44 protein-coding genes, 1 tRNA gene and 1 pseudogene are annotated in these 57,671 nt (G+C 61.4%); 30 read left to right on the top strand and 16 right to left on the bottom strand.

Going from position 1 to position 57,671, the window contains the following annotated elements; translation table 11 throughout:
* The first annotated feature begins 41 nt into the window (after window positions 1-41).
* From AC1DIJ_RS21330 to AC1DIJ_RS21315, 4 genes and pseudogenes are all read left to right on the top strand, one after another.
* The gene (locus AC1DIJ_RS21330) at window positions 42-1,103 is read left to right on the top strand and encodes a helix-turn-helix domain-containing protein (RefSeq protein ID WP_112385508.1); all 1,062 of its coding nucleotides are present in this window, start codon (window positions 42-44) and stop codon (window positions 1,101-1,103) included.
* A gap of 72 nt (window positions 1,104-1,175) precedes the next feature.
* Window positions 1,176-2,150, top strand: coding sequence for a threonine ammonia-lyase (locus tag AC1DIJ_RS21325; protein ID WP_112385509.1), 975 nt, complete (start codon window positions 1,176-1,178; stop codon window positions 2,148-2,150).
* A 45-nt stretch (window positions 2,151-2,195) separates the two neighbouring features.
* Window positions 2,196-2,346 (top strand): annotated as a pseudogene (locus AC1DIJ_RS21320) (GlxA family transcriptional regulator); the annotation flags it as partial.
* A gap of 449 nt (window positions 2,347-2,795) precedes the next feature.
* Window positions 2,796-8,258, top strand: a complete 5,463-nt coding sequence (locus tag AC1DIJ_RS21315) for a hypothetical protein (protein ID WP_112385510.1) — start codon at window positions 2,796-2,798, stop codon at window positions 8,256-8,258.
* A 71-nt stretch (window positions 8,259-8,329) separates the two neighbouring features.
* Here the strand turns inward: AC1DIJ_RS21315 and AC1DIJ_RS21310 are convergent, their stop codons facing one another.
* A complete protein-coding gene (locus AC1DIJ_RS21310; RefSeq protein ID WP_112385713.1) occupies window positions 8,330-9,247 on the bottom strand; it encodes a LysR substrate-binding domain-containing protein in 918 nt (305 codons plus the stop codon).
* A gap of 105 nt (window positions 9,248-9,352) precedes the next feature.
* Between AC1DIJ_RS21310 and AC1DIJ_RS21305 the strand changes: the two genes are divergently transcribed.
* The 3 genes from AC1DIJ_RS21305 to AC1DIJ_RS21295 are packed head-to-tail and all read left to right on the top strand — an operon-like array spanning window position 9,353 to window position 10,721.
* Complete coding sequence (locus AC1DIJ_RS21305; protein WP_112385511.1) at window positions 9,353-9,772, top strand: tautomerase family protein; 420 nt, start codon at window positions 9,353-9,355, stop codon at window positions 9,770-9,772.
* Window positions 9,769-10,170 carry a cupin domain-containing protein gene (locus AC1DIJ_RS21300; protein ID WP_112385512.1) on the top strand — a complete coding sequence of 134 codons (402 nt, stop codon included), beginning with the start codon at window positions 9,769-9,771 and terminating at the stop codon, window positions 10,168-10,170. Before AC1DIJ_RS21305 ends, AC1DIJ_RS21300 begins: the two co-directional genes overlap by 4 nt.
* Window positions 10,167-10,721, top strand: coding sequence for a DUF4865 family protein (locus AC1DIJ_RS21295; RefSeq protein WP_112385513.1), 555 nt, complete (start codon window positions 10,167-10,169; stop codon window positions 10,719-10,721). The genes AC1DIJ_RS21300 and AC1DIJ_RS21295 overlap by 4 nt, the downstream gene beginning before the upstream one ends.
* Before the next feature lie 70 nt (window positions 10,722-10,791).
* On the opposite strand, the gene pyk is transcribed toward AC1DIJ_RS21295, so the two are convergent.
* Together pyk and AC1DIJ_RS21285 are read right to left on the bottom strand one after the other, a co-directional pair.
* Window positions 10,792-12,231 carry a pyruvate kinase gene (gene pyk, locus AC1DIJ_RS21290; RefSeq protein WP_112385514.1) on the bottom strand — a complete coding sequence of 480 codons (1,440 nt, stop codon included), beginning with the start codon at window positions 12,229-12,231 and terminating at the stop codon, window positions 10,792-10,794.
* A complete protein-coding gene (locus AC1DIJ_RS21285; RefSeq protein ID WP_112385515.1) occupies window positions 12,231-12,701 on the bottom strand; it encodes a DUF1036 domain-containing protein in 471 nt (156 codons plus the stop codon). Before AC1DIJ_RS21285 ends, pyk begins: the two co-directional genes overlap by 1 nt.
* 219 nt (window positions 12,702-12,920) lie before the next feature.
* On the opposite strand from AC1DIJ_RS21285, the gene AC1DIJ_RS21280 reads away from it, so the two are divergent.
* The 3 genes from AC1DIJ_RS21280 (at window position 12,921) to AC1DIJ_RS21270 (ending at window position 14,383) form a co-directional block, all read left to right on the top strand.
* Window positions 12,921-13,712 (top strand): N-formylglutamate amidohydrolase, encoded by a 792-nt coding sequence (locus tag AC1DIJ_RS21280; RefSeq protein ID WP_112385714.1) that lies wholly within the window; start codon window positions 12,921-12,923, stop codon window positions 13,710-13,712.
* A gap of 10 nt (window positions 13,713-13,722) precedes the next feature.
* Window positions 13,723-14,028: a DUF1244 domain-containing protein gene (locus tag AC1DIJ_RS21275; protein ID WP_112385516.1), complete on the top strand. Its 306-nt coding sequence runs from the start codon at window positions 13,723-13,725 to the stop codon at window positions 14,026-14,028.
* 91 nt (window positions 14,029-14,119) lie between these two features.
* The gene (locus AC1DIJ_RS21270) at window positions 14,120-14,383 is read left to right on the top strand and encodes a DUF2312 domain-containing protein (protein WP_007822869.1); all 264 of its coding nucleotides are present in this window, start codon (window positions 14,120-14,122) and stop codon (window positions 14,381-14,383) included.
* Window positions 14,384-14,510: 127 nt separating this feature from the next.
* Here AC1DIJ_RS21270 and AC1DIJ_RS21265 read toward each other — a convergent pair whose 3' ends face one another.
* Both AC1DIJ_RS21265 and AC1DIJ_RS21260 read right to left on the bottom strand, forming a co-directional pair.
* On the bottom strand, window positions 14,511-16,364 hold the full coding sequence (locus AC1DIJ_RS21265; protein WP_112385517.1) for a peptidoglycan L,D-endopeptidase MepK: 1,854 nt from the start codon (window positions 16,362-16,364) through the stop codon (window positions 14,511-14,513).
* A 178-nt stretch (window positions 16,365-16,542) separates the two neighbouring features.
* A complete protein-coding gene (locus AC1DIJ_RS21260) occupies window positions 16,543-18,096 on the bottom strand; it encodes a sigma-54-dependent transcriptional regulator (protein ID WP_112385518.1) in 1,554 nt (517 codons plus the stop codon).
* Between the two features lie 208 nt (window positions 18,097-18,304).
* On the opposite strand from AC1DIJ_RS21260, the gene AC1DIJ_RS21255 reads away from it, so the two are divergent.
* The 3 genes from AC1DIJ_RS21255 (at window position 18,305) to AC1DIJ_RS21245 (ending at window position 22,193) form a co-directional block, all read left to right on the top strand.
* Window positions 18,305-20,158 (top strand): M3 family oligoendopeptidase, encoded by a 1,854-nt coding sequence (locus AC1DIJ_RS21255; protein ID WP_112385519.1) that lies wholly within the window; start codon window positions 18,305-18,307, stop codon window positions 20,156-20,158.
* 305 nt (window positions 20,159-20,463) lie between these two features.
* Window positions 20,464-21,570, top strand: coding sequence for an aminodeoxychorismate synthase component I (locus AC1DIJ_RS21250; protein ID WP_112385715.1), 1,107 nt, complete (start codon window positions 20,464-20,466; stop codon window positions 21,568-21,570).
* On the top strand, window positions 21,567-22,193 hold the full coding sequence (locus AC1DIJ_RS21245) for an aminotransferase class IV family protein (protein ID WP_112385520.1): 627 nt from the start codon (window positions 21,567-21,569) through the stop codon (window positions 22,191-22,193). Before AC1DIJ_RS21250 ends, AC1DIJ_RS21245 begins: the two co-directional genes overlap by 4 nt.
* Here the strand turns inward: AC1DIJ_RS21245 and AC1DIJ_RS21240 are convergent.
* The gene (locus tag AC1DIJ_RS21240) at window positions 22,190-23,095 is read right to left on the bottom strand and encodes a sensor domain-containing diguanylate cyclase (RefSeq protein WP_112385521.1); all 906 of its coding nucleotides are present in this window, start codon (window positions 23,093-23,095) and stop codon (window positions 22,190-22,192) included. The genes AC1DIJ_RS21245 and AC1DIJ_RS21240 overlap by 4 nt on opposite strands.
* 130 nt (window positions 23,096-23,225) lie before the next feature.
* Between AC1DIJ_RS21240 and AC1DIJ_RS21235 the strand changes: the two genes are divergently transcribed.
* The 8 genes from AC1DIJ_RS21235 (at window position 23,226) to AC1DIJ_RS21200 (ending at window position 31,408) form a co-directional block, all read left to right on the top strand.
* Window positions 23,226-23,510, top strand: a complete 285-nt coding sequence (locus tag AC1DIJ_RS21235) for a YciI family protein (protein WP_112385522.1) — start codon at window positions 23,226-23,228, stop codon at window positions 23,508-23,510.
* A 47-nt stretch (window positions 23,511-23,557) separates the two neighbouring features.
* Entirely contained in the window at window positions 23,558-24,463 is a 906-nt protein-coding gene (locus AC1DIJ_RS21230; protein WP_112385523.1) for a heme-dependent oxidative N-demethylase family protein, read from the top strand.
* 136 nt (window positions 24,464-24,599) lie between these two features.
* Window positions 24,600-26,054, top strand: coding sequence for a homospermidine synthase (locus AC1DIJ_RS21225; RefSeq protein ID WP_112385524.1), 1,455 nt, complete (start codon window positions 24,600-24,602; stop codon window positions 26,052-26,054).
* A 168-nt stretch (window positions 26,055-26,222) separates the two neighbouring features.
* The gene (gene omp10 / locus AC1DIJ_RS21220) at window positions 26,223-26,591 is read left to right on the top strand and encodes an outer membrane lipoprotein Omp10 (protein WP_112385525.1); all 369 of its coding nucleotides are present in this window, start codon (window positions 26,223-26,225) and stop codon (window positions 26,589-26,591) included.
* Window positions 26,592-26,803: 212 nt separating this feature from the next.
* Window positions 26,804-28,675, top strand: a complete 1,872-nt coding sequence (locus AC1DIJ_RS21215) for a 5'-nucleotidase C-terminal domain-containing protein (protein ID WP_112385526.1) — start codon at window positions 26,804-26,806, stop codon at window positions 28,673-28,675.
* A gap of 126 nt (window positions 28,676-28,801) precedes the next feature.
* Window positions 28,802-29,836, top strand: a complete 1,035-nt coding sequence (hemH, locus tag AC1DIJ_RS21210) for a ferrochelatase (RefSeq protein ID WP_112385527.1) — start codon at window positions 28,802-28,804, stop codon at window positions 29,834-29,836.
* 102 nt (window positions 29,837-29,938) lie between these two features.
* Window positions 29,939-30,949 carry an SPFH domain-containing protein gene (locus AC1DIJ_RS21205; RefSeq protein WP_112385528.1) on the top strand — a complete coding sequence of 337 codons (1,011 nt, stop codon included), beginning with the start codon at window positions 29,939-29,941 and terminating at the stop codon, window positions 30,947-30,949.
* Window positions 30,950-30,952: 3 nt separating this feature from the next.
* Complete coding sequence (locus tag AC1DIJ_RS21200) at window positions 30,953-31,408, top strand: NfeD family protein (RefSeq protein WP_112385529.1); 456 nt, start codon at window positions 30,953-30,955, stop codon at window positions 31,406-31,408.
* Here the strand turns inward: AC1DIJ_RS21200 and AC1DIJ_RS21195 are convergent, their stop codons facing one another.
* Window positions 31,409-32,404: a KpsF/GutQ family sugar-phosphate isomerase gene (locus tag AC1DIJ_RS21195; RefSeq protein ID WP_112385530.1), complete on the bottom strand. Its 996-nt coding sequence runs from the start codon at window positions 32,402-32,404 to the stop codon at window positions 31,409-31,411.
* A gap of 145 nt (window positions 32,405-32,549) precedes the next feature.
* Between AC1DIJ_RS21195 and AC1DIJ_RS21190 the strand changes: the two genes are divergently transcribed.
* Window positions 32,550-34,133, top strand: a complete 1,584-nt coding sequence (locus AC1DIJ_RS21190) for an outer membrane beta-barrel protein (RefSeq protein WP_112385531.1) — start codon at window positions 32,550-32,552, stop codon at window positions 34,131-34,133.
* Window positions 34,134-34,136: 3 nt separating this feature from the next.
* On the opposite strand, the gene galU is transcribed toward AC1DIJ_RS21190, so the two are convergent.
* Window positions 34,137-35,024, bottom strand: a complete 888-nt coding sequence (gene galU / locus AC1DIJ_RS21185; RefSeq protein ID WP_112385532.1) for a UTP--glucose-1-phosphate uridylyltransferase GalU — start codon at window positions 35,022-35,024, stop codon at window positions 34,137-34,139.
* A 200-nt stretch (window positions 35,025-35,224) separates the two neighbouring features.
* Between galU and AC1DIJ_RS21180 the strand changes: the two genes are divergently transcribed.
* Window positions 35,225-36,448, top strand: coding sequence for a lytic murein transglycosylase (locus AC1DIJ_RS21180; RefSeq protein WP_112385533.1), 1,224 nt, complete (start codon window positions 35,225-35,227; stop codon window positions 36,446-36,448).
* A gap of 87 nt (window positions 36,449-36,535) precedes the next feature.
* Complete coding sequence (locus AC1DIJ_RS21175) at window positions 36,536-37,732, top strand: SGNH/GDSL hydrolase family protein (RefSeq protein ID WP_477831542.1); 1,197 nt, start codon at window positions 36,536-36,538, stop codon at window positions 37,730-37,732.
* Window positions 37,733-37,777: 45 nt separating this feature from the next.
* On the opposite strand, the gene AC1DIJ_RS21170 is transcribed toward AC1DIJ_RS21175, so the two are convergent.
* Window positions 37,778-39,253 carry a glutamate synthase subunit beta gene (locus tag AC1DIJ_RS21170; protein WP_442210070.1) on the bottom strand — a complete coding sequence of 492 codons (1,476 nt, stop codon included), beginning with the start codon at window positions 39,251-39,253 and terminating at the stop codon, window positions 37,778-37,780.
* Window positions 39,254-39,453: 200 nt separating this feature from the next.
* Entirely contained in the window at window positions 39,454-44,178 is a 4,725-nt protein-coding gene (gene gltB, locus AC1DIJ_RS21165) for a glutamate synthase large subunit (RefSeq protein WP_112385535.1), read from the bottom strand.
* A 536-nt stretch (window positions 44,179-44,714) separates the two neighbouring features.
* Here gltB and AC1DIJ_RS21160 point away from each other — a divergent pair.
* Complete coding sequence (locus AC1DIJ_RS21160; RefSeq protein ID WP_112385536.1) at window positions 44,715-45,767, top strand: threonine aldolase family protein; 1,053 nt, start codon at window positions 44,715-44,717, stop codon at window positions 45,765-45,767.
* A gap of 7 nt (window positions 45,768-45,774) precedes the next feature.
* Here AC1DIJ_RS21160 and AC1DIJ_RS21155 read toward each other — a convergent pair whose 3' ends face one another.
* On the bottom strand, window positions 45,775-45,903 hold the full coding sequence (locus AC1DIJ_RS21155; RefSeq protein WP_477831541.1) for a hypothetical protein: 129 nt from the start codon (window positions 45,901-45,903) through the stop codon (window positions 45,775-45,777).
* 206 nt (window positions 45,904-46,109) lie between these two features.
* On the opposite strand from AC1DIJ_RS21155, the gene AC1DIJ_RS21150 reads away from it, so the two are divergent.
* Window positions 46,110-46,547: a BA14K family protein gene (locus tag AC1DIJ_RS21150; protein WP_112385537.1), complete on the top strand. Its 438-nt coding sequence runs from the start codon at window positions 46,110-46,112 to the stop codon at window positions 46,545-46,547.
* A 41-nt stretch (window positions 46,548-46,588) separates the two neighbouring features.
* Here AC1DIJ_RS21150 and AC1DIJ_RS21145 read toward each other — a convergent pair whose 3' ends face one another.
* On the bottom strand, window positions 46,589-47,446 hold the full coding sequence (locus AC1DIJ_RS21145; protein ID WP_112385538.1) for a LysR family transcriptional regulator: 858 nt from the start codon (window positions 47,444-47,446) through the stop codon (window positions 46,589-46,591).
* A 92-nt stretch (window positions 47,447-47,538) separates the two neighbouring features.
* Here AC1DIJ_RS21145 and AC1DIJ_RS21140 point away from each other — a divergent pair, with 92 nt between their 5' ends.
* The gene (locus tag AC1DIJ_RS21140; protein WP_112385539.1) at window positions 47,539-48,543 is read left to right on the top strand and encodes a bile acid:sodium symporter family protein; all 1,005 of its coding nucleotides are present in this window, start codon (window positions 47,539-47,541) and stop codon (window positions 48,541-48,543) included.
* Window positions 48,544-48,625: 82 nt separating this feature from the next.
* Here the strand turns inward: AC1DIJ_RS21140 and AC1DIJ_RS21135 are convergent, their stop codons facing one another.
* A complete protein-coding gene (locus AC1DIJ_RS21135; RefSeq protein ID WP_112385540.1) occupies window positions 48,626-49,093 on the bottom strand; it encodes an Hsp20 family protein in 468 nt (155 codons plus the stop codon).
* A gap of 417 nt (window positions 49,094-49,510) precedes the next feature.
* Here AC1DIJ_RS21135 and AC1DIJ_RS21130 point away from each other — a divergent pair, with 417 nt between their 5' ends.
* Window positions 49,511-50,485 (top strand): alpha/beta hydrolase, encoded by a 975-nt coding sequence (locus AC1DIJ_RS21130; protein WP_112385541.1) that lies wholly within the window; start codon window positions 49,511-49,513, stop codon window positions 50,483-50,485.
* Between the two features lie 3 nt (window positions 50,486-50,488).
* Here the strand turns inward: AC1DIJ_RS21130 and hisN are convergent, their stop codons facing one another.
* On the bottom strand, window positions 50,489-51,262 hold the full coding sequence (gene hisN, locus AC1DIJ_RS21125; protein WP_112385542.1) for a histidinol-phosphatase: 774 nt from the start codon (window positions 51,260-51,262) through the stop codon (window positions 50,489-50,491).
* A 250-nt stretch (window positions 51,263-51,512) separates the two neighbouring features.
* Window positions 51,513-52,394 (bottom strand): N-formylglutamate amidohydrolase, encoded by an 882-nt coding sequence (locus AC1DIJ_RS21120; RefSeq protein WP_112385543.1) that lies wholly within the window; start codon window positions 52,392-52,394, stop codon window positions 51,513-51,515.
* 188 nt (window positions 52,395-52,582) lie between these two features.
* On the opposite strand from AC1DIJ_RS21120, the gene cpdR1 reads away from it, so the two are divergent.
* Window positions 52,583-52,945 carry a response regulator CpdR1 gene (cpdR1, locus tag AC1DIJ_RS21115; protein ID WP_003542883.1) on the top strand — a complete coding sequence of 121 codons (363 nt, stop codon included), beginning with the start codon at window positions 52,583-52,585 and terminating at the stop codon, window positions 52,943-52,945.
* Window positions 52,946-53,029: 84 nt separating this feature from the next.
* Window positions 53,030-53,104 (top strand) — tRNA-Val (locus tag AC1DIJ_RS21110).
* Between the two features lie 594 nt (window positions 53,105-53,698).
* Here the strand turns inward: AC1DIJ_RS21110 and AC1DIJ_RS21105 are convergent.
* Window positions 53,699-57,637, bottom strand: coding sequence for a beta strand repeat-containing protein (locus AC1DIJ_RS21105; protein ID WP_477831540.1), 3,939 nt, complete (start codon window positions 57,635-57,637; stop codon window positions 53,699-53,701).
* Window positions 57,638-57,671 lie beyond the last annotated feature (34 nt).

Below are 57,671 nucleotides of genomic sequence, written 5' to 3'. Positions count from 1 at the left end.
CTCGTGCTCATATTGATGAGAAAAATGTCCGGACACTGCCGATGATTTTCGTACCGCTGCCTTTCGTGGTCGCCCTGCTCCTCTCCATCCTCTTCATCCGGATGCTGAGGATGGAGGAATGGAGCGCGCCCGGGCGGCGGCTGTTTCTGGCGCTGATCGCCGCCTATGCGGTTCAATCCGTCTTCATCGGCCTGCGCTGGGGCTACGACATGCTGGCGATCATGCCGCTGCAGGCCGTGCTCGCCGCCATTGTCGCGCCGCTCTCCTTTGCAAGCTTCGCGGACCTGACGCTTGGCACGCCACGGCCGCTGAGCCGGCAATGGCCGCATCTTCTGCCGGCAATCGGCGTTGCTCTGGCATTCGCCTTCTGGCGGGATATAGTCGGCCTGAGCCTGATCCTGCTCTTCATCGGCTATGGTGTCGCGCTGCTCTGGATTTCGCGAAGCGGCGCCGATGCGCTTGTCGCCTCCCGCCTCGACGGGGCGTTCCTTTCCTATCGCTCGCTGGTCATTACGGCTGTCGCGCTGATCGGCTCGGGCCTGAGCGACGTCGTCATCAGCCTCGATCTCTACCGCACCGGCGGCGCCAACGCCGGGGCCATCGTTGCGCTCGGAAATGTCATCGTTCTCCTGATCCTCGGCGCCGCGGCCTCGATCGCCGGCGGCACGCAGCCTGAACAGGGGATCGACAGCGCTCCACCGTCCCCTGTTCTTCCGACGGAAGAGGACGGCGCCGTCGCCAGCCGTCTCGACAGCCTCATGGAGACCAAGCAGGTCTATCGCGATCCCGAGCTCAATTTGAACCGCATCGCCCGCAAGCTCGGCCTCCCCGCCCGCCGCGTCTCGGTGGCGGTCAACCGCATCCACGGCATGAGCGTCTCGCAATATGTCAACGAATTCCGCATCCGCTTCGCCTGCGATCAACTGGCGCATAGCGATGCGCCGGTCACCAGCGTGATGTTCGAGGCAGGCTTCATCAGCAAGTCGAACTTCAATCGCGAGTTCCTGCGCGTCACCGGCACCAGCCCGACGGAATACCGGCGCCGTGAGCGCGCGCCGCAGCTCGCCAAGGAGACCGCGCTACAGGCTTTCGTGTCACGGTGACAAGAACCGGCGTTCACAAGCGCAAAGCCGTCTTCTATTCATGGCGCAGCACATCAGCCGAAAGAGCATCACATGGCATCCATTGAAATGATCGTCGCCGCCCGCGCCCGTCTGCGCGGACATATCAGGCGCACGCCGCTGCTCTCGTCACCCTTTCTCGACGAGATGGCCGGTCGCCGTGTCTTCGTGAAGGCCGAATGTTTGCAGCACACCGGCTCCTTCAAGTTCCGTGGCGGCTGGTCGGCAGTATCGGGGCTGGAACCCGATATCCGCAAGCGCGGCGTCATCGCCTTCTCGTCCGGCAACCACGCGCAGGGCGTGGCGCTAGCCGCCAAGCTCCACGGCGTCCCCTCGGTCATCATCATGCCCGCGGACGCGCCGAAGCTGAAGATTGACAACACCCGCGCCTTCGGCGCCGAGGTGGTGCTCTACGATCGCGCCAAGGAAGACCGTGACGCGATCGGCGCCCGGCTCTCTGCCGATCGGCGCCTCACGCTGATCAAGCCTTTCGACGAACCGCTCGTGATCGCCGGCCAGGGGACGACGGGTCTTGAGATTGCCGAACAGGCGGAAGAGGAAGGCATCAAGGAAGCCGAAGTTCTGGTGCCCTGCGGCGGCGGCGGACTGAGCTCCGGCATCGCGCTGGCGCTGGAAGCAAGCGCCCCGAGCTTTACCGTCCGCACCTGCGAACCTGAAAACTTCGACGACTTCGCACGCTCGCTGGCATCAGGCGAAATCAAGCGGAATGCGGCGATGGCCGGCTCGATCTGCGATGCGATCATCACGCCTGAACCCGGCAAGATCACCTTTCCGATCCTTCAGAGGCTTGCCGGCGCAGGTATCGCGGTGACGGACGACGAGGCGCTGCGTGCCATGGCGCTCGCCTTCAAGCGGCTGAAGATCATCGTCGAGCCAGGCGGCGCGGTGGCCCTTGCGGCGGCATTGTTCCACGGCAAGGCACTGGAGAGCGATACCGTCATCACCGTCACTTCGGGCGGCAATGTCGATACCGACGTTTTCGCAATGGCGCTGGAGCGCTTCGGCTGACGCCGGGTCCTCGGACCTTATAGCGGGTGGCTGGTTTCGAGCAGAAACCTGCGGCTGGAAGCCGCAAGGCTGTTGATGAGACAGGCGCGCCACCCGATCGGTGCTTTCGCCCGCGAGACCGGCTTTTGCCGATCGCGAGCGGATACGCCGTGCCTTCCTGCGCGCATTCAGCCCGCCACCGCAGAACATCCGCCGGACGCACAGAGCGAACAGGTCCTCTAGACTCGCATTCATTACCGCACGCGGAAGCTGTCTATTTCGCGGCTCCGTTGATCGGGCGTTGTCTCTCCATCCTCACGCAAGCTTAGCACGACACATATCCTGACAAGACGGCGGCAGGTAGGGCTGTAATCGTTGGTTGTGGGGTAAGTCATTTTTCGGCCGATAACGGCTTCGGTTGTTTTAGGCCTGACGATTTGCGGCAGCAATGCCGCATGTCGTGTTGGGAAGGCGGCCGCTTTATGCGCGCCGCATCGATAATGCTTGTCCCGGCCATCGGCTCGCTTCCAGCGATGCCTGTCGAACCATTTGTTTCTGCGTCTTGTTCCGTTGAGTTTGTTGCAAACCGCCCGAAGGCGGTGCGTGCGAACCTTTGGACATCAGACGTGAGACGGTTACCGGCAACGCCAGTGCAAGGGCAACTAGATGACCTCGATCGCTTCCTTTACGACCGCCCAGATCAGAGCTCTCTCGACGAAGACGATCAAGGAGCTTTCGGCCGAGGATATCGGGTCGCTCTCTCCTGATCAGGTGAGGGTTCTCAGCAAGACGCAGATTTCTGCGCTCGAAGCGGAAGATATCAGACAGCTCGACTCAGCTCAGCTTGGTGCCATATCGGCCGGTGCGATTGCCGGTCTGGGACCGGAGCTACTCGCAGCGATCGACGCCGCGAAACTTGCCGCGCTTGGCGGGGCTCAGATCGCCGCCTTGAGCACGACCCAGCTTGCTGTCCTCACCCCCGAGCAGATCGAGGCTCTGACGCCCGATCAGATCAAGGGCCTGAGCGCATCCCAGATTGCTTCGCTCGGGGCGGACGATATCGCCAAGTTTTCGGCAGAAGACGTCGGGGCGATCAGCCCCAAGGCGATCGGCGGCTTGCAGACCGAAGCAGTTTCCGCTCTCAGCGGCGAGCAGATCGCCGCGTTGAGCACCGATCAGATAAAGGCGCTGACGGCAAAGCAGATCGCCGGCTTGACGCCAGGCCAGATCGCGTCGTTCTCCGAGAGCCAGATCGGCGCACTGTCGGCAGCCCAGGTCGGCACGCTGTCCAACATACAAATCGTCGGACTGACTGCCACACAGATCGCAAGCCTCAGCAACACGGCCATCACAGGTCTAAAGGCAACACAGATCGCCGCGATGAGCGATATCCAGCTTGAAGGCCTCAGTGTGGCCCAGGCAGCCGCACTGACCGCAACCCAGGTTGGCGCGCTGGGCGCCGATGACATCGCCAAATTCTCGCCCGACGAAATCGGAGCAATCAGCGCCAAGGCGTTTGCCGCGCTGAAGCCCGAAGCGATCGCGGCTCTCAGCGGCGAGCAGATTTCCAAGTTGAGCGCCGATCAGATCAGAATGCTGACGGTAAAGCAGGTTGCCAGCATAACGCCGGACCATCTCGGTGCATTCTCCGACCTGCAGATCAAGGCACTGTCGGCCACCCAGACAGGCGCATTGACCAACGACCAGATCGGCGGCCTGACGGCAGCGCAGATCGGCCAGCTTAGCACTGGGGGTATCAGCGGTCTGAAGGCGGCGCAGATTGCCGTGATGCAGGCGGATCAGGTGGCCGGTTTGACGGCTGCGCAAGCAGGACTTCTCACAGCTTCCCAGGTTGCCGGCTTTAGCGCCACCAATGTTACCGGGCTGAGCGGAGACGCCATCGCAGCCATCAAATGGCCCAGTGGCCTTAGCAATGCGGCAATTGCGGCACTTGGTAACGATCAGATTGCCAAACTGAGCGCCAATCAGATCAAGTCGCTGACGGCGAAGCAGATCGCCGGCTTCACGCCGGATCAGATCGCCACTTTCTCAGGCGTGCAGATCAATGCATTGTCCGCAGCACAGGTTGGTGCGCTGACCAACGCGCAGATTGCCGGCCTTTCCGGCACACAGATCGGCCAGCTCAACACTGCGGCCACCCCGGGTCTGAAGCCGACACAGATCGCGGCCATGAGCGCGGATCAAGTGGCCGGCATGACTGCAGCGCAGATGGCGGCGATGAGCACCTTGCAGGTTGCCGGCTTCGGCGTCGAAAACATTTCGAAGATGAGCGCGGAGGCCTTTGCGGCGATCAATCCAAAGGCCATCGGCGGCTTGAAGAACGAGATCATCGCAGCCCTGGGAAATGAGCAGGTCGCCTCATTGAGCACGCTGCAGATCAGAGCGCTGACGGCAAAGCAGTTCGCCAGCCTGACACCTGCTCAGTTCGGCACCTTTTCCGACGTACAGATCAAGGCTCTGTCGATAACCCAGGCTGGTGCGCTGACCAACGATCAGATCAGCGGCCTTTCCGGTGCCCAGATCGGCCAGCTGAGCAACACGGCGCTGAGCGTTCTCAAGGCAAGCCAGATCGCTGCGATGACGGCCGAGCAGCTTGAGGGTCTAAGCGTTGCACAGGTTGCTGCCCTGACGGCAACGCAGGTCGGCGCATTGACGCCGGAGGATATCGCCACATTCTCGGACGACGAGATCGCGGCCATCAGCCCCAAGGCCATTGGCGCATTGCCGGCCAATACCATCGCTGCACTCACCGACACGCAGATCGGCATGCTGAGTGCGGATCAGATGAAAGCATTGACCGCCAAACAGATTGCAAGCTTCAGCCCTGCGCAGCTCGGAACGTTTTCCGAGACACAGATGAAAGCTTTGTCGGCAACGCAGACCGGTGCGCTGACCAACGCCCAGATCGGCGGATTTTCCGATATCCAGATCGGTCAACTTAGCAATGCTGCCATATCCGGCCTCAAGGCAACACAGATCGGCGCGATGACGGCTGACCAGCTTGCCGGTCTCACGGCAGCTCAGGCCGCGGCGCTGACGGCAGCGCAGACTGCCGGTCTTACGGCAACCAACGTCACCAAGCTGAGCGACGAAGCCATTGCCGCCCTCAACACCAAGGCGATCGGCGGCCTGAAGAGCGAGGCGATTGCAGCGCTCAGCAACGACCAGATCTCGATGTTGAGCGCTACGCAGATCAAGGCGTTTACGGCATCTCAAATAACCAGCTTCACCCCCGATCAGCTCAGAGGTTTCAGCAACGATCAGATCAACGCGCTGTCTGGAGCTCAAGCCGCATCGCTTGGCACGGCCCAGATTGCAGCATTGACGCCTGCTCAGATCGGTGAACTCAGCAACGCGGCCATTGCCGGTTTGAAGGCGGCGCAGATCGCGGCGATGAGCGCCGACCAGCTGTCCGGACTGACAGCAGCGCAGGCCGCTGTTCTTGCCGCCGCGCAAGTTGCCGGGGTGAACCCGGGCAATTCCACGAAACTGCCCGTCGATGTTATCGCCGCCATCCCCCCGAAGGCGATTACGGGCATGAAGAACGAAACGATCGCCACTCTGACCGACACCCAGATCGGCGAACTCAGCGCCGACCAGATCAAGGCATTCACCGTAGCGCAGATGGGTGGCTTCACTGCCGCTCAGCTCGGCAAGTTCACCGACGAGCAGGTTGGCGCGCTCTCCGCTGCTCAGGTCGGCGCGCTGACCAAGGAGCAGATCGCAGGTCTGTCCGCGGCGCAGATCGGCCAGCTCAGCAGCGCGGCCGTTGCTGGTCTGAAGCCCACGCAGATTGCCGATATGACGGAAGCGCAGCGCGAAGGCCTGAGTGTCGCCCAAGCCGGCGCGCTGACGGCAGCTCAGATTGGTGCGCTCACCGTGGCCGACATAGCCAAGTTCTCCGACGAAGAGATCGCCGCGATCAATCCCAAGTCCATTTCCGGTCTGACCAATGCAGTGATAGCCGCTCTCACCCCAAGCCAGATCGGCAAGTTGAGTGCTGAACAGATCGCAGGCTTGCTGCCCAGCCAGGTTGCCAGCTTGACGGCAACGCAGCTCGGTAAGTTCACTGAAGAACAGATCGGCGCGATAACGGCGGCGCAGGCCGGTTCGCTGACCAATGACCAGATATCAGGCCTGTCCGGCGCGCAGATCGGACAGCTGAGCACCGCGGTTTTTGCCGGTTTGAAGTCCTCTCAGATTGCCGCAATGACGGCTGACCAGATTGCCGGGCTTACGGCCGCGCAGGCCGGTGCCTTGACCGCGGCACAAACGGCTGGCCTGACGGCAGCAAATATCGTCAAGCTTGGCGACGAGGCATTTGCCGCGATCAATCCCAAAGCCATCGCCGGCCTGACCAACGAGGCGATTGCCGCGTTGAGCGATAGTCAGATCGGAAAACTGAGCGCGGAACAGATCGCGTCGGTCACTGCACAGCAAATCCCGGGCTTCACCACAGCGCAGATCGGCAAATTTACCGAGCAGCAGATAGGCGCACTATCCGCGGCTCAGGTCGGCGCACTGACCGGCACACAGATCAGCAGCCTTACTGCGGTTCAGATCGGTCAAATTAGCAATACCGCCTTTGCCAGCCTGACCGCTATGCAGATCGCGGCGATGACGCCAGATCAGGTAGCCACGATCACTGCGGACAAGAGCGCTTTGCTAACTGCGGCACAGGTCGCCGGCTTCAGCGCGCTCGCTGTCAGCAAGCTGAGCGACGATGCCTTCGCGGCCATCGGCGCCACTGCGATTGGCGGCCTCAAGCCGGAGGCCATCAGCGTCCTCAGCGACAGCCAGATCGCCAAGCTCGGCGCTGACAAGCTCAAGGCTTTGACCGCATCGCAGATGCCCGGTTTCACGCCGACTCAGCTCAGCAAGTTCACGGACGAGCAGATGGGGGCGTTGTCGGCGGTGCAAACCGGGGCGTTGACCAACGATCAGATTACGGCTCTCTCCGCTGCCCAGATCGGCCAGCTGAACAACGTTGCGGTTGCCGGCCTGACGCCGGCGCAGATCGCCGCCATGTCGGATACGCAGCTTGAAGCGCTCAGCGTTGCCCAGGTCGGCGCAATGACGGGTGGTCAGGTGGCCGCCCTGAGCCCGCAAGATATTGCGAAATTCACTGCCGAAGAAGTGGCGGCTATCAGCCCAGCGGCGATAGCCGGCCTGAAGAATGACGCGATCGCGGCCCTCAGTACCGAACAAATGGGCAAGCTCAGCAAGGAGCAGATCGCCGGCCTCCTTCCGGCGCAGATCCCGGGCCTCACGCCTGCACAGCTTGCCGGGTTCACCGACGACCAGATCGGTGCCCTGTCGGCAACGCAGGCTGGCGCACTGACCAATGGCCAGATCGCGGCGCTTTCTCCTGCGCAGATCGGCAAGATCAGCGCGACCGCCACCGTCGGCCTTAAGGCAAGCCAGATTACGGCCATGACCGCGGATCAGGTGGCCGGGTTGACCCCGGTTCAGATTGGCGTCCTCACCGCCCTGCAGGTGGCCGGATTGACGGTCGCAAACGTCTCCAAGCTGACGAATGAAGCAATCGGCGCCATCAATGCCAAGGCGATGATCGGCCTGCGGAGCGACGTCATCGCTGCCCTCAGCGATAGCCAGCTCGGCAAGCTCGGCCCCGATCAGCTGAAGGGGCTGACGCCGCAGCAGATTCCGAGCTTCAGCCCGGCTCAGCTTGCCAAGTTCACAGACGCTCAGCTCGGCGCTCTGACTGCCGCCCAGCTAGGCGGGATGAGTGCCGTGCAGATCGGCAGTCTGACCGCCGCACAGATCGGCAAATTCAGCGACACAGCTGTCGCCGGTTTCACGCCAGCCCAGATCGCCGCGATGACGGCTGACCAGATTGAAGGCTTCACACCGGCGCAGACGGCAAAGCTGAGTGCCGCACAGCTCGCCGCGATGGCGCCCGAAGATGTGGCGAAGTTCTCCATCGAAGACATTGCTGCCATCGACACTGGGGCGATTTCCGGACTTTCCGTCGAGGACCTCAGGGGTCTCGACAAGAACCACGCCAACGCCTTCACAAGCCCTCAGGTCCTTGCCATGAACGACCAACAGGTTGCAGCCGTCGTGGCGGCCTATAGCGACTTCTAGAGCAGTCTCTGGTTCTTGGCGGCTCCCCATCAAGGATCGGGAGCAGCTATCAATTCAGCTGTGGCTGAAGCCTAACCGCCAGCAAGCCCCTTCACCGGTATCGCGTTGACCAACGCGTCCCGAACGGATTGCAGGACGAGGGAGGCAAGGCGCGCGGTTGCTGCATCCGGATCCGCTTCCGCGCGGTGCAGCACAAGCCCGAGCGATGGCAGCGGCGGCAGTCCGGCAGCGCCGGGCGCAAGCGCTCCGACTTTTGACGGCAGACCGATCGGCGTGCGGATGGTGATCCCGAGGCCTGCGGCGGTCGCTGCCCACAGCCCGCCGAGGCTGGGACTGACGAAGGAAAGGCGCCAGGGGATGTTGGCGCGGTCGAGAGCATTCGTGGCCGCGGTCCGCAGCAGGCACGGAGCTTCAAGCGAGGCCAGCGGCAGCGGCTCCCCGCTTTCGCCGCTCCACGGCGACGGCCCCGAGGCCGGGCCGATCCATTGCATCGGAACTTCGCCGATCGTCTCGCAATGCGCCGTCACCGCGCCGCTGCTCCAGGCGAGCGCCAGATCGAGCTTGCCTGCTGTCACCCGCTCGATCAGTTCGACATTGCGGACGACACGCGCTTCGATCCGGACCCTTGGGTGCGCCCGGGCAAAACGCCCGAGCACATCGGGCAGCACGGTCTCGCCGAAATCCTCCTGCAGCCCGAGTCGCACCCAGCCCTCCAGCTCGACGCTCTGGATCGCCGCCACCGCCTCGTCGTTCAGTTCAAGCAGACGACGGGCGTAAGCAAGCATCGTCTCGCCCGCCTCTGTCAGCGCCAGCCCGCGGCCGGCTTTGCGGAAGATCGGTGTCCCCGCCTGCTCTTCAAGCTTCTTCAATTGCGCGCTGACGGCGGATGTCGAACGTCCCAGACGTTCGGAAGCCTTGGCGAAATTGCCGAGCTCCATGCCGGTCGCGAAGGTTCGGAGAACATCCAGATCGAAATTCGTCTTGCGCATCATCAATCCCGTTTTTTAGGATCATATGTTCAATATATTCTGATTTTATGGATTAATCTGCCGTGCGATTTTCCTCCTGTCAAGATTTCAAACAAGGATGCTCACATGCCCTTCGTTCGCATCTCCCTTCTCAAAGGCAAATCGCCGGAATACCTGCGCACCCTTTCGGACGGCATCCATCGCGCGCTCGTCGAGGCCTTCGACGTGCCACCTGCCGACCGTTTCCACGAAATCCAGCAGCATGAACCGGGCGAACTGATCTTCGACCGCAACTATCTCGCCGGTCCACGCTCCGACGACTTCGTGCTCTTCGCGATCCGCGCCGGCCGGCCGCGGACGACGGAGATGCGCAAGGCCTTCTTCAAGCGCGCCGCCGAATTGCTGAGCGAGGCGCCGGGGCTTCGGAAGGAAGACATCATGATCACCATCGTCAGCTCTCAGCCCGACGAATGGTCCTTCGGCGACGGCCTGGCGCAGATGGCGGATGACGGCTGGCGCGCCCGCGCCGTGGGAGAGCCGTCATGAGCGGCAATCCTCGCACGATGACCATTTGCCGCCCGGGAAACGTCACGCGCTCGCCCGATGGCCTGGCATCGGCACCCTTCTGGGTCGAGATGCTGCTCGAAGGCGAAGCGCGCGGCGAAAACACGGCCATGCGGGCAACACTCGATCCCGGCACCGTCACCAACTGGCACACGCATCCGCGCGGGCAGCTGCTCTATGTCCTCTCCGGCATCGGCCGCGCCCAGCGCGACGGCGGCCCGGTGGAGGAACTCAGAATGGGCGACGCCGTCTGGTTTGCCCCAAATGAAAAGCACTGGCATGGCGCGGCCGCCGACAGCCCTTTCAGCTATATCAGCATCCAGGCGACCGACGGCGACCGCATCGTCGACTGGCTGGAATCCGTGGAGATATCCCGATGATCGCCATGCAATACAGCTTCACCCTGCCCGCCGATTACGACATGGGCATCATCGACCGCCGGATTCGCGACCGTGGGCCGGGCACCGATGGCTTCCCGCATCTGGGTTTCAAGGCCTATCTCAGCGCCAGGAAAGGCGAGTTCGGCAGCGCGGAAAATCTCTATGCGCCCTTCTATCTCTGGAACGAGCCTGAAGGCGCCAGCAATTTCATCACCGGGCCGGGCTTTGAGGCACTGACCCAGTCCTTCGGGCGCCCGGGCGTCCGGCAGTGGATGGTCTGGCATGCAGCCACTGCGCCCGATCTCGGCAAAGCGCGGTTTGCTTCAAGCGAAATGCTGCCTATCGAGCCGCACGCGGATCTTGCCGGATTGAGAGTGCAGGAAACGGAGCGTGCGTCGCAAGCAGGCAGCAGGCGCGGTGTGCTGGCCGCAATCTCGGCTTTCGAAGCGACGACGTGGTCGCTCGTCCGCTTCACGCTTTATTGCGACGCGCCGCTGATATCGGGTGATGGCCAGATCTACCGGGTCGGCCATATGTCCCTGCAAGCGTAAGCCGATCTACCCAAAAGAAAAAACCCGCCGTGTTCGCGGCGGGTTTTGTATTCCTGGCAATCTCTGAGGATCAGATGCCGCTGCGGCCGTCGGAGCCGATATAGGCGATGCGGATCATGTTGGTAGCACCAGGCGTGCCGAGCGGAACGCCGGCCGAGATGATGATGCGGTCGCCGGGCTTGCCGAAGCCTTCGTCGGCAACGATGCGGCAGGCGCGGTTGACCATGTCGTCTAGGTCGGTCGCATCGTGGGTGACGACGCAGTGCAGGCCCCAGACAATCGCCAGACGGCGGGCCGTCTTGATGATCGGCGACAGCGCCAGGATCGGCACCTGCGGGCGCTCGCGCGAGGCGCGCAGACCCGTCGTACCAGACGAGGTGTAACAGACGATCGCCGAGAGCTTCAGCGTTTCGGCAATCTGGCGGCCGGCGAGCGAGATCGCGTCGGCACCGGTTGCCTCGGGCTGAGCGCGCTGCGCGTAGATGATACCCGGGTAATGCGGCTCGCGCTCGATGGCGGTGGCGATCGACGCCATGGTGGCCACGGCTTCGACCGGGTAGTCGCCCGATGCCGATTCAGCCGAGAGCATGACGGCGTCGGCGCCTTCGAAAACGGCGGTCGCTACGTCGGAGACTTCAGCGCGGGTCGGAACCGGTGCGGTGATCATCGATTCCAGCATCTGCGTCGCGACGACGACTGGCTTGCCCGAACGGCGGCAGGCGCGGATCAGCTGCTTCTGGATGCCGGGAACGGCTTCAAGCGGCATTTCAACGCCGAGGTCGCCACGGGCAACCATCAGCGCATCGGACAATTCGATGATTTCTTCGATGCGCTCGATCGCCTGCGGCTTCTCGATCTTCGACATGATGCCGACGCGGCCCTTGGCGATCTTGCGCACTTCGGCGAGATCTTCCGGGCGCTGCACGAAGGAGAGCGCAACCCAGTCGACGTCGTCGGTGGCGAGAACGGCATCCAGATCGACGCGGTCCTTATCCGTCAGAACGCCGACAGTGAGCAGCGTATCGGGAAGGCTGACGCCCTTGCGGTCGGAAATCTTGGTGCCCGAGATAACCGTGGTGACGATGCTCTTGCCGTCGCACTTTTCAGCGCGAAGGGCGAGCTTGCCGTCGTCGATCAGCAGGCGGTGGCCCGGCTGTACCGATTCCAGGATTTCCGGGTGCGGCAGGAAGACGCGGGTGGCATCGCCGGGCGCTTCGTTGTTGTCGAGCGTGAAGGTCTGGCCGGGCTTCAGGTCGACCTTGGTATCGGCGAACTTGCCGACGCGAAGCTTCGGGCCCTGGAGGTCGGCGAGAATGCCGATCGGGCGGCCGGAGCGGGCTTCGACCGAGCGGATGCGCTGGATCAGCGAGCGCATCACGTCATGGCTCGCATGGCTCATGTTGATGCGGAAGACATCGGCACCAGCCTGGTGCAGCTTCTCGATCATCGCTTCGTCGCTGGAGGCGGGGCCGAGCGTGGCGAGGATTTTTACTTTGCGGTTACGCTTCATCAATTCGGGCTTTCTTGCGTTCCGGGCGTATCGGAAAGTTGGACCATCCAGCTACCCTGGCGGCCCGTATCATATTCCTTGAACCCCATCTTCTGGTAGCCACGGGCATAGCAATCATTGACGCCCGTGATCTTGAACTCGTTCTCCGCTACGCACATCTGCACATCGCCCGTCCAACGGCCTCCCCGGGCGGCATCTTCTGCGTAGAGGTAGTAATATCGCGACTGCAGCTCTCCTTCGATCAGCGTCGCGCAGGTCGTTGCCGGGACCTGCCACCAGCCTTCGGTGATCCAGCCATCCTTGGCACGATAGCCGATGGCGACGCCGACCAGATTTTGGGTGCCATTGCAGACGCGGAAATCCGCGCGTGCCGCGTTTGCGGCGAAGAATGGCATCATGGCTGCGAATGCGAACAAAGCGAGGCGGGCAAGCGGCCCGGACCGGGTGAGGAAACTTGGTGCGGCTTGCATCAACACGGCTTCCGATTTGCTCCCACGGTTATTCGTTTTCCCGTGCCTTCTTGCGCCGCCATCCCGCGAATGTCAACGCGATGCTAATCGATTATATTCCTTTCATAACCTGCTTGTGACCGGCGAGTCACGGCTGTTGCCGTCTCATCCCGCTTGAACCTCCGGCACGTGCATGCGATCAGTGGCGCCTTGCCCGAAATGACGAATGGCCCTTCGCTGATGGAAGACTTCAAACCCTTCGAAATCCTACCCGGCAATCATGACAGCGGCATGGTGATCCTTGGCGATCACGCCATGAACCGGCTGCCGGAAGGTTATGGAAAGCTTGGCCTGCCGGAGACGGCCTTTGCCCGGCATATTGCTTACGACATCGGTATCGAGGGGCTGGTGCGCAGCCTCTCGGCCAGGCTCGGCGTTCCCGCCGTCCTCGGCGGCTTCTCGCGGCTGCTGATCGATCCGAACCGCGGTGAGGACGACCCGACGCTAATCATGAAGATCTCGGATGGCGCCATCATTCCGGGCAACCACCCGATCTCCTCCGTCGAATGGCAGAACCGCATCGAGCGCTTCCACCGGCCCTATCACGATGCCGTGGCGGCAGAGATCGCCAAGGTGGCGAGCGCCACGGGCAAGGCGCCGCTGGTCCTGTCGCTGCATTCCTATACGCCCGCCTGGAAGGGCGTTCCCCGCCCGTGGCACGCAGCCGTCCTCTGGGACAGCGACCACCGCGCCGTCGGCCCGCTGCTTGACATGCTCCGCCGCGATCCCGATCTCATTGTCGGCGACAACGAACCCTATGACGGGGCGTTGAAGGGTGACACCATGTACCGGCACTGCATGGTATCGGGCATTCCGCACGCCCTGCTTGAGGTCCGTCAGGATCTTATCGGCGACGAGGCCGGCATCGCCGGTTGGGCGGCGCGGCTGGCGCCGGTCTTCGAGGCGATGAATGCCGATCCGGCGTTGCACGAATACCAGGTGCACCCGTCGCGCACCGGCCCCTATACATGAAGGAATCGAGATGACCGACCTGACGAAAGAACAGCAGACAGAGTTTGAGGCCGCCGCCTTTCGCAGGCTGGTGGCGCATCTGCGCGATCGCACCGACGTGCAGAACATCGACCTGATGAACTTTGCAGGCTTCTGCCGCAACTGCCTGTCGAACTGGTACCGCGAAGCGGCCGAGGAAAACGGCGTAGCCGTCACCAAGGATCAATCCCGCGAGATCGTCTACGGCATGCCCTACGAGCAGTGGAAAACCCTCCACCAGAACGAGGCTTCGGAAGCACAGAAAGCTGCTTTCGACACGAACAACCCGCACAAATAAGCCGATGATGGCCGAAGGGGCTTGACCGCGGCGCCGCTTCACGGCAGTCAACGCCCACGAATTTCAATCCGCAAAAATCAGGAGAACACGGATGTCTGATGCTCACGGCGTCGCCCGCGATCAGCTTCGCGCTTTTGTCGAGCGTATCGAACGCCTGGAAGAAGAAAAGAAGACCATCGCCGACGACATCAAGGACGTCTACGGCGAAGCCAAGGGCATGGGCTTCGACACCAAAATCCTCAAGAAGGTCGTTGCCCTGCGCAAGAAGGACGAACAGGAGCGCATGGAAGAAGATGCGATCCTCGACACCTACCTGCATGCTCTTGGCATGATCGAGTCGCCGCCCGAAGGTTGAGCCGCGACGGCATAGTTCAAAAGCCGCCAGGCCTCGCGCCTCGGCGGCTTTTTCTATGGCCTGACGGGTCCACAAACAAAAAGGCCGCCGGATCGCTCCAGCGGCCTTTGTCAAACGATTGGACGCCTCAGTTCGTGTTGAACTTCTTCACTTCCATGAAGTTGACGGCCGTGCCGCTGAAACGGCCGGGATCGATGGAAGCGGTCTTGACGTTGAAGCCTTCGGCATAGACGGCGGTCGGCTGTGCGCGGAGCGTCTGGCTAACGAAGCGCGGCGCCTTGACTGGCTTGGTGACCATTTCGAGACGCGCATTGGTGAGCGCCCACTGCGAGATCATCTTTTGCGTCAGCTTGGGCTCGGTGCGAACCGAAGCGCGGCCTGCATCGGCGGCGGCAGCAACGGCCTTGGTCGGACGTCCACCCTTGGACGGCGTTACAGGGACGGCATCATCAACGCTGACCTGCTGCTGAGGCAGATCGAAGTTATCGCCGAAGCTTGCCGACTTTGTCGGTGCAAGTGCTGCAAGCTGCACCGGCGTCTTGGCGGCGACAGGCTTCGATCCGGGCATAGCTGCATTGATCGCCTGCTCGACCGTCGCCGGCGCGAGAGCAGCAACCTGCGGACCGGAAGCAGCGCTATCCTTGTCGAGCTGCTGTGCAACGGCAGGAGAAAGCTGCTCGGCTTCCGCTTCGTCGCCCGCAGCATCTGGATCAGCATCAGCAGCCGCAGCCAGAAGGTTTTCGGCAGCAACAGGACGATCAACAGGCGTCGGAACAGGAATGGACGGATCGACTGACGCCACTTCCGCATCACCCGGCTCGCGGCGCTGACCAAGCAGTTCCGGAACAGGAACATGATAGGTGCTGAGATCGGCAAACTGCTGCGGCTGGTCTTCCTGCGCCGTTGCGGCAGCAAGAGCCTGCTGAGCTGCGTTGCCCGAATTGGCCGGAAGCATCGCATTGGCGACTTCGCCGCCGCCGAGCTGACCGGCGAATGCCGGACGAACCTGCGGAACCGGCGCATTAACCGCGGCAACCTGAACTTCTTCTTGCACCGGCTCGGCCGCGGCGGCCGGAGCTTCAGGCTTGGTCGGCGTTGCCTTGGCAACAGCGACAGGAGCCGAATCGTCCGAGCTGTCCTCTTCTTCGTCCGCACCGCCACCGAACAACGCTGCAAACAGCGTCTTCGGCTTCTTCGTTTCAGAGAGACTGTCACCACCGACCGCAGCAACCAGCGTGTCGGAATTCACGCGGCGCTTATAGTCAGCCAGAGCCTGCTGGTAGCCGGGAAGCGGCGTGCCGTCGGCAGGGATATGAAGCGTGTTGCCCTTCGGGAAGAGGCGGACGAGCTCATCGCGGCTCATGCGCGGCCAGGCACGAACGCCGCCGACATCCATATGCACGAAGGGCGAACCAGACTTGGGATAGAAGCCGACACCGCCGACCTGCATCTTCATGCCGATCGCGCGCAGCGTCGCTAGCTTCACGTCAGGAATGAAGAAGTCCATCGCCTTGCCGAGCATATGCTGGCTCTTCTCGGCGACACCGGAATTGCGCGAACGCGACTTCAGCATCGCATTGGTGCCCGGCGAGCGGAAACCGCAAACGACGTTGATGTAATCTTTCGAGCCACTCTGGCGGTAGACTTCCCAGATCAGGTCGAACAGATGCGGATCCATCTTCGTCGGCTGGTTCTTGCGCCAGTCGCGAAGGAATCGGTTCAGCTGCTCAAGACCCTTCGGGTCGAACTTGCCGTTGCGCTTGTAGGTGATGACGGCCTTTTCACCGGTATGGATGAAATAGAGCTTCAGGCTGCGTGTCTCGCCGGCCGCTTCGGAAGGCGTGCCGACGAATACAGGTGAGGATACCGCAAGCGCGAGGAGGGCGGCCATTGCCGTCCGGACCACCTTTCCGCCAACGTTGGCGCACAGCGTACGCCAGCTCAAGCGCGAAGGCTTGGTATGCTCATTCAGATCCGGCAAACTCAATCCCCGTCAGACTGCCAAATGTCCGGCTGTCCCAATGACTGTCAAATGCGGTGACACGATGGCAAAAATGCCACACACGATCAACCTTTTCTTTACATAGTCAACGATCGACTAACAAGTGGTTTATGAACAGTAACCGAACATGCTTGCGGGAATATTAACGGATTGTGGACTAAGCGGCGTCCTTCTGGGGATTATCGGGGTCAATCCCGTAGTCCTTCAGCTTGCGATACAGCGTCGAACGGCCGATCCCCAGTTTCCTCGCCACTTGACTCATCTGGCCCCGGTAGAATTTAAGGGCGAATCGGATCAACTCCTCTTCGACGTCAGCAAGTTTCCTCACCTCGCCGGCTGGATTGACGCTCGCGATCGCGTTTTCGGCGCTATCGGCGTGACGATGCGCAGCATCGAGAACGGAGGGCGGCGGAACGCTGTAGTCGGATGCCGCGAACTCCGCATCGTGATCGCGATGCGTGTTGTCGGCGACCAGCGCCAAGTGATCGATCACGTCATATTCCGGCAGCTGCGCCGCAATCTGCGGGAAATCAGATTCCGTCAACTCAGGGCCTTCGGCCAGAACGACAGCACGGAAGATGGCGTTTTCCAGCTGCCGGATGTTGCCCGGCCAGTCGTAAGCCGTCAGCAGCGCCAGCGCAGCGGAATTGACGGTCATGCGATGCCCGTTCTTCTGCTCCGATGAGAACCGGTCGGTGAAGACGCGCACCAGATGCGGAATGTCTTCCTTGCGCTTGCGCAGCGCCGGAATGGTGATCGGGAAGACGTTGAGGCGGTAATAGAGATCCTCGCGGAAGTGGCCGTTCTTGACCTCCTCGATCAGATCCTTGTTGGTCGCCGAAATCAGGCGGACATTGACCTTATGTGCGGTGCGGGCACCGACGGTCTCGATCTCGCCCTGCTGGACGGCGCGCAGCAGCTTGACCTGAACCTCAAGCGGCAGATCGCCGATTTCATCGAGGAAGATCGTGCCGCCATCGGCCTCCATGAACTTTCCGGTATGGCGCTCGGTCGCGCCTGTGAAAGCGCCCTTCTCATGGCCGAATAGAATGCTCTCGACCAGATTGTGCGGGATCGCACCACAGTTGACGGTCACGAACGGCTTGCCGGATCGGTCGCCGGCAGACTGGATCGCCCGGGCAACAAGCTCCTTGCCGACGCCGGACTCGCCTTCGAGCACAACAGGAATATTCGATTGCGCGGCACGCTGCGCCAGATCGATGACGCGAAGCATTGCCGGGCTTGCCGACACGATATCATCGAAGCCGACCACACCGGAGCGCGAACGGCGGCCGGAGCGGGCCTTCACTTCGCGCTGGTCGAGCTTCATTGCATTGGCGATCGAGGTAGCGATCCGCTCGGGCGAGACAGGCTTGACGACGAAATCGAAGGCGCCGGCGCGCATCGCCTGGACTACCGTTTCGATGCCGCCCTGCCCGGTCTGCACGATCACCGGGATCTGTGTGCCGAATTCGTGCACCGCTTCCAGGAATTCGAGACCGGTCATCTCCGGCATCATCAGGTCGAGCACGATGACATTGAAGAGGCCGGCATCGCGCTTGACCATCTCCAGGCCGATGCGGCCGTTTTCTGCCTGATGGACGACGTGCCCGTGGCGCTCGATTGCGTTCTTCAACAGACGGCGCTGTACCGGGTCATCCTCGACCACGAGTATCTGCCCTGCCCCTTTGAGCTCATTGTAACCGGTCATTGTCGCCTCACTTCATGCGAAACCTAGGTTGCACTCTGCCTGAAAGGCTTGAACATCCAGTTTTGAGAAATAATCGCATTTTAACGATTGTGACGATGGCGATTCCGTATCGAACCGGGGCCTTTAACGCGCCGAAAGCCCCTTGATGCGGGACCTTCCGGCGCTTAGGTAGTCAGACCTGTTTTGAATGAGGAAGAGGAGCTTCGCCATGAATTTTGCGCTCAACGCTGCCGGTCTTAATTTCTCGGCAACATCTGCCGGTGGCGCGGCTGACGCTGCGCTCGGCGATCTTCCGGTCTGGAAACTGCAGGACCTCTACCCCTCAGCAACATCGACGGCCTTTACCAGTGACATGGAAAAGGCAGGCAAGAACGCGATCGCCTTCGAGGAGAAATGGAAAGGCAAGCTTGCCGAAGCCGCCACCAAGACCGGCGCCGATGGCATCGGCCAGGCGCTGAAGGAATATGAAGCGCTCGACGACATCATCGGCCGGCTCGGCTCCTTTGCCGGCCTCACCTATTTCTCCGATACGACGAGCCCTGTTAACGGCAAGCTGTATGGCGACGTGCAGGCGCGCATCACCGAATACTCAGGCCACCTCTTGTTCTTCGCGCTGGAACTGAACCGCATCGACGACGCTGTCATGGATGCCTGCATGGAAAACGACCCGGCTGCCGGACACTACCGTCCCTGGCTCGTCGATTTGCGAAAGGACAAGCCCTATCAGCTGGATGACAAGCTGGAGCAGCTCTTCCTCGAGAAGTCGATGACATCGGCCGCCGCCTTCAACCGCCTGTTCGACGAGACGATGGCCGAGCTTCGCTATGAGATCGACGGCGAGAAGGTGCCGCTCGAAGTCGCGCTCAACATGCTGCAGGACCCGGATCCGGAAGCCCGCCACAAGGCGGCGATGGCGCTGGCCGAAACCTTCAAGGCCAACATCCGCGTCTTCACGCTGATTACCAATACGCTCGCCAAGGACAAGGATATCGCCGACCGCTGGCGCGGTTTCGAGGACATCGCCGACTCCAGGCACCTTGCCAACCGTGTCGAGCGCGAAGTGGTCGATGCTCTGGCTGCCGCCGTCAAGCAGGCCTATCCGCGGCTGTCGCACCGCTATTACAAGATGAAGGCGAAATGGCTCGGAATGGACCAGATGAATTTCTGGGACCGCAACGCACCGCTGCCGGAAACCTCGAACGCCGTCATTTCCTGGAACGAGGCGAAGGATACCGTTCTCTCGGCCTATGGCAACTTCGCCCCCGAGATGGCCGATATCGCCAGGCGCTTCTTCGACGAACAGTGGATCGACGCGCCGGTTCGCCCCGGCAAGGCGCCCGGCGCCTTCGCGCATCCGACGGTGCCGTCGGCTCATCCCTATGTGCTCGTCAATTACATGGGCAAGCCGCGCGACGTGATGACGCTCGCCCATGAGCTCGGCCACGGCGTCCATCAGGTTCTTGCCGGCGGACAGGGCGCGCTGATGTGCCAGACGCCGCTGACGCTGGCCGAAACCGCCTCGGTCTTCGGCGAAATGCTGACCTTCCGCGCCCTGCTCGACAAGACGGCGGACAAGCGCGAGCGCAAGGCGATGCTAGCCCAGAAGGTCGAGGACATGATCAACACGGTCGTGCGCCAGATCGCCTTCTACGAATTCGAGCGCAAGCTGCACACCGCGCGCAAGGCCGGCGAACTGACCGCCGACGATATCGGCGAACTCTGGCTGTCGGTTCAGTCAGAGAGCCTCGGACCGGCGATCAAGATTTCCGAGGTTTACGAGACTTACTGGACCTATATCCCGCACTTCATCCACTCGCCCTTCTATGTCTACGCCTACGCTTTCGGCGACTGCCTGGTGAACTCGCTCTATGCCGTCTACCAGAAAGCGGACAAGGGCTTCCAGGACAAGTATTTCGAACTCCTGAAGGCCGGCGGCACCAAGCATCACTCCGAGCTCCTGAAGCCTTTCGGCCTGGATGCCACCGATCCGTCGTTCTGGAGCAAGGGACTGTCGATGATCGAGGGGCTGATCGACGAACTGGAAGCTTTGGATAAGGGCTGAAGCGATAGGCCTCCTTCTCGCGGGGAGAAGGTCGACGAAGGGCGATCAGCGAGACGGCTTTCCGCATGTCAGGCGGGTTACGCCGTCCTTGCTGCCGTCCAAGAGAGAACGAATGACGCCAACCCACCCACTCCCGCATTCCTGTGCTCGTCACAGGAATCCAGCCACGGCGCGTCTGCGCCGTGAAGTGGCTCTTTCGCGCCCAAGGACTTGGGCGCACTGGATTCCTGTGACAGGCACAGGAATGAGGGAGGCGTAAATTGAGCCCATTCATCCTCTTCCGCGACGACACAACCGATCAGACGATGCTCTTCGCCGAGCCGTCCGAAACCATCATCGCGAACGACCGAGCCGAATTCTTCGCCGCCTTGCAGCGCATGGAAGACGCCAAGGCCGCAGGCAAATGGCTGGCGGGCTACATCTCCTATGAGGCCGGCTACCTCTTCGAAGACAAGCTCGCCCCCAAACTCCCCGCCAATCGCCAGTCGCCACTCCTCCGCTTCGGCGTCTTCGACCGCCCGGCACCCGATGACCACCCGCTCTCTCAGCCTGTCCGCCGCCGCGACAACGAGGAATTCCTGACCACCCCGAAAGCCGGATGGGATTTTGAGACATATAGAGAGCGCTTCGACCGCCTCCACTGGCACCTGCGTCAGGGCGATTGCTACCAGGCAAATCTCACCATGCCGGTCGAGGCGCGCTGGAGCGGCGATCCGCTCGCCGCCTTCTGGTCGCTGATCGAGCGCCAGCCGGTCAAATACGGCGCCTATGCCGATCTCGGCGGTCCGATCATACTCTCGCGCTCGCCGGAACTCTTCTTCCGCACCGATGAGGACGGCTGGATCGAGACGCATCCGATGAAGGGCACCGCCCGGCGCGGGGCCGATGCGGCAGAGGATGAAGCGATCAAGGCCGCCATGCTGGCCGATGTGAAGACCCAGGCCGAAAACCGGATGATCGTCGATCTCCTGCGCAACGATATCTCGCGCATCACCGAAGTCGGCACGCTCGACGTGCCAAAACTCTTCGACATCGAGAGCTACCCCACGGTGCACCAGATGGTGAGCCATGTGCAGGCGAAGCTGCTTCCCGATCTGACGATCTGCGATATCTTCGCCGCTCTCTTCCCCTGCGGCTCGATCACTGGCGCCCCCAAACTCAGCGCCATGCAGATCCTCGACGATCTCGAGGACCAGCCGCGCGACGTCTATTGCGGCGCGATCGGCATGATCGCTCCCTCGGGTGCCATGCGCTTCTCCGTCGCCATCCGCACCATCAGCCTTTTCGAGGACGGTCACGCAATCTTCAATGTCGGCGGCGGGATCGTCTTCGATTCCACCGCCGAGGCCGAATATGACGAGTGCCTGTTGAAGGCGCGCTTTGCGATCGGCGATCAGGAAATTGCCCGATGAGCGATTTCTCGCTGATCGAAACCATGCGCTGGGATCCGGAAGTGGGCTTCACCCGGCTGCGACTGCATCTCGCCCGCCTCGAACGCTCTGCCCGCCGTACCGGCTTTCCCGTTCCTCGGGCTGCGGCCGAAGCCCTGCAAGAGGCGGTTCGGGATGCGGCGGCCCCGCTCCGTGTCCGGCTGACCTTCGACGCCAATGGCCGGATCGAGGTGACCAGCGCCCCCTTCGTGCCGTTGGCGCCTGACACCATCTGGAAAGTGAAACTCGCCGCCCGGCGTCTCGATAGCAGCGACAAGCTGCTGCGCATCAAGACCACCCGCCGTCAGGTGTACGAGACGGCGCGTGCGGAATATGCAGCTGCTGACGCCGACGAAGTGCTGATGCTCAATGAGAAGGATGAGGTCTGCGAGGGTACCATTACCTCTGTCTTCCTCGACGACGGCTCCGGCATCCTGCGGACGCCACCGATCTCCTGCGGATTGCTGGCAGGCGTGTTGCGCACGGAGCTGATCTGCCAGCGCAAGGCGCGCGTCGGCCGCATCGGTCTTGCCGATGTCGCCGCCGGCAAGCTCTACATGGGCAACTCGCTGCGCGGATTGATCCCCGCCATGCTCCTGCCTTAGGCGACGATCTTCAGCCGGTCGCGGCCGCTCTGCTTGGCAACATAGAGTGCCTCGTCCGCCCGCGCATAGATCTGCTGCACGGTATCGCCGATCCTGAGCTCTGCCAGCCCGGCCGAGCAGGTATAGAAAAATGCCGGGGAAGCCGGCAGCGGCCGCGCAACGCGGACACGGTCGAGCACCCGGTCAACGATCTTCTCGCCCTGTTCCAGCGTCGTATCCGGCAGAACCAGCATGAATTCCTCGCCGCCGATCCGCCCGAAGCTGTCGCGGCGGCGGACCATCGGCTGGACGCGACGGGCAAAATCGATCAGCACCAGATCCCCCACCTGATGGCCGAAGCTGTCGTTGATCCGCTTGAAGAAATCGAGATCGATGATGCACATGCAGCCACTGATCGACAGTGCCGAACCCTGCCGCAGGATCATGTTCTCAAGCGCCGCCATCATGAAACGGCGGTTGGAAATGCCCGTCAGCTCGTCGGTCTGCGATGCTTTCAGTGCGAAGTCGCGATCCTGCCGGAGATCGCGCTGGCTGGTCTTCATATGCGTGATGTCGCTGGCGATACAGAGCATCCAGCCGTCGCGCTGAACCGTCTCCGTCATCCAGAACCAGCGGCCATCGACGACATCGGTCTCGAAAGCACGGAACGGTAGCTTGCCGCGGCGCGATTGCGCCGAAATCAGCCAGGCCTCGAAATCGGCTGTACGGATGATCGTACCGCGTCCGGCCTTGGTGTTGCGGCGCATGAGGTCGGCCCATGTGGGCGTTTCGTCCGGCTCGATGGCGAAGATGGAGCGAAAGGCGGCGTTCGCATATTGCAAACGGTCATCCTGATCGTAGAGCCCGATCAGCACGGCACTTTCTTCCTGCAACTCCGCAAGCCGCTCCGATATCTGGGTCATCCGATGGTCCCGGGCGTGCTGTGGCGATATGTGGCACATTGCGGCGAAAGTCTAAAAAGAAGATGGATGGACCAGTCGCATTTCGGTTATCAACAGCCTCATAACGGCACACAGCTTTCAGGATCGGAACATGTTCATTCTCTCCCTCACCTACGTGAAACCCAACGAGGAGGCCGACAAGCACATGGAGACGCACATGGCCTGGGTGAAGGAAGGCTATGCAAAAGGCTGGTTCCTCGCCTCCGGCCGCAAGGTCCCGCGCACCGGCGGCGTGATTTTCGCCACTGGCGACCGGTCCGAGATCGAAGCCTACGTCGCGGCCGATCCTTTCACGCTGCACGGCGTTGCGGAGTATGAGGTGACGGAAGTGGCATTGACGACGGTCAATGAAGGGCTGGAAGCTTTGAAGGGATAAGCGCTTTACTCTTGCATCAAACCCGGCAAACCGGCAGTTTCCTGACAATGAAACTTCCCGCTTACACACCCTATGATGGATCATCCAGGCCGTTCACCATCGGCCTGATGCCGCTCGATATCGGCAGGTGGATCGAGCCTGATGCCGATCTGGCGCGCTATCTCGGCGAGAAGCGCGGCCTCATCGGCGCCCATCGCGAAGACGTTTTTGTCGCCGAAGACGATACGCTGGCGGCACAGGAAGAATGTCTGGCGCTGCTTGCGGACTATCTCTGCTCTGCCCATCCCGATCTGTATGCCCGCCACGGCAGCGTTATCGAAACGGTGGGCACCAAACTTGATCTCGCCGACAACACACTGCCGCCGCTGATGAAAGCCGGCCTCCTTGTTGCCGATGATCTCGTCATCATGCGCCGCAAGGATGATGGCTGGCATTTGGTCGCAGGCCACGTCTCCTTCCCGTCTTCCTGGTCGCTGCAGGAAAAGTTCGGCCGTCCGATGCAGGCGATCCATGCGGATGTGCCCGGTTTCAGCGAGGGCACGCGCAACGCCGCGCTGATCACCCGCATCTTCGACAATCTGCAGGTCCCCCAGCCGGTCGAGCGGATGAACTGGTCGGTCAACACGACAGGCGATCTCTTCCTGCCGCTCTCCAAGCACCGCCGCCCGCCTTCTGCCGACGATTTCACGCTTGGTGACCGCTTCGCCCGCGTCGAGCGGCAGACGTTGCGCAAGCTTCCCGTTTCCGGCGATATCGTCTTCACGATCCGCGTCTATGTCGATCCGATTGCCGCGATCGAGCATCACCCGCGGGCCGCAGAACTCGCCTCAAGCTTCGCGTCACAACTCGACGCGCTGGACGAACATCAGGCCGCCTACAAGGGGTTGACGCTGCAAAAAGTCGACCTCGTGCAGAAGCTGCACAGCCTTGCGCAGCAGCTGGCGCCCGCCTGATATTTGCTTTCCCGGACCAAACGCTCTTTATTGTGACGCCATTTTATGGTTAGAGCCGGTCACTTCGCTTATTTTCAGCGCATTTTGAAGAATTCTTGAGGCTCATCGCCTGCGTCGCCTTCCACAGGAGAAAAGAATGACGGAACAGAACCACCCGGTATATGCCGAAATTACCGGCCCGATCGTGATGATCGGCTTTGGCTCCATCGGCCGCGGCACGCTGCCGCTGATCGAGCGCCACTTCAAGTTCGACAAGAACCGGTTGGTTGTCATCGACCCGCGCGAAGAGCCGGGCGACATGGAAATCCTCAAGAAGCACGGCGTCCGTCACATCAAGGAATATGTGACGAAGGACAACTACAAGGACCTGCTGAAGCCGCTCCTGACCGAAGGCGAAGGCCAGGGCTTCTGCGTCAACCTCTCGGTTGACACCGGCTCGCTCGACCTGATGAAGCTCTGCCGCAAGCTCGACGTTCTCTACATCGACACCGTCGTCGAGCCGTGGCTCGGCTTCTATTTCGACAAGAGCATGAAGAACGCCGACCGCACCAACTATGCGCTGCGCGAAACCGTGCGCAAGGAAAAGGAAAAGAACCCGGGCGGCGCAACGGCCGTTTCCACCTGTGGTGCAAATCCGGGCATGGTTTCCTGGTTCGTCAAGCAGGCGCTGGTCAACCTTGCCAACGATACCGGCCTGAAGTTCGAAGAGCCGGATCAGCATGACCGCGAAGGCTGGGCCAAGCTGATGAAGAAGCTCGGCGTCAAGGGCGTCCACATTGCCGAGCGCGATACGCAGCTCACCAAGACCCCGAAGCCGCTCAATGTCTTCTGGAACACCTGGTCGGTCGAAGGCTTCATTTCCGAAGGTCTGCAGCCGGCAGAACTCGGCTGGGGCACCCACGAAAACTGGATGCCAAAGAACGCCAAGAAGCACAAGAAGGGTTGCAAGGCCGCGATCTACCTGGAACAGCCGGGCGCCAACACCCGCGTTCGTACCTGGTGCCCGACGCCCGGCCCGCAATACGGCTTCCTCGTCACCCACAACGAGTCCATCTCGATCGCCGACTATTTCACGGTTCGCGACAAGGACGGCGAAGTGACCTTCCGCCCGACCTGCCACTACGCCTATCATCCGGCCAACGATGCCGTTCTCTCTCTGCATGAGATGTTCGGCAATGGCGGCACCGCGCAGCCTGTGCACCACGTTCTCGACGAGGACGAACTGGTCGAAGGCATCGACGAGCTCGGCGTACTGCTCTACGGCCACGAGAAGAACGCCTACTGGTTCGGCTCGCGCCTGTCGCTCGAAGAGACCCGCCGCATCGCGCCTTACCAGAACGCCACCGGCCTCCAGGTCACCTCGGCCGTTCTCGCCGGCATGGTCTATGCGCTCGAAAACCCGAAGGCCGGCATCGTCGAAGCCGACGAGATCGACTACAAGCGCTGCCTCGAAGTGCAGCTGCCTTACCTCGGCCCGGTCGAAGGACACTACACCGACTGGACCCCGCTCGATGGCCGCCCGGGCCTCTTCCCCGAGGACATCGACACCAAGGATCCGTGGCAGTTCAAGAACATCCTGGTTCGCACGTAATCGCGAACCGGCAGAGACAAGATGCCCGCCGAAAGGCGGGCATTTTTGTAACGCCCGCTGTGTAATTTCGCTTGCAGCTTGCAGAAGGCTTGCCTTGGCGGCCGCCCCGCGCCATGTTTTTTCCAGAACTTGCGGATATCGTCCGCCGCCAATCGCCGGAGAAGCTTTATGAAGTTGAGAAATATTGCCGCGCTCGCGGCTGCAGCAGCAGCGCTCGCAGCTTGTGTTTCCTCTGATCCCCGTCCCATGCCGGTTTCCACCCGTGCCGCGCCAACAGGCGTCGAAGGCGCATGGCGCGATCCGAACGGCATCGTCTCGACCTTCCAGGCTGGCACCTTCACCACCCGCACGACCGACAGCAACCAGCTGCTGGCATCCGGTACCTATGTGAACACCGGACCGTCTCTGGTGGAAATCAACATGACCTCGCTGGTGCGCAAGACCCAGTCCAAGGTCAACTGCGCACTGGTCAATCAGGGCCAGCTGAACTGCACCTCGGATGCGGGCGCGCAATTCACGTTGACGCGCAGCCTGTAACCGCGCTTCACCGATTACCGAGAATGAAAAGCTCCCCTTCGCGGGAGCTTTTTTGTTTACCGCCACTTGGAAAGCGCGGGCATTGGCCCAGCTTTTCGCTTGCGGTTGCGCAGGTGAGATGAAAACATCCGGCGCGCCGGGTAAAAACGGCTAAGAGGGATCGGCGGAACAGCCAGGGGTAAGCGCTGCCGCCGGAAAATCAGGAGAACAGGATGACGAAATCCTTTAGTTTCGGTCTGCTGACGGCGTCCATGCTGGCGCTCAGCACGGGCGCGGCTTTCGCCGACTATCAGCTCAATATTCTTCACATCAACGATTTCCATTCCCGCATTGAATCGATCAACAAGTTCGATTCCACCTGCTCTGCCGAGGAAGAAGGCAAGAAGGAATGCTTCGGCGGCGCCGCCCGCCTGAAGACCGCGATCGACCAGCGCCGCCAGGCCCTCTCCGGCCAGAACGTGCTGCTGCTCAATGCCGGAGACAATTTCCAGGGCTCGCTGTTCTACACCACCTACAAGGGTGCAGCCGAAGCCGAAGTGCTGAACGCCATGAAGTTCGACGTCATGACCGTCGGCAACCATGAATTTGACGACAGCGAAGACGGCCTTGCCACCTTCCTCGACAAGGTGCAGTTCCCGGTCATTTCGGCTAACGTCCTTGCCGGTGACGGCTCCAAGCTCGGCGACCGCATCAAGCCGTCGCTGGTTCTCGATGTCGGCGGCCAGAAGATCGGTATCGTCGGCGCTGTCACCAACGATACGGAAGAGCTCTCGTCGCCCGGCCCGAAGGTGCTGATCGCCGACGACGTCGCCTCGATCACCGCAGCCGTCCAGGACCTTAAGGCGCAGGGTATCAACAAGATCATCGCGCTCACCCATGTCGGCTACCCGCGCGATCTCGCCTTCATCGCCAAGATCCCCGACGTCGACGTCGTTGTCGGCGGCCACTCGCACAGCCTGCTGTCGAACACCGACCCGAAGGCCGAAGGCCCCTATCCGACGCTGGTCGACAACCCGGGCGGCTACAAGGTTCCGGTTGTTCAGGCTGCATCCTACAGCAAGTATCTCGGCGATCTCGTCGTCGATTTCGATGACAACGGCGTCGTCAAGAGCGCCAAGGGCGATCCGATCCTGATCGACTCGACGTTCACCCCGGATCCGGCGCTGACCGCCCGTATCGCCGAGCTGGCAAAGCCGATCGAAGACTTGCGCAAGAAGGTCATCGGCGCTTCGGAAGGTCCGATCGAGGGTGATCGCACCATCTGCCGCGTCCAGGAATGCTCGATGGGCAATCTCGTCGCCGATGCTATGCTCGACCGCACCAAGAGCCAGGGCGTCCAGATCGCCATCCAGAACGGCGGCGGTCTGCGCGCCTCGATCGATGGCGGCGAAGTCACCCAGGGCGAGGTCATCACCGTTCTGCCGTTCCAGAATACGCTGGCGACCTTCCAGCTGACAGGTGCCGACGTCGTCAAGGCGCTCGAAAACGGTGTCAGCCAGATCGATCAGGGTGCCGGCCGCTTCGCGCAGGTCGCCGGTCTGAAATACAGCTTCGACGTCTCCAAGCCGGTGGGCAGCCGCGTCAGCGATGTGCAGGTCAAGGACGGCGATAATTTCGTCGCCATCGATCCGGCCAAGACCTACGGCGTTGCCACCAACAACTTCATGCGCGCTGGCGGCGACGGCTATTCGATCTTCGAAACAGCGGGCAAGAATGCCTATGACTTCGGCCCCGATCTTGCCGATGTCACCGTCGGATACCTGACGGCGCACAACCCGTACAAGCCCTATACCGATGGACGCGTGACGGCGATCGCAGCCGCTGGTGCCGCCGCACCGGCAGCCCCTGCTGCGGCTCCGGCAGCAACAGCACCGGCCGCGGCTCCCGCTGCGGCACCGGCTGCGGCTGCTCCGGCAACGGCAACGCCCGCCAGCCACGTCATTGCCGCTGGCGACACGCTCTGGGATCTCGCCAAGCAGTTCTACGGCAACGGCGAACTCTGGAAGAAGATCTCCGAAGCCAACGGCAGCCCGAACCCGCGCCGCCTTGTTGTCGGCGAGGAGCTGAAGCTCCCGGCGAAGTAAGACGATTTGTCCCGATCTCGAAAGCCGGTCCGGGGTTTCCCGGGCCGGCTTTTCTACTTATAGGGTTGAACCGATCGCGTCCGGCTGCGTATGAGCCGGCGAAGACATGAGAGCGTTGGGGCCAGAATGACCGTTGAACTTTCGAACCGCCCGGCGGAACACCCGCCCGTGACCTTTGGCAAGGTGGGCGTGCTGCTCGTCAATCTCGGCACACCGGATGGCACCGACTATTCCTCGATGCGCCGCTACCTCAAGGAATTCCTGACCGACAAGCGCGTCATCGAATGGTCGCCCTGGAAATGGTACCCGATCCTGTTCGGCATCGTGCTCAACACCCGCCCCGGCAAGGTCGGCAAGGCTTACGAGCTGATCTGGAACAAGGACAAGGACGAGAGCTACCTGCGCACCTATACGCGCAGCCAGTCGGACCTGATGGCCGAGCGCCTGAAGGACCTGCCGAATGTCGTCGTCGACTGGGCGATGCGCTACGGCAATCCGTCAATCGCCTCGAAAATCGACAGCCTGAAGGCCGCCGGCTGCGACCGCATCGTGCTCTTCCCACTCTATCCGCAATATGCGGCAGCAACGACGGCAACGGTCAACGACAAGGCGTTCCAGAAGCTGCTCACCATGCGCTGGCAGCCTGCCCTGCGCACGATCCCTGATTATCACGACGACGAAACCTATATCGAGGCGCTCGCCAACTCGGTGACCAACCATCTGGCGACGCTGGACTGGGAGCCAGAGATGATCCTCGCCTCCTTCCACGGCATCCCGATGTCCTACTTCAAGCAGGGCGACCCCTATTACTGCCAGTGCCAGAAGACAGGCCGGCTGCTGCGCGAACGTCTAGGGCTGTCGAAAGACAAGTTCATGGTCACCTTCCAGTCCCGCTTCGGGCCCGAGGAATGGCTGCAGCCCTATACCGACAAGACGGTCGAGAAGCTGGCACAGGACGGCGTCAAGAAGATCGCGGTCCTCAACCCCGGCTTCGTGTCCGACTGTCTCGAAACGTTGGAAGAGATTGCCGAGCAGGCAGCCCACTCTTTCCATGAGAACGGCGGCGAGAAATTCGCGCATATTCCCTGCCTGAACGACAGCGAAGATGGTATGCGCGTGCTCGAAAAGGTGGTGCGGCGTGAGCTTCTCGGCTGGGTCTGACCCAGCCAGCGGCTTTTTGTTGCGGATCATTGCAAATAACGGGATAAGTCTCCACGTTTGATGTGTGCCGGATTTTCCGGCAACAACCGGTGGAGGAATTTCATGGTCCTGGGCGGCTTCGACATTGTCGTCATCGCACTCGTCATCTTCGTCATTTTGGTGCTCTTTGCGGGCATCAAGACGGTGCCGCAGGGCTATCGCTATACGATCGAACGCTTCGGCCGCTACACGCGGACACTGGAGCCCGGCCTCAACCTGATCACCCCCTTCATCGAGCGCGTCGGCGCCAAGATGAATGTCATGGAACAGGTCCTGAACGTGCCGACCCAGGAGGTCATCACCAAGGACAATGCCTCGGTCTCCGCCGATGCCGTGTCCTTCTATCAGGTGCTGAACGCCGCGCAGGCCGCCTATCAGGTCTCCAACCTCGAAAACGCCATCCTCAACCTGACGATGACCAACATCCGCTCGGTCATGGGCTCGATGGATCTTGACGAACTGCTTTCCAACCGCGACGCGATCAACGACCGCCTGCTGCGCGTCGTCGATGAGGCCGTGCACCCCTGGGGTATCAAGGTCACCCGCGTCGAGATCAAGGACATCCAACCGCCCCGCGATCTCGTCGATGCCATGGCCCGCCAGATGAAGGCGGAGCGCGAGAAGCGCGCTCAGGTTCTCGAAGCCGAAGGCTCGCGAAACGCGCAGATCCTGCGCGCCGAAGGCGCCAAGCAGTCGGCGATCCTGCAGGCCGAAGGACAGCGCGAAGCCGCCTTCCGCAACGCCGAAGCGCGCGAACGCCTGGCCGAAGCCGAAGCCAAGGCAACCAAGATGGTCTCCGAAGCGATCGCCGCCGGTGATATCCAGGCGATCAACTACTTCGTGGCGCAGAAATACACCGAAGCCCTGACGTCGATCGGTTCGGCCCCCAATTCCAAGGTGGTGCTGATGCCGATCGAGGCATCCTCCATTCTAAGCTCGCTGAGCGGCATCGGCGCCATCGCCAAGGAAGTCTTCGGCGACGGCAGCACCACGCCCGCCCCGCAACCGCCCCGCCAGGTCACGCAGCGCAGCACGCCGCCCGTAAACCCCTTCAACCAGAATCCGGAGCGCTGACGCATGCTGGCACGCATCGTTGCAGAGCTTGGACCGTGGAGCTGGTGGGTGATCGGTCTGATCCTGCTGGCCGCCGAAATGATCGTGCCCGGCTTCTTCCTCGTTTGGATCGGCCTTGCGGCGCTCGCCGTCGGCGTCCTTTCGCTTCTGCTATGGGACGCAGGCTTCTGGGTCTGGGAAGTGCAACTGATCCTTTTCGCGGCCTTTGCCGTGGCGACAACTTTCGTTGGCCGCAAGCTGACGCTGCGCCACGACGCAACGGACGAGCCCTTCCTCAATCAGCGCGGCGCGAGCCTTGTCGGCCGCACGGCAACACTGGCTGAGCCGATCCGCGAGGGACGCGGCCGGATTCGTCTCGACGATACGATATGGCAGGTGATGGGGCCTGACCTTCCGGTCGGCACCCGCGTCAAGGTCGTCGCCAGCAATGGCCGCGACCTGACGGTTGAGGCCGCCTGATCAGGCGACGCCGATCCGCAAGAGATCGTGGAAATGGATGAGCCCGACCGGCCGGTTGTCGTCATCGACGACGATCAGCGCGCCGATATGGTGCTTGTTGAGCAGCGCCAAGGCAGCAGTCGCCAGTACACTCGGCTTCACCACCTTCGGCGTCCGCGTCATGATGTCGTCGACAACAAGTTCCGCGAGGTTGCGCGTCAGATTGCGCGCCATGTCCCCTTCGGTCACGATGCCGCAAAGCCGGCCGTCCTGATCGAGAACGCCGACACAGCCAAAATGCTTGCGCGACAGAACCTGAATCGCATCCGGCACCGGCGTCCCCTGCGGCACCAGCGGCACGCGCTCGCCGGTATGCATGATGTCACCGACATGCGCCAGGCTGGCGCCGAGTTTCCCGCCCGGGTGAAACACATGGAAATCGCGCGCCGTGAACCCGCGCGCCTCAAGCAGCGCTACCGCCACGGCATCGCCGACTGCCAGCTGCATCAGTGTCGAGGTCGTCGGCGCGAGACCGTTCGGGCAGGCTTCCTCCTCGTTTGGAACGAGAAGTACCACATCCGAAGCCTTGGCGAGTGACGATTCCGCGCCGCAGGTGATCGAGATCAGGGGGATGGAAAACCGGCGGGTATAGGAGATGATGCTGCGAAGCTCAGCACTCTCGCCGCCCTTGGAGATCGCCAGAACCAGATCGTCCCTGGCAATCATGCCGAGATCACCATGATTGGCTTCGGCGGCGTGTACGAAGAAGGCAGGCGTTCCTGTCGAGGCGAATGTCGCGGCAAGCTTGGCGCCGATATGGCCGCTCTTGCCGACGCCCGTCACGATCACCCGGCCGCTGATGCCGCCGATCGTTTCGACCGCTTGGGAGAATGGGCCGGAAAGCCCGTTGTCGAGCGCGCGCTCGAGCGCCTCGAGACCGCGCCGTTCCGTCGTGATGGTCCGCTTCGCGGATTCCAGCACACTGTTCTCGGCCAGATTGACAGCTTTCCTCATCATGTGCCTGCGTTAGCGCTTTTCACTGTGGCTGTCCATTGCTGTCTCGGTCGAAACGACGGCGCGAAGGCACCAGTCTAAACGAATGATTAACTATGACGTTTTACTTTCAGGTAACGAGTTGAAGCATGCCACACGCGGATTCTGAATGGGCAAGGAACGTGATACGAGCAGTTTGACGCCGCTCCGTGCGACGCGCTTTGCCGTGTCTGCCGTTCTCCTGGCCGCCGCAGCACTGCCGCAGTCCGCGTTCGCCCAATCGGCGCAGAGCTACGGCAGCGGCACATCTGGCTACTCATCCTCCTCCCAATATTCCTCCGGCGGCAACACCGGCGGCCAACAGACACAGGCGGCCGACCTGGATGGCGATGGTGTTCCGGATCCGGGCCAGCCCGGCGTGCCCTCCCCCGATGACACCGCAACCGGCACCCAGACCGGCGCCGCCCAGCAGAACGGCACGTCATCCACGACGGCATCAGGCGATCAGCAGCCAAGCGACGAGACGACAGGCTCGATCCTCGACGAGGACATGCGCCGCCTCAACACCCGCGAACCGGCGATCGACGAACGCCGTCTGCCGCGCAAGGCCGATGATGCGTTGACCGAGAAGGATACCGACGGCATCCGCATCGGCACCTTCATCCTGCGCCCGTCGATTACGCAGTCGATCAATACCGAGACGACCAAGGAAAACGGCACCAAGGAAAGCCGCGGCTTCCTGCAGACCGATGGCAACGCGACACTCACCTCCGACTGGGCGCTGCACCAGCTGACCGTCACCAGCCAGGGCAGCTGGCAGCAGAACATCAGCGGCGAAGGCGAAGAGCAGCCCTCCTTCCAGATCGACGGCGATCTGCGCCTCGATCTGCCGGAGGATACGGTCGCGCATCTGAAGGGCGGCTACCGCTTCTACCGTGAAGACACCGACGATCCGAACGCCATCTCCGATGCCAGCAAGCAGTCGAATGTTCAGGAATTCAGCACCGGTGCTTCAATCGAGCGCGACTTCGGCGTGCTGCGCGGCACCACCGAACTCGATGTCGTCAGGACCATCTATTCCGACGTGACGCTCGCCAACGGCACGGACGTTTCCCTCAGCGACCGCGACCAGACCGCAGGCACATTCCGCGCCCGCATCGGCTACGAGCTCTCCCCGGCACTCATCCCCTTCATCGAGGGCACTGTAGGCAAGACCGCCTACGACGAGACCCGCGACAGCTCAGGCTACGCCCGCTCCGGCAACAGCTACGGCGCCAAGGCCGGCGTGCAGGTCGATCTCGGCGAGAAGCTCAGGGGCGAAGTCAGCGCCGGATACGAAACCGCAAGTTTCGACGACGACCGCCTGGCCTCGATCGATACGGCGACTGTCGACGCCAATATTCTCTGGTCGCCGCTGCGCGGTACCAATGTCAATTTCGACCTGCAGACCAGCATCCAGCCTTCCACGACGCCGGGGCTGAGCGGCTATGTCTCGCACGCCTTGACGACGACAATCACGCATCAGCTGCGCGACAACCTGCAGGCAACGGTTCTGGGTGGGGTGACGCTGCGCGACTATCCGGCCGGAGCGAGCAGCGATGAGACGGTCTATACGACGAGTGCCGGTCTCATCTGGAACATCAACCGCTATCTCGATCTGACGAGTACTCTCGGCTACGAGCTGACGACGCGGGATGAAGGCACCGACTCGCAGCAATGGCGAGCCGGTGTCGGTTTGCGGCTGAAACGCTAGGCCTTAAAGACCCTTCAGCAGAGCCTTGAAGCCGTCCTCGACGGTCGGGCGGATATCCGCACGGTCGAGCGCGAAGGCGACGTTGGCGAGGATGAAACCATCCTTGGCGCCGCAGTCATAGGTCGTTCCCTTGAAGTGATAGCCCGCGAAATCCTGCGACGTCAGAAGCTTCAGCATGCCGTCGGTGAGCTGGATTTCGTTGCCCGCGCCACGCTCCTGCGTTTCGAGAATCTTGAAGACCTCCGGCTGCAGGATGTAGCGGCCATTGATGAAGAAGTTCGACGGTGCGGTGCCCTTGGCAGGCTTTTCGACCATGCCGGTGATGCGGAAGCCTTCACCGATCGCCTCGCCGACACCGACGATGCCGTATTTGTGCGTCTGATCCGGCTCGCATTCTTCGACGGCGATGATGTTGCCGCCGCTCTGGGCGTAGAGATCGATCATCCCCTTCATGCAGCCCTTGCCCTCGGCCTTCATGATCATATCGGGGAGCAGCAGCGCGAAGGGTTCGTCGCCGACGATCTCGCGGGCGCACCAGACGGCGTGGCCGAGGCCGAGCGGCTCCTGCTGGCGGGTGAAGCTGACGGTACCAGCCTTCGGCAGCTGGCCGGCCAGCAGCGTCATCTCGGCTTTCTTGCTGCGCTCGCGCAGCGTCTGCTCCAGCTCGAAATGGATATCGAAATAGTCTTCGATGATGTGCTTGTTGCGGCCGGTGACGAACACGAAATGCTCGATACCCGCTTCCAGCGCCTCGTCGACCACATACTGAATGATCGGTTTATCGACGACGGTCAGCATTTCCTTCGGAACGGCTTTGGTTGCCGGAAGGAACCGCGTTCCAAGACCTGCGACCGGGAATACCGCCTTACGAACCTTTTTCTGCTGCGTCACGTAGAACCTCCTGGGGGGCTTATCGCTTTGAACTCAAGCTATTTGGGGTGAATTAAGCTAAATTCGCTACTGTTTTACAAATGATGACGGGAAGACGTTGTCATGGTAAAGAATTTGTTGACTTCGTTCCGGTAGTCTCGGGTCCGGACGGAATGCCCCTCCGCCGCACTTGTAACAGAGATGACGGATACGGACTGCCGATGACCAAAAATCACAAATACTCCCTTCGTGGTCTTGCTCTCGCCCTCGTTGTGACCGCTTCCGCCGGATTGGCTCCGCATAACGCAGCCGCCGACCAGCGGTTCCAAAAGTGGATCGCGGACTTTTATCAAACTGCCGCGCAAAATGGCATCAGCAAGGCAACGTACCGCAAAGCCTTCGCGGGTGTGAGCGAACCTGACCCTACAGTCCTTGAAAAGGCGGCTTTTCAGCCGGAATTCACCACCAAGATTTGGGACTATGTGGATTCCCGGGTTAACCCCTACACAGTCGAGATCGGCCGCAAAATGGCCGCAAAGCACGCCTCGACCCTGAACGCCATCGAGCGCCATTTCGGCGTCGACAAGACGATCATTCTCGCCATCTGGTCGATGGAATCGAATTACGGCGCCGTGCTCGCCAAGGACGACCGCCTGCATTACGTGCCGCGCGCACTGGCAACGCTTGCCTATGCCGATGAGCGCCGGGCGAAATTTGCCCAAAAGCAGCTCATCGCAGCACTCAAGATTCTGCAAAATGGCGATATCTCCGCCGACGGCATGACCGGTTCCTGGGCCGGCGCCATGGGCCATACGCAATTCATCCCGACCAGCTACCTGCTTTACGCCGTCGATGCCGATGGCAATGGCCATCGCGACATCTGGAACTCGGTTCCGGACGCACTGGCGACGTCGGCCAATCTGCTGGCCAAAAACGGCTGGGATACCGGCAAGACCTGGGGCTACGAAGTCCAGGTTCCCGCAAGTGCTGCCAAGCAGGCAGGCAAGACGCACACACTGGCGCAATGGGCCGCAATGGGCCTGACCCGTCCGAACGGCAAGAGCTTCAAGGACGCCTCCACCAAGGCGCAGCTGAAAATGCCGGGCGGCCCGGGTGGCCCCGGTTTCCTGATGACCTCGAACTTCTTCACCATCAAGAAATACAATGCTTCCGACAGCTATGCTCTCGCCGTCGGTCTGCTTGCCGATGAGATTGCCGGCTATGGCGGCATGAAGCAGCGCTGGCCACGGCCGGATGGTACGCTTGATGTGAAGGAAAAGTTCGAGCTCCAGACTCGTCTGAAGACGCTCGGCTATTACGACGGCGAAGTCGATGGCAATTTCGGCTCCGGATCGAAAGCCGCCATTTCGGCAGTCCAGCAGCGTCTCGGCATGCAGACGGATGGCGAGCCTTCGCTTCCTCTTCTGAACGCGCTGCGGCGCTAACAGGAAGAATCCGCGGCACAAATCGCGTTGTGAGTGGACGATTGCGCCCACTCCATGCGAAAATGGCGCGAGATGCGGGGCATGACCATGCGGAAGTCTGATCATAAGCGGAAACTCGGCGGACGAACGCTGCTGACGGCTGCGTTGGTGCTGTCGTTCGGTGTGACTGCGCCTGTCCATTTTGCCGACGCCCAGGAGCGCTATCAGCGCCGCTCGATCCTCGATTTCTTCCTCGGCCGCCGCGCCGTCGAAGAAGAATATCCGCCAGCGCCCGATGTCCAGCGGCCCCGACCGCAGAAGAAGCGCACTGCGCCGCCCAAAGCAGCGGTCGCGCCGAAGGCTGTGGCGCCCGTGCCAGATGAGGACGTCGTTCAGAAGCAGGAAAATGCCCAGAAAATCCTGATCGTCGGCGACTTTCTGGCAAGCGGCCTCGGCGACGGCATGACTGAAGCCTTCAAGACCTCTCCCGGCGTCGTCATCGATGCCCGCGGCAATGTTTCGTCAGGCCTTGTCCGCGACGACTACTACGATTGGCCCGAGCAGCTGCTGAAGATGATGGACGAGGTGAAACCCGCCATCGTCGTCGTGATGATCGGCGCCAACGACCGCCAGCAGATGGCGATCAACGGCACCAAGGAAAAATTCCGGACCGACGCATGGTATGCCGAATACCAGAAGCGCGTGCTGAACTTCGGCAAGGAAGTGACAAGCCGCAAGATCCCGCTGCTTTGGGTCGGTCTCCCGGCCTTCGATTCGGATTCGATGACGGCGGATGCCGTGCAGATGAACCAGCTGTTCCGCAAGCAGATCGAAAGTGCCGGCGGCGAGTTCGTCGACATCTGGGACGGCTTCGTCAACGAGGGTGGCGAGTTCATCGTCACCGGTTCGGATATCAACGGCCAGCAGGTACGCCTGCGCACCTCCGACGGCATCAACCTGACGCAGGCGGGGCGCCGCAAGGTTGCCTTCTACGTCGAAAAGCCGGCACGCCGCATTCTCGGCACCCAGGCAAGCCCGGACCTGGTGCGCCTCGACACCAGCAACCTGCCGAGCCTCGGCCTGCCGGAACCCAACGCGCCGCACACGCAGCCGATCAGCCTCTCCGATCCCAATCTCGACGGTGGATCCGAACTGCTCGGCGCCAAGGCACCGCCGGTATCGCTGACGAAATCGCCACGCGACATTCTGGTGCAGGACGGCATGGTCGAACAGGCGCCCGCCGGCCGCGTCGATGATTACAGGCTTCCCGCCGCCAAAGAACCGAAGCAGGTTTCCGCAAAATAAAAAGGGCCGCAAAAGCGGCCCTTGTCTTTCAGATCAGGCTTCCGATCAACGCGGCAGAACCGTCGAGCCCATCAGCGCTTCATCGATCGCGCGCGCGGCCTGACGGCCTTCGCGGATTGCCCAGACGACCAGCGACTGTCCACGGCGTACGTCACCGGCGGTCCAGAACTTGTCGACCGAGGTCTTGTAGTCCTTGTCGTTGGCAACGACATTGGTCGAGCCGCGACGGTCCGTGTTCAGCGTCAGCTTGCCGTCGAGTTCCTTGAGCACGCTGTCGGTGAACGGGCCGCGGAAGCCGATGGCGATGAAGGCGAGATCGGCCTTGATCACGAACTCCGTGCCGGGAACCGGCTTGCGGCGCTCATCGACTTCGCAGCACTTCACACCGGTCAACACGCCGTCTTCGCCGACGAATTCGAGCGTTGCGACCTGGAATTCGCGGACAGCGCCTTCGGCCTGCGACGACGAGGTGCGCATCTTCGTGGCCCAGAATGGCCAGACGGCGAGCTTGTCTTCCTTTTCCGGCGGCTGCGGGCGAATGTCGAGCTGGGTCACCTTGACAGCACCCTGGCGGAACGCTGTGCCGACGCAGTCCGACGCAGTATCGCCACCACCGACGACGACGACATGCTTGGCACCGGCAAGGATCGGATCCGCCTGCCAGCCGACGCTGTCGATATTCTCGCGGCCGACGCGCTTGTTCTGCTGCACGAGATAAGGCATCGCGTCATGAACGCCTGCGAAATCCGTGCCTGGAATACCGGCCTCGCGCGGGGTTTCCGAACCGCCGCAATAAAGCACGGCGTCATGATCTGCCAGGAGCTGCTCGACTGTCACGTCGACGCCGACATTGACGCCGCAATGGAACGTGACGCCCTCGCCCTTCATCTGCTCGACACGGCGGTCGATGAAGTTTTTCTCCATCTTGAAATCAGGAATGCCGTAGCGCAGCAGGCCGCCGGCCTTGCTCTCGCGCTCATAGAGATGAACCTCGTGACCAGCGCGGCCGAGCTGCTGGGCAGCCGCCATACCGGCCGGACCCGAACCGATGATCGCAACCTTCTTGCCGGTGTGAACGGTCGCCGGCTGCGGGCGGATGAAGCCGAGCTCATAAGCCTTGTCGGCGATTGCCTGTTCGACCGTCTTGATCGCCACAGGCGTATCTTCGAGGTTCAGCGTGCAGGCTTCCTCGCAGGGCGCGGGGCAGACGCGGCCGGTGAACTCCGGGAAGTTGTTGGTGGAATGCAGGTTCTGGATCGCTGCTTCCCAGTTGTTGTTGTAGACGAGGTCGTTCCAGTCCGGGATCTGGTTGTGAACCGGGCAGCCGGTCGGGCCATGACAATAGGGGATGCCACAGTCCATGCAGCGGGCTGCCTGCTTCTGCACTTCCGGGTCAGACATCGGGATGGTGAATTCGCGGAAATGCCGGATACGATCCGACGCCGGCTGATACTTCGCAACCTGCCGGTCGATTTCCAGAAAGCCTGTAACCTTACCCATATTTTCGTCCCTTACCCTCATGACCGCCTCGCCTGCGGCCAGTTGTCCATCATCAGCCTCAGCTCTGGAGGCAGGTTGCTTCTTTCGACCGTCATCAGCACATATCCCCTGAGATCCATCCGTGCGGACCAGCAGCAAGATGCTGCCGCCAGTTGGCACGGGTCATTTGAAGATAGTCCGGTCATCCGCCACGCAATGAGCGCGGCGGACTTCTTTGCAAATTATTCCGCAGCGATGCCCATCCGGGCGCGCTCCATTTCCTCAAGCGCACGGCGGTACTCGACCGGCATGACCTTGCGGAATTTCGGGCGGTAGTCGGCCCAGCCGTCCAGGATCTGCTTCGCGCGGGTGGAGCCCGTGTAGTGCAGATGGTTGGAGATCAGCTGATAGAGACGCTCCTCGTCGTGACGCGTCATGTCGCCGGAGACGTCGACGCGTCCCTTGTGCGCCAGATCGCCGCCGTGATGATGCAGCTTCTCCATCATGTCGTCCTCTTCCGGAACCGGCTCGAGTTCGACCATCGCCATGTTGCAGCGCTTGGCGAAATCGCCGATCTCGTCGAGAACGTAAGCCACGCCACCGGACATGCCGGCCGCGAAGTTGCGGCCCGTTGCGCCGAGAACGACGACGACGCCGCCCGTCATGTATTCGCAGCCGTGGTCGCCCACGCCTTCGACGATGGCGATGGCGCCCGAGTTACGGACAGCAAAGCGCTCGCCGGCCACACCGCGGAAGTAGCATTCACCCTCGGTCGCGCCGTAGAGAACGGTGTTGCCGACAATGATCGAATCTTCCGCGACGATCTTCGAATTTTCCGGCGGACGAACGATGATCTTGCCACCTGACAGGCCCTTGCCGACATAGTCGTTGCCGTCGCCGATCAGGTTGAAGGTGATGCCGCGTGCCAGGAACGCGCCAAACGACTGTCCGGCCGTGCCGCGAAGCGTCACGTTGATCGTGTCTTCCTTCAGGCCGCGATGGTTATAGCGCTTGGCAACTTCGCCCGACAGCATCGCGCCTGCCGAACGGTCGACGTTCTTGATATCGACTTCGAAGGCAACCGGTGTCTTGGACGTCAGTGCCGGTTCCGCCTGCTCGATCAGCTTGCGGTCGAGGATATCGTCGATCGGATGCTTCTGGCGGGTGGTCCAGTAGGTCTCTTCCTTGGCGGCTTCGACCTTGTGGAAGATGCGGCTGAAATCGAGACCCTTGGCCTTCCAATGCGCCAGCATCTCATCCTTCTCCAGCAACTCCGAAGCGCCGACGATATCGTCGAGCCTGGTGAAGCCGAGCGAGGCGAGGATCTCGCGCACTTCGTTGGCGACGAAGAAGAAGTAGTTGATTACGTGCTCAGGCGTGCCCTTGAAGCGCTTGCGCAGGACCGGATCCTGCGTCGCAACGCCAACCGGACAGGTGTTCAGATGGCACTTGCGCATCATGATGCAGCCGGCAGCGATCAGCGGCGCGGTCGCGAAGCCGAACTCGTCGGCACCGAGAAGTGCGCCGATGATGACATCGCGGCCGGTCTTCAGACCGCCATCGACCTGCAGCGCGATGCGCGAGCGCAGACCGTTCAGCACCAGCGTCTGCTGGGTCTCGGCAAGGCCGATTTCCCAGGGGGAACCCGCATGCTTCAGCGAGGTCAGCGGCGATGCGCCGGTGCCGCCATCGAAGCCGGAGACCGTGATGTGGTCGGCACGCGCCTTGGCAACACCGGCGGCAACCGTGCCGACGCCGACTTCCGAGACGAGCTTGACAGAGACATCGGACGTCGGGTTGACGTTCTTCAGGTCGTAGATCAGCTGTGCCAGATCTTCGATCGAATAGATGTCGTGGTGCGGCGGCGGCGAGATGAGGCCGACGCCCGGGGTCGAGTGGCGCGTCTTGGCAACTGTTGCATCGACCTTGTGGCCGGGCAGCTGACCACCCTCGCCGGGCTTGGCGCCCTGGGCGACCTTGATCTGCAGCATGTCGGCATTGACGAGATATTCAGTGGTCACACCGAAGCGTCCCGAGGCGATCTGCTTGATCGCCGAGCGTTCCGGGTTCGACGAACCGTCCGGCAGCGGCATGTAGCGGTCGCTCTCTTCGCCGCCCTCGCCGGTGTTCGACTTGCCGCCGATCTTGTTCATGGCGATCGCCAGCGTCGTATGCGCCTCACGGCTGATCGAGCCGAAGGACATGGCGCCCGTCGAGAAGCGCTTGACGATATCGATCGCCGGCTCGACGTCATCGACCGAAACCGGCGTGCGGCCCAGCTGTTCGGCGCTCTTGATGTTGAAGAGACCGCGGATCGTATTCATCCGCAGCGCCGACGTGTTCACCATTTCGGCGAACTCGCGGTAGCGGTCCTCGGCATTGCCGCGAACCGCATGCTGAAGCGTGGCAACGGCATCCGGCGTCCAGGCATGGCTTTCGCCACGCATGCGATAGGCATATTCGCCGCCGATATCGAGCGTTGTCGCCAGCAGCGGATCCTTGCCGAAAGCCGAAGTATGGCGGGCAACGGTCTCTTCGGCGATGGCCGAGAGATCGACACCTTCGATCATCGTTGCCGTGCCGAAGAAATACTTGTCGACCAGTTCCTGCTGCAGACCGATCGCATCGAAGATCTGGCCACCGCAATAGGACTGATAGGTCGAGATGCCCATCTTCGACATGACCTTCAGGATGCCCTTACCGACAGCCTTGATGTAGCGATAGACGACTTCCGAGGCATCGACTTCCTTCGGGAATTCGCCCTTGGCATGCATGTCGAGCAGCGTATCGAAAGCGAGATACGGATTGATCGCTTCGGCACCATAGCCAGCGAGCAGGCAGAAATGGTGCACTTCGCGCGGCTCGCCGGTCTCGACGACGATACCGACGGAGGTGCGCAGGCCCTTGCGGATCAGGTGATGGTGGACAGCAGCGGTCGCCAGCAGCGCCGGGATGGCGATGCGGTCGGGGCCGAGCTGACGGTCCGACAGCACGATGATGTTGTAACCGCCCTTGACGGCCGCTTCGGCACGCTCACAGAGGCGGTCGAGCATCTCCGGCATGCCTTCGGCGCCACGCTCGACGTCATAGGTGAAGTCGAGCGTCTTGGTGTCGAAGCGGTCTTCCGTGTGGCCGATCGAGCGGATCTTCTCGAGATCGCCGTTGGTCAGGATCGGCTGGCGCACTTCCAGACGCTTCGCATTCGCCATACCGGTGTGGTCGAGCAGGTTCGGACGCGGGCCGATGAACGACACGAGGCTCATGACCAGCTCTTCACGGATCGGATCGATCGGCGGGTTGGTGACCTGCGCGAAGTTCTGCTTGAAATAGGTGTAGAGCAGCTTCGACTTTTCCGACATTGCCGAGATCGGCGTATCGGTGCCCATCGAACCGACGGCTTCCTGACCCGTGGTCGCCATCGGCGACATCAGGATCTTGGTGTCTTCGGTCGTGTAGCCGAAGGCCTGCTGGCGGTTCAGCAGCGAGACGTCGCGGCGCAGCGCGCGCGGCTCCACCGGCTTCAGGTCTTCGAGGATCAGCTGCGTGCGGTCGAGCCAGCTGCGGTAGGGATGCTTGGTGGCGAGCTCGGACTTCACTTCCTCGTCGGAAACGATCCGGCCCTTTTCCATGTCGATCAGCAGCATCTTGCCGGGCTGCAGGCGCCACTTCTGAACGATATCCTCTTCCGGAACCGGCAGCGTACCGGCTTCCGAAGCCAGGATGATACGGTCGTCGTTGGTGACGAGATAGCGGGCCGGACGCAGGCCGTTGCGGTCGAGCGTCGCGCCGATCTGTTTGCCATCGGTAAAGGCGACGGCAGCCGGGCCGTCCCACGGCTCCATCAGCGCCGCATGGTATTCGTAGAATGCCTTGCGTTCGGCAGCCATCGACTGGTTGCCGGCCCAGGCTTCCGGGATCAGCATCATCACGGCATGCGCCATGGAATAGCCGCCGCGCACCAGAAACTCGAGCGCGTTATCAAAACAGGCCGTATCCGACTGGCCCTCGTAGGAGATCGGCCAGAGCTTGGAGATATCGTCGCCGAACAGCGGCGAGGACACCGAGGCCTGACGCGCCGCCATCCAGTTTACGTTGGAACGCAGCGTGTTGATTTCGCCGTTGTGGGCAACCATGCGGTACGGATGCGCCAGCTTCCAGGACGGGAAGGTGTTGGTCGAGAAGCGCTGGTGCACGAGGGCGACGGCGCTTTCAAAGCGCGGATCGGCCAGATCCTTGTAGTAGGCGCCGACCTGATAAGCCAGGAACATGCCCTTGTAGACGATCGTCGCCGACGACAGCGAGACGGGATAGAAATTGCTCTCCTCGCCGTCGAACTCGTCATAGATGCGGTTGGAGATCACCTTGCGGAGCGTGAACAGGCGGCGCTCGAACTCGTCGTTCGTCGCGGCATCTTCACCGGCGCCGATGAAGATCTGAACGTGATGCGGTTCGGTGGCAGCGATCTCGGGCGCCTTCGACAGCGACGAGTTGTCGACCGGCACATCGCGGAAGCCGATCAGAACCTGACCTTCCTCGGTGATGACATCCTTGATCACCTTCTTGAAATGCTCGATCTGCGCTTCGTCGCGCGGCATGAAGATGTGACCGACGCCGTATTCGCCAGCCTTCGGCAGGGTGATGCCCTGCTTGGCCATCTCTTCACGGAAGAAGCGATCAGGAATCTGCACCAGAATGCCCGCGCCGTCGCCCATCAGCGGATCAGCGCCAACGGCACCGCGGTGCGTCAGGTTTTCGAGAATGAAGAGACCGTCCTTGACGATCTGATGCGACTTCTGGCCCTTCATATGCGCAACGAAGCCGACGCCACAGGCATCATGCTCGTTACGGGGATCGTAGAGGCCCTGCTTTTTCGGCAGTCCGGAGGCGAATTTGCGCGTTTTGGCCGTCGCGCGCGCATTGGCCGCAGCACTCTGGTCAAAACTCGTGGATGGCGTCTTCTTCGTCATCGTCTTCGCTCCTGTCAAAGCCCGCGGGGGTCGGCGGGCGGCCTTTCGTCATGCACCGTTCCCGATCTTAGGTCCGGCGCGTGACAGCGCTGTTGCATTGTGAAGATCGGCCGCATGCGTCCGCCAGAAGCGATCCGCCGCGCTCCGCGCCTGTCAGCCGCTTCCGCGCAACCTCAAAGGTCTTGCGCTCGTGCGGACTATAACGTGAAAGCCTGCAAAGGTCAGGACTTTCGGCACCTCTCCGGCCACGAAGGCCAAAATAGGACAACAACCCTGTCCTAATTCACAAGTTCTATGCCAGAATGACGGAGCTCCCGCAAGAGTGATAAATTAAAAAAACATCAAGTTTCGACCGAAAGTTACCCGAAACAACAACTAGGCGACATAAAATTACGCTCTTTTGCACTATTTTGTATATTGATTGCGGAAATCAGATTTCGTGATGTGTCTGATGGCTGGCGCTTGATCGGCCGCGGCAATGGCGTAATGTCCCTGCCGAACTTTGCCCTCCCCAAACTACCAAGTGCGGTCACATCATGTTTTTTGCTTCCGACAACTGGGCCGGTGCCCACGAGGCCATTGCCAAACGTCTTCTTTCAGCCTCCACCGGATTTGCCGCCGCCTATGGCAACAGCGATCTCGACAAGAAGGTCGCAGCCCGCTTCTCCGAGGTCTTTGAGCGCGACGTCGCCGTCTTCTTCGTGGCAACAGGCACCGCCGCCAACTCGCTCTCGCTTGCCAGCGTGCAACGGCCGGGCGGCGTGACCTTCTGCCACTCCGAGGCCCACGTGATCGAAGACGAGTGCGGCGCACCGGAATTCTTCGCCGATTCTGCCCGCCTGATCCCCGTCAGCGGCGAGGCTGGAAAGATCGACCCGGCGAAACTCTCGGCGAAGATCGCCAGCTTCCCGGAAGATGCCGTGCATCACGGCCGCGCCTCCGCCATTACCATCACTCAGGCGACAGAGATCGGCACCGTCTACTCGCTGCCTGAAATCGGCGAGATCTCGTCGATCGCCAAAAAGCGCGGCCTCCCGCTTCATATGGATGGCGCCCGTTTTGCAAATGCGCTTGTCGCGCTCGGTGCAACACCGGCGGAAATGACTTGGAAGCGCGGCGTCGATATTCTCTCCTTCGGCGGCACCAAGAACGGCTGCTGGTGTGCGGAAGCTATCGTCTTCTTCAATCCGGAGCAGGCCAAGGACATTCCCTTCATCCGTAAGCGCGCCGCGCAGCTCTTCTCCAAGTCGCGCTTCATCGCCGCGCAGTTCGACGCCTATTTCGAGGAAGAGCTCTGGCTTGGTCTTGCACGCCATTCGAACGGCATGGCCGATCAGCTGCGTGCCGGCATCGGCGCCAGCAATACCGCCCGCCTCGCTTGGCCGACGGCATCCAACGAAGTCTTTGCCGTGATCACCAAGGCCGCAGCCAAGGCCGCCGAAAGCCGCGGCGCAAAATTCTATGAGTGGCCTATCCCGGTCGCCACCCCGGAACTTGTTGGCGACAACGAAACGCTGATCCGTCTGGTGACGAGCTTTGCGACGACGGAAGCCGATGTCGACGGCTTCCTGAAATGCCTGGCGGCATAAGACGGCATCAATTCTGATGTCCAAAGACGGCGGATTGGGGTGCACCCTGATCCGCCTTTTCTGCTTCGTGGCCGATCACCACGATCATCATCACGCAGGCAACCAGCCCGGATACGAATATTGCTCCATAAATCATCGGTCCGTTCTCCCTTGCCCCGAACGACGACCTTTAAGGATTGCTAAACTATCGGCCGAAATCTGACCAAACGTCTAAGCGACACGGTTGAGACGAGCTTAAAGCGGCAAGCAGCCCGTTAACGTTTGCGTGAAAGCCTGCACAAATGTGTGGTCTCGCGGAACTTTCGAGCCGCCTTTCGATTTTACAGGCGAAAGGTGAAAATCATGAAAAAACTCGCAATCCTAGTCATTTCTCTCGCCACCGCCTTCACCGGCATTGCGCCAGCGCAGGCGTTCCCGGTGGTCAACATCGAGAAGCCGCAGCTGGCATCCGATATCCAGCAGGTGCGCAGCCCAAGAATTGTGCGCCACCGCAACTGGAACAACCACCATTGGAACAATGGCCGCTACCACTCGAACTATAACCGCCGCTACTATCGCGACGGCTACTACCATCGCCATAACAACAATGCTGGCGCGATTATCGGCGGACTTGCAGCCGGTGCGATCATCGGCGGCGCATTGAGCGCTGCGTCGCAGCCGCGCTACTATGGCGGCAACTCGCACACCCGCTGGTGCGCCGACCGCTACCGTTCGTACCGGGCTTCGGACAACACGTTCCAGCCCTATAATGGCCCCCGCCAGCAGTGCGTAGGCCCATAACCAGAACAACAGAAACCCCGCCAATCCGGCGGGGTTTCTGTTTAGCTGCTTGACCGCAAGCTGCGCACCTTGCCGAGGATGTCTTCGGAAAGCGCCGAGACCAGAGCCCGATCGGCGCCCTTGCGTGGAACGAGCACGAATTCCACATCCTCGAGCACCGGCAGCCGACCAGGCGAAATTTCCTTCAATCCTGACGGTGCCATGCTGCGCGGTTGCACCAGCACCCCCATTCCGGCACGCGCCGCCGCCGTAAGGCCGCTGAGGCTGCCGCAGGTGCAGACGATCCGCCACGCCACCTGCGTTCGCCCCAATGCTTCCAGCGCGATGCTACGGGTGACGCTTGGCGCCGGAAAGGCGATCAGCGGCAGCGGGTTCTGCGCCATGATATGCTCGGGATCACGCGCCAGCCACACCAGAGGCTCGCGGTAAACCAGCTTGCCGCGCGCATCCCCCAGCCGGCGCTTGGCAAGCACGAGATCGATCTCGCCATTGTCTTGCATCTCATAGAGCGCACCAGAAAGAGCAACAGTGAGTTCCAGATCGACAGACGGGTGCGAGCGGACGAAATCTTCCAACACCGCCGGGAGCTGGCTGGTGACGAAATCCTCCGAAACGCCGAGCCGCAACTTGCCGCGCAGACTGTTGCCGCGAAACAGAGACTGCACTTGCCCCTCGATCGAAAGCATGGCCCGGGCATGCGACAGCAGCGCCTCACCGTCTCCAGTCAGCACCACCTTATGCGTATCCCGCGCCAGCAATTTCCGGCCGACCGACGTTTCAAGCCGCTGAATATGCTGGCTGACCGTCGATTGCCCAAGCCCCAGGCGCTCGGCAGCCAGAGTGAAACTGCCCATCTGTTCGACGGCTACGAAGCTGCGCAACTGGGTAAGATCGAGCATTTTAATCTCAATTCATGATAACTGTTATTCCTTGCATCCTGAATCATAATGGATGACAAAACAATGAACTTAGAATTGCCCGGGACCAGATCATGCGCCGCTTCCTGCCAGATACTTTCACGATCCTCCTCGTCTGCACCGTTATCCTCGCGTCGCTGTTTCCGGCGGACGGAGCGTTTGCCGGTTACTTCAGCATTGCCACGGATTTGGCGATCGCCCTGCTGTTCTTCCTGCACGGCGCGCGTCTTTCCCGCGACGTGGTGATCGCCGGCGTGCTGCACTGGCGTCTGCATCTGGCGATTCTGCTGACCACCTTCGCGCTGTTCCCGCTGCTTGGCGTAGCCATCGGCTTCATCCCCGATACGATCCTGCCGCAGCCGCTCTATCTCGGCATTCTCTTCCTCTGCGTGCTGCCTTCGACGGTTCAGTCCTCGATCGCCTTCACCTCGATGGCCGGCGGCAATGTTCCGGCAGCGATCTGCTCGGCATCGGCATCGAACATCTTCGGTATGTTCCTGACGCCGCTGCTCGTCGGCTTGCTGTTCTCTGTCGGCGGCCATGGCGGCTTTTCTTGGGATGCACTTGAGCAGATCATGCTGCAGCTGCTGCTGCCCTTCGTGCTTGGCCAGGTATTGCAGCCGTGGATCGGTGACTGGATCCGCTCGAAAAAGAAGATCCTGATGCCTGTCGATCGCGGATCGATCCTCATGGTCGTCTACGTGGCCTTCAGCAAGGCCGTCGTCGAGGGTCTCTGGCATACATTCTCGATCGGCGATATCGCCGTGGTCATCGTCCTCGACATGCTGCTGCTCGCGCTGGTGCTTGCGATCACCATGTACGGAAGCCGGGCGCTTGGCTTCAACAAGGCCGACGAGATCACCATCACCTTCTGTGGCTCAAAGAAGAGCCTGGCGAGCGGCGTGCCGATGGCCAACGTCATCTTCGCCGGCCAGTCGATCGGCGCCATCGTGCTGCCGCTGATGCTGTTCCACCAGATCCAGCTGATGGCCTGCGCCGTCATCGCCCAGAAATACGCGGCTGCCGCCGCAAAGCGGGCCAGCGCTAAAGAACTCGAGGAAGCGGCAAGTCCGGCCTGACCGGTGAGCGCGGCACGCAATCAACAAAAAAGCGGCGCTCCATCGGAGCGCCGCTTTTCTTTTCAGCCCTGGGAGGGATTGATCAGTTGGTGACCTGAGCCTCGATGGCCTTGGGCGCGTTAACCGCCTCGGCGGCAATCGCAATCTTCCGGGGCTTCATGGCTTCAGGAATGCTGCGCAGAAGATCGATGTGCAGCAGGCCGTTCTTCAGCGAAGCCGCAGTGACCTCGACGTGATCGGCAAGCTGGAAGCGGCGCTCGAAAGTACGCTTGGCAATGCCACGATAGAGGAATTCGCTGCCGTCGGCAGCATCTTCGCTCTTTTCGCCCTTGACGGTCAGGGCGTGCGCCTGAGCCTCGATCGAGATTTCGGTTTCATCGAAACCGGCAACCGCCATCGTGATGCGGTAGGTGTTCTCACCGGTGCGCTCGATATTGTAGGGCGGATACGTCTGGCCCTGATCGGGCTGAGCAAGGCTGTCGAGCATCGTGAAAAGACGATCGAAACCGACGGTGGAACGGTAGAGGGGAGAGAAATCGACGTGACGCATGGTGTCCTCCTTGGGAAGCGACGAGTTGCGAAAAACATGTCCCCGAAACCCCATATTCGGCAGCTTCGGAGCGGTTGGGCAGGCCCTTCCGGCGCCTGCAGAATTCAGATGGTGATCGATTTTCCGGAGTTCAAGTGCCGCCGATCAGACCGGTGAACCACGCATGAACGCCCGGTTCGGTATCGGTTCAGCCGCCCTGTCCTAGAAATCAAACCGTCGGGTAATCAAACTGGCCCGATGGCTGAAGTGCATCGTCCCTTCTTCTTCAGTCCGACTTTGGACCGGCGCCGGCATCCCTCTCGCCCCGCCGGTCTCTTTTTCCTGCAGGGTTGGCTGCCGGACGATCTTTAAGAGTTGATTTCAGCCTCGCGTGCATTATCCCCTACAATGGACGTTCATCGAGCAGCGGCAAATCCCATGGACCAGGTTCTCATCTCGACTCCAGACAATCCGGCTCCAGAGAACCGGACCGAGGGCTATTTCGAGACCTTTGACGGGCAGCAGCTGCGCTATGCGGTGTTTCGCTCCAACGCCTCCGTCGCCAATGGCACGGTCGTGCTGCTGCAGGGCCGCAACGAATATATCGAGAAATATTTCGAGACGATCCGCGATCTGACGGCGAAGGGCCTCTGGGTGGCGACCTTCGACCTGCGCGGCCAGGGCGGCTCGCCGCGCCTCGTCAAGAAGCGCCAGCACGGCCATGTCCGGCGGTTTTCGGATTACGAGCGCGATCTGGACATCTTCCTCGAGAAGATCGTGCTGCCGGACACCCGCCTACCCTTCTACATTCTGGCGCATTCCACGGGAGCGCTGATCGCGCTTTCCGCCGCACCGTATCTGTCGACGCGCATCGAGCGTATGGTTCTGTCGGCACCGTTCATCGGTCTGATCGGTCAGGCTGCATCGGCCTCGACCATCCGTAGGCTGGCGTCCGCCGCCTGCAGCGTCGGCTTGGGCACCATGGCGCTGAGCGCCAAATTGCGCGAGCCCGAGTTCCGCGACAACCCGCTGACGTCAGACGAGGTCCGCTTCGAGCGCAACGCCGCAATGATGCGAAATCACCCCGAACTGACGCTCGGGCCACCGACTGCCCGCTGGCTGGTCGAATCCTTCAAGACGATCGACAAGGTGATGACGCCGAACCACCTGTTCTCCATCACCATTCCGACCGTTGTCATCGCCCCCACGCGTGACGGCGTCGTGCCCTATATCGCCCAGGAGCGCCTGTCGCGCTATTTCCGCGCCGGTCAGCTGGTGCCGGTCAACGGCGCCCGTCACGAGATCTTCCAGGAGCGCGATGTCTATCGCGCAGCCGCCCTTGCCGCCTTCCACGCCTTCATCCCCGGCAGCGATGCCGAGGCGATACAGGAAGTCGAAGCAATCGGCACCTGACGCCTAGCGCTGCAGGATGGCGATCGCCTGTTCGTAGACAGCCCGGCTGCCGGCGGCGATGATCGAACCGCCGTTTTCCGGCCGCCCGCCGTCCCAGGTCGTCATGATGCCCCCCGCCTTTTCGACGACAGGAATGATGCCGCCGACGTCGTAGGGCTTCAGGCTGTTTTCGATCACGAGATCGATATGCCCGGCCGCAAGCAGCGCATAGGCGTAGCAATCGCAGCCATAGCGGAACAACCGCACCTGGCTTTCGATCTCCCGGTACCTGTCCATATCGTTGCCGGTGAAGAGATGCGGCGAGGTGGTAAACAGGATGGCGTTGGAAAGCGCATCGCAATCGCGCACCTTGAGCTGCCTGTCGCCTTCCGGCCCGGTGTAGAACGAACCGCTCTGGTCAGCGAAATAGCGCTCTCCGGTGAACGGCTGCTCGATCATGCCCATGATGGCTTGGCCATTTTTCTGCAGGCCGATCAGCGTGCCCCAGACGGGTACGCCCGATATGAAGGCCCGCGTGCCATCGATCGGATCGATGACCCAGACATATTCCCGGTCGAGACCGACGCTGCCGTGCTCCTCGCCCAGGATGCCGTGTTCGGGATAATGCGCCTCGATCAGCTTGCGGATCGCAGCTTCCGCCGCCTGGTCGCCTTCGGTGACCGGGTCGAACCCGCTGGCGAGCTTGTTGGTGACATCAAGGCCGGAGCGGAAGCGCGGCAGCGTTTCGGCTTTGGCCGCTTCGGCCAGACGATTGAAGAACGAGCGGTCGGGGAGCATTGGCGGATCCGTTTCTGGCCTCGGGATTGGCGCTTTTCATAGCGAAACTGCGTTAAAATGCAAACACTTCAGGCAATCGATCTTTATCTGCCTAATTATTTTGCACTGCAATATTTTGCTTGACGATTGTGCAGCGCAATAGTAGCTTCTTCTTACAGTCTTCTGACTGTAAATACCCTCCTTGGGTGTTTCCTCCCTAGACTTAGCCGCGCTGCAGAGCGCGGTTTTTTTTGAGTATTGCCAGGGAGAGTTATTCAGCCGCCAGCGCCGTATCGTCGGCAAAACGCTGCACGTAATCCGCCATCTGCCGCATGAAGCTCGTCACCGCATTGGCGATCACAGGGAAATCAGCCCGCTTTTCCAGTGTCACCTCATCCACATAGATCGAGCGATTGACCTCGATCTGCAGCGCATGCAGGCCCCGCGACGGGCGCCCGTAATGCTCGGTGATGAAGCCGCCGGCATAGGGCTTGTTGCGAATGGCCGTGAAGCCCATCTCTTCGAAGATGCTGATCGCAGTGCGCGACAACTCGGCGGAGGCCGACGTTCCATAGCGGTCGCCGATGATGAAATCCGGCCGCTGGTTGCTGCCGGCAACCCGCACATTTCCAGGCATCGAGTGGCAATCGATCAGCACACCGAAGCCGAACTGCACATGGGTACGGGCAATCAGCCGCCGAAGTGCGGCGTGATAGGGCTTGTAGACGCTCTCGACGCGATCGAGCCCCTCCTGGACGGGAATGCGCCGCGCATAGATTTCCATGTTCTCTGCAACGATCCGCGGGATGGTTCCGAGACCGCCCGCAACGCGCAGCGAATTGATGTTCGCATAGGACGGCAGAAGCCCGTCGAACATCCGCGGATCGAGTTCGTAGGGTTCACGGTTAACGTCGAGATAGGCTCGCGGGAAATTTGCAAGCAGCAGCGGCGCGCCGAGCAGGCTGGCCGCCGAGAACAGTTCATCGACGTAGTGATCCTCCGAACGGCGGATCGAAATGCCCTGCAGACGCGACTGGGCGATAAATTCCGGTGGATAAATGCGGCCGCTATGGGGGGAATTGTAAACGAAGGGAATTGTCTGCGACACGGGCTCACGTATCTCAAAAAGCTCGTATTCGCGGATTTCAGGCACCTTCTACCCTCTTAACCATGTCGTTCGAGGCTTGCTTGCCCCATGTTGCCAGTTGCCCGGCCGCAAGTCCATACTATGTACAGGGGATGACAGCCACGGGTGGTCACTTCACCGGTTGTTTACCGGGGAAGGACTAGTGTATTGGCTGGAGCCTCCCATAAAAATTCATCTCACCAGCGGTCTGGATAATGACTCAGAAGATACTGCTTGCAGAAGACGACAACGACATGCGCCGCTTCCTCGTGAAGGCGCTCGAAAAGGCAGGCTACAAGGTTCTGTCCTACGACAACGGCGCAAGCGCCTATGACCGGCTCCGCGAAGAGCCCTTTTCGCTTCTGCTGACCGACATCGTCATGCCTGAAATGGACGGCATCGAACTCGCGCGCCGCGCGACCGAACTCGACCCGGACCTCAAGGTCATGTTCATCACCGGTTTTGCTGCTGTGGCACTGAACCCTGATTCGAAGGCACCGAAGGATGCAAAGGTCCTTTCCAAGCCTTTCCACCTCCGCGATCTCGTCGATGAAGTGAACAAAATGCTTGCCGCGTAAGGCTTGCAGGCGTCAGGTCACAAAACTTCGAAAAAGCCTATTGACGGCCCCAAAGGTTTTGTGATCTATGCGCCGCCATCGGATGGGCGTGTAGCTCAGCGGGAGAGCACTACGTTGACATCGTAGGGGTCACAGGTTCAATCCCTGTCACGCCCACCATCCGATCCTCTTGATTTATTAGAGGATTTTCACCAAGCCGCTGATTGGTGATTTTAGCCTCCCTCAAAGCCGGCTAAGTTTTCTCACAAAATCTCCCACGCCGCAGCCTTCTGCAGGACTGCCATTTCCCGCGTCTACCGCGAGCGACCGCAGGGGAAACTGCGGTATGGTTCTCAGTCGAATTAAGAAGTATGCCCTGAAATGCGCCATGGCGATCGCGGCTGTGTGCCTGGCCGAATCTTTGGCACAAGCGAAAGCCTCTGCAGAGCCTTCACGACGCGCTCGCTGATGCAACCCGGGCCGCGACAGCACAAGACTGCCATCTCTCGCCCAAGGCCTTCTCTGGGCCTTTTATGGCCGTTGAAAAATCGGCATGACCCGGCCCAGCCGGCGGCACACTTCCATCACATAAAACAGCCGACGCGAATCGGACGGCAATGATGATCCGCGGCATGGTCTCGAAGCGAACTGGGGGCCGCTTGTTGCCATGCGCGAGGACCAGGTAGGCCGGAAAACGAAAAGGGCCCGCAAAGCTGCGGGCCCGATTGCGTTAAGCCGGTGAAGCGTGGCCGACGGGCCACCCTCCCTTGCGTCTTAGGCTGCGTTGTAGGCGGCCACGACGGCTGCCAGCTGGTCGTCGTTCATTGCCTGGATCTGCGGAGTGGTGAAGGCGTTGGCGTGATCCTTGTCCAAAGCCGTGATGTCGTCAGCAGACAGTCCCTTGATCGCGCTGACGTCGATTGCGGCGATCTCGTCGACCGAGAACTTCGCGACCCCTTCCGGCGCCATGGCGCCGATCTGTGCAGCGTTCAGCTTTGCGGTCTGCGACAGCGTGATCCCTTCGATCTGAGCGGTGCTCATCGAGGTGATCTGCGTTGCCTTGAGACCGGTGATCGCCGTGTCGCTGAGCTTGCCGATCTGAGCCGCGGAGAGACCCGCGATCTGATCGTTGCTCAGTGCGCCAACCTGGGCAGCGGAGAGTGCACCGAGCTGGTCGTCGGTGAACTTGCCGAGCTGGGCAGCCTTGAAGCCGGCGATCTGCTGTGTCGTGATCGACTTGATCTGATCAGCGCTCAGCTTGCCGATCTGGCTGTCGCTGAGAACACCGATCGCGTCGGTCTTCAGACCACCGATCGACTTGGTGCCGATCGCGGCAACCGCGTCGTCCGTCAGTTTGGTGACGTTCGTGGCGCTGAAGCCAGCGACCTGCAGAGCAGTCAGCAGACCTGCCTGGCCTGTGGTGATGCCGGCAACCTGATCGGCGCTCATTGCCGTGATCTGGCTTGCCTTCAGACCCGCTACAGCCGCGTTGCTGAGCTTGCCGATCTGACCGGCAGAGAGACCGCCAATCTGGTCGTTGGTCAGTGCACCAACCTGAGCGGCGGAAAGTGCGCCGATCTGGTCGTCGGTGAACTTGCCGAGCTGAGCAGCCGTGAAGCTGGCAACCTGCGTCGACAGCAGACCGGAGATCTGGTCCGCGCTGAGCTTGCCGATCTGGCTGTCGCTGAGAGCGGCAATGGCATCGGCCTTCAGACCGTTGATCGACTTCGCCGTGATCGCCCCGATGTCGTCATCGGAGAACTTCTTGATGTCGTCAGCGCTCAGGGCACCGACCTGGGCTGCCGTCAGCACAGCAGCCTGTGAGGTGCTGACACCTTCGAGCTGTACGTCGCTCATGCCGCTGATCTGGGTTGCCTTCAGACCGCCCACTGCAGCGTTGCTGAGCTTGCCGATCTGAGCAGCCGAGAGACCGGTGATCTGCGTGTCGGAGAGTGCGCCAACCTGAGCAGCCGACAGAGCACCCATCTGATCGTCGGTGAACTTGCCGAGCTGGCCAGCCGTGAAGCCTGCGATCTGCTGCGTTGTCACAGCCTTGATCTGATCGGCGCTGAGCTTGCCGATCTGGCTGTCGCTGAGGACAGCGATCGCTTCGTTCTTCAAGCCAGGGATCGCCTTGGCGGTCAGGCCGGCAACTGCGTTGTCGGTCAGCTTCGTCACGTTCGTGGCGCTGAAGCCACCAACCTGCGCAGCTGTCAGCAGAGCACTCTGGTCAGCGGTGATGCCGGCAACCTGATCGGCGCTCATCGCCGTGATCTGCGTGGCCTTGAGACCGGTGACTGCCGTGTTGCTGATCTTGCCGATCTGACCGGCCGAGAGGCCACCGATCTGCGTATCGGTCAGCGCGCCGACCTGAGTTGCGGAGAGCGCACCGATCTGGTCGTCGGTGAACTTGCCGAGCTGCGTGGCAGTGAAGCCGCTGACCTGCTTCGGCGTCATCGCCTTGAGCTGGTCGGTGCTGAGCTTGCCGACCTGGCTTTCGCTGAGGACAGCGATCGCGTCGTTCGTCAGGCTCGGGATTGCCTTGGCGGTCAGGCCCGCAACCGCATCATCGGTCAGCTTCGTAACGTTCGTGGCAGTGAAGCCAGCAACCTGCGCACCGGTCAGAAGAGCGCTCTGGCCTGCGGTGATGCCGGCAACCTGATCGGCAGTCATCGCCGTGATCTGGCTTGCCTTGAGGCCGGTGACGGCCGTGTTGCTAAGCTTGCCGATCTGACCGGCGGAAAGACCACCGATCTGGTCGTTGGTCAGTGCACCAACCTGAGCGGCGGAGAGTGCGCCGATCTGGTCGTCGGTGAACTTGCCAAGCTGAACAGCCGTGAAGCTCGCAACCTGTGTCGACAGCAGACCGGAGATCTGGCCGGTCGTCAGCTTGCCGATCTGGCTTTCGGTAAGGGCAGCGATTGCCTCGTTCTTCAGGCCGTTAATCGACTTTACACCAATCGCTCCGATTTCGTCGTCGGAGAACTTCTTGATGTCATCGGCACTCAGAGCACCGACCTGGGCCGCCGTCAGTGCGCCAGCCTGAGCAACGCTCAGACCTTCAAGCTGCGTGTCAGACATACCGCTGATCTGCGTTGCCTTCAGACCGCCGACTGCAGCGTTGCTGAGCTTGCCAATCTGAGCAGCCGAGAGACCGACGATCTGCGTGTCGGAGAGAGAGCCGACCTGGGCTGCCGTCAGGGCACCCATCTGATCGTCGGTGAACTTGCCGAGCTGGCCAGCCGTGAAGGCGGTAACCTGCTTCGGCGTCATCACCTTGATCTGGTCGGCGCTGAGCTTGCCGATCTGGCTGTCGCTGAGAACAGCGATCGCTTCGTTGGTAAGACCACCAATCGCCTTGGCGGATATCCCGGCAACAGCGTCGTCGGTCAGCTTCGTCACGTTCGTGGCGCTGAAGCCTGCGACCTGGGCAGTGTTCAGCAGAGCGCTCTGACCTGCGGTGATACCGGCAACCTGATCGGCAGTCATAGCCGTGATCTGGCTTGCCTTCAGACCAGCGACAGCGGCATTGCTGAGCTTGCCGATCTGACCGGCAGTCAGGCCACCGATCTGGTCGTTGGTGAGCGAGCCGACCTGAGCAGCCGACAATGCACCGATCTGATCATCGGTGAATTTGGCAAGCTGGCCAGACGTGAAGGCAGTGATCTGCTTGGTCGTGACCTGCTTGAGCTGGTCCGTGCTGAGCTTGCCGACCTGGCTTTCGCTGAGGACGGCGATGGCTTCATTCTTCAGGCCAGGGACCGCCTTGGCGGTCAGGCCAGCAACCGCGTCGTCGGTCAGCTTGGTGATGTTCGTGGCGCTGAAGCCTGCAACCTGTGCAGCCGTCAGCAGAGCGCTCTGGCCTGCGGTGATGCCGGCAACCTGATCGGCAGTCATCGCGGTGATCTGCGTAGCCTTGAGGCCAGCAACAGCAGCATTGCTGAGCTTGCCGATCTGACCGGCAGTCAGGCCACCGATCTGGTCGTTGGTGAGTGCGCCGACCTGGGCAGCCGACAATGCGCCGATCTGATCATCGGTGAACTTGGCAAGCTGGCCAGACGTGAAGGCGGTGATCTGCTTGGTCGTGACCTGCTTGAGCTGGTCGGCGCTGAGCTTGCCGACCTGGCTTTCGCTGAGGACAGCGATCGCCTCGTTCTTCAGGCCAGGAACCGCCTTGGTGCTGAGACCCGCAACTGCATCGTCCGTCAGCTTGGTGATGTTCGTGGCGCTGAAGCCCGCGGCCTGCACAACTGTCAACAGAGCGCTCTGGCCTGCGGTGATGCCGGCAACCTGATCGGCGGTCATCGCCGTGATCTGGCTTGCCTTCAGACCAGCGACAGCAGCATTGCTGAGCTTGCCGATCTGACCGGCAGTCAGGCCACCGATCTGGTCGTTGGTGAGCGAGCCGACTTGAGCAGCCGACAATGCGCCGATCTGATCATCGGTGAACTTGGCAAGCTGGCCAGACGTGAAGGCAGTGATCTGCTTGGTCGTGACCTGCTTGAGCTGGTCCGTGCTGAGCTTGCCAACCTGGCTTTCGGTGAGAGCGGCAATTGCCTCATTGCTCAGACCGGGGATCGCCTTCGGGCTGAGGGCAGCAATTTCGTCGTCGGAGAACTTCTTGATGTCATCGGCACTGAGAGCACCGACCTGGGCCGCCGTCAGTGCGCCAGCCTGAGCAACGCTCAGACCTTCGAGCTGCGTGTCGCTCATGCCGCTGATCTGCGATGCCTTTCTGCGATGCCTT

It is taken from the genome of Rhizobium sp. 10N427 (assembly GCF_056394605.1).
The sequence above is the reverse complement of the archived record's forward strand: the minus strand, read 5'-3'. Positions and strand labels throughout refer to the sequence as shown.

Coding starts and splice junctions, on each gene's coding strand:
- AC1DIJ_RS21330 (WP_112385508.1), top strand. CDS start 42: ATGATTTTCGTACCGCTGCCTTTCGTGGTCGCCCTGCTCCTCTCCATC.
- AC1DIJ_RS21325 (WP_112385509.1), top strand. CDS start 1,176: ATGGCATCCATTGAAATGATCGTCGCCGCCCGCGCCCGTCTGCGCGGA.
- AC1DIJ_RS21315 (WP_112385510.1), top strand. CDS start 2,796: ATGACCTCGATCGCTTCCTTTACGACCGCCCAGATCAGAGCTCTCTCG.
- AC1DIJ_RS21310 (WP_112385713.1), bottom strand. CDS start 9,247: ATGCGCAAGACGAATTTCGATCTGGATGTTCTCCGAACCTTCGCGACC.
- AC1DIJ_RS21305 (WP_112385511.1), top strand. CDS start 9,353: ATGCCCTTCGTTCGCATCTCCCTTCTCAAAGGCAAATCGCCGGAATAC.
- AC1DIJ_RS21300 (WP_112385512.1), top strand. CDS start 9,769: ATGAGCGGCAATCCTCGCACGATGACCATTTGCCGCCCGGGAAACGTC.
- AC1DIJ_RS21295 (WP_112385513.1), top strand. CDS start 10,167: ATGATCGCCATGCAATACAGCTTCACCCTGCCCGCCGATTACGACATG.
- pyk (WP_112385514.1), bottom strand. CDS start 12,231: ATGAAGCGTAACCGCAAAGTAAAAATCCTCGCCACGCTCGGCCCCGCC.
- AC1DIJ_RS21285 (WP_112385515.1), bottom strand. CDS start 12,701: ATGCAAGCCGCACCAAGTTTCCTCACCCGGTCCGGGCCGCTTGCCCGC.
- AC1DIJ_RS21280 (WP_112385714.1), top strand. CDS start 12,921: ATGGAAGACTTCAAACCCTTCGAAATCCTACCCGGCAATCATGACAGC.
- AC1DIJ_RS21275 (WP_112385516.1), top strand. CDS start 13,723: ATGACCGACCTGACGAAAGAACAGCAGACAGAGTTTGAGGCCGCCGCC.
- AC1DIJ_RS21270 (WP_007822869.1), top strand. CDS start 14,120: ATGTCTGATGCTCACGGCGTCGCCCGCGATCAGCTTCGCGCTTTTGTC.
- AC1DIJ_RS21260 (WP_112385518.1), bottom strand. CDS start 18,096: ATGACCGGTTACAATGAGCTCAAAGGGGCAGGGCAGATACTCGTGGTC.
- AC1DIJ_RS21255 (WP_112385519.1), top strand. CDS start 18,305: ATGAATTTTGCGCTCAACGCTGCCGGTCTTAATTTCTCGGCAACATCT.
- AC1DIJ_RS21250 (WP_112385715.1), top strand. CDS start 20,464: ATGCTCTTCGCCGAGCCGTCCGAAACCATCATCGCGAACGACCGAGCC.
- AC1DIJ_RS21245 (WP_112385520.1), top strand. CDS start 21,567: ATGAGCGATTTCTCGCTGATCGAAACCATGCGCTGGGATCCGGAAGTG.
- AC1DIJ_RS21240 (WP_112385521.1), bottom strand. CDS start 23,095: ATGACCCAGATATCGGAGCGGCTTGCGGAGTTGCAGGAAGAAAGTGCC.
- AC1DIJ_RS21235 (WP_112385522.1), top strand. CDS start 23,226: ATGTTCATTCTCTCCCTCACCTACGTGAAACCCAACGAGGAGGCCGAC.
- AC1DIJ_RS21230 (WP_112385523.1), top strand. CDS start 23,558: ATGAAACTTCCCGCTTACACACCCTATGATGGATCATCCAGGCCGTTC.
- AC1DIJ_RS21225 (WP_112385524.1), top strand. CDS start 24,600: ATGACGGAACAGAACCACCCGGTATATGCCGAAATTACCGGCCCGATC.
- omp10 (WP_112385525.1), top strand. CDS start 26,223: ATGAAGTTGAGAAATATTGCCGCGCTCGCGGCTGCAGCAGCAGCGCTC.
- AC1DIJ_RS21215 (WP_112385526.1), top strand. CDS start 26,804: ATGACGAAATCCTTTAGTTTCGGTCTGCTGACGGCGTCCATGCTGGCG.
- hemH (WP_112385527.1), top strand. CDS start 28,802: ATGACCGTTGAACTTTCGAACCGCCCGGCGGAACACCCGCCCGTGACC.
- AC1DIJ_RS21205 (WP_112385528.1), top strand. CDS start 29,939: ATGGTCCTGGGCGGCTTCGACATTGTCGTCATCGCACTCGTCATCTTC.
- AC1DIJ_RS21200 (WP_112385529.1), top strand. CDS start 30,953: ATGCTGGCACGCATCGTTGCAGAGCTTGGACCGTGGAGCTGGTGGGTG.
- AC1DIJ_RS21195 (WP_112385530.1), bottom strand. CDS start 32,404: ATGATGAGGAAAGCTGTCAATCTGGCCGAGAACAGTGTGCTGGAATCC.
- AC1DIJ_RS21190 (WP_112385531.1), top strand. CDS start 32,550: ATGGGCAAGGAACGTGATACGAGCAGTTTGACGCCGCTCCGTGCGACG.
- AC1DIJ_RS21180 (WP_112385533.1), top strand. CDS start 35,225: ATGACCAAAAATCACAAATACTCCCTTCGTGGTCTTGCTCTCGCCCTC.
- AC1DIJ_RS21175 (WP_477831542.1), top strand. CDS start 36,536: ATGCGGAAGTCTGATCATAAGCGGAAACTCGGCGGACGAACGCTGCTG.
- AC1DIJ_RS21170 (WP_442210070.1), bottom strand. CDS start 39,253: ATGAGGGTAAGGGACGAAAATATGGGTAAGGTTACAGGCTTTCTGGAA.
- gltB (WP_112385535.1), bottom strand. CDS start 44,178: ATGACGAAGAAGACGCCATCCACGAGTTTTGACCAGAGTGCTGCGGCC.
- AC1DIJ_RS21160 (WP_112385536.1), top strand. CDS start 44,715: ATGTTTTTTGCTTCCGACAACTGGGCCGGTGCCCACGAGGCCATTGCC.
- AC1DIJ_RS21155 (WP_477831541.1), bottom strand. CDS start 45,903: ATGATTTATGGAGCAATATTCGTATCCGGGCTGGTTGCCTGCGTGATG.
- AC1DIJ_RS21150 (WP_112385537.1), top strand. CDS start 46,110: ATGAAAAAACTCGCAATCCTAGTCATTTCTCTCGCCACCGCCTTCACC.
- AC1DIJ_RS21145 (WP_112385538.1), bottom strand. CDS start 47,446: ATGCTCGATCTTACCCAGTTGCGCAGCTTCGTAGCCGTCGAACAGATG.
- AC1DIJ_RS21140 (WP_112385539.1), top strand. CDS start 47,539: ATGCGCCGCTTCCTGCCAGATACTTTCACGATCCTCCTCGTCTGCACC.
- AC1DIJ_RS21135 (WP_112385540.1), bottom strand. CDS start 49,093: ATGCGTCACGTCGATTTCTCTCCCCTCTACCGTTCCACCGTCGGTTTC.
- AC1DIJ_RS21130 (WP_112385541.1), top strand. CDS start 49,511: ATGGACCAGGTTCTCATCTCGACTCCAGACAATCCGGCTCCAGAGAAC.
- hisN (WP_112385542.1), bottom strand. CDS start 51,262: ATGCTCCCCGACCGCTCGTTCTTCAATCGTCTGGCCGAAGCGGCCAAA.
- cpdR1 (WP_003542883.1), top strand. CDS start 52,583: ATGACTCAGAAGATACTGCTTGCAGAAGACGACAACGACATGCGCCGC.
- AC1DIJ_RS21105 (WP_477831540.1), bottom strand. CDS start 57,637: ATGAGCGACACGCAGCTCGAAGGTCTGAGCGTTGCTCAGGCTGGCGCA.